This is a genomic window from Rhodospirillum centenum SW (assembly GCF_000016185.1).
GTDB classification, from domain to species: domain Bacteria; phylum Pseudomonadota; class Alphaproteobacteria; order Azospirillales; family Azospirillaceae; genus Rhodocista; species Rhodocista centena.
The window spans coordinates 2,637,744-2,692,395 of sequence record NC_011420.2; the positions used below are offsets into that span (position 1 = coordinate 2,637,744).

The following is a 54,652-nucleotide window of genomic DNA, read 5'->3' on the forward strand; positions in this document are numbered from 1 at the left end:
GTACGACACGGTGCGCCTGCTGCTGCACGGCATCCCGGTGGGCTATTCCCACCGCGGCGACGGCCGCGCGCCGGTGGAGATCGCGGTGCAGCTCCCGAAATCCTCCCTCGCCTGGACGGAGGCGCTGGCCGCCACGCCGGTCGCCGCCGACACCCAGCCCGGCAGCCGCGCCGTCGTCGAACTGGGCGACGTCGTGCGGATCGTGGAGGAGCCGGGCTCGCACCAGATCTTCCGCCGCAACGGCCGCCCGGCCGAGATGGTGACGGCCGAGCTGGCCGGCGCCTTCGAGGCGCCGATCTACGGCATGCTGGCGGTGGACCGGCTGATCGCGGAGACGGACTGGGGCGGGCTGCCCCGGCCGGAGATCCTGCTGCACGGCCAGCCCGACAGCGACGCCGGGGCGGCCGTCCTCTGGGACGGGGAGTGGGAGGTCACCTACGTCACCTTCCGCGACATGGGGGCGGCCTTCGCCGTCGCCATCCTGGGCATCTACGTGCTGGTGGTGGCGCAGTTCGGGTCGTTCCGGCTGCCGCTGGTGGTGCTGACCCCGGTGCCGCTGACCCTGGTCGGCATCATGATCGGGCACTGGATCTTCGGTGCGCCGTTCAGCGCCACCTCGATGATCGGCTTCATCGCCCTGGCCGGCATCATCGTGCGCAACTCCATCCTGCTGGTGGACTTCATCCGCCACGGGGCGCAGGCCGGCGGTACGCTGCGCGAGGTGCTGTTGCAGGCGGGGGCGGTGCGCTTCAAGCCGATCCTGCTGACGGCGCTGGCCGCCATGATCGGGGCGGCGACGATCCTGTTCGACCCGATCTTCCAGGGGCTCGCCATCTCCCTGCTGTTCGGGCTGGCCTCCTCCACGCTCCTGACGGTGCTGGTGGTGCCGGCGATCTACATCGTCGTCCGCGGCCCCGACCGACCCGCCACCCCGGCCTGAGCCGGGGGCGGGCCGCCGCCCGCCACGACGCTTCCGGCACGAAACCCCCGCCGCGGCACCGCGGCGGGGGCTTCGTGGCCGGCGTCGTCCAGGAGGGGCCTCGGACCGGACAGATCATGTGCCAGCGACGGGTTGGAACCCGGGCGCCCGGCTGCTATTCTTGGGACCATGACGACGCGCCCGCTCCCCCGGCCGGATGGCCCCGCCCTGCTCCCCGCCCACCTGCGGGCAGAGCTGGAGGTGGCGCGCGCCCAGGCGGCCGCGGGACTGACCGTGCCGGCGGCGGAGGTCGACGCCTGGATCGACTCCTGGGGAACGCCGGACGAGCTGCCGATGCCCCGGCCGCGGTCGGATGGGGGCGGGTCCTTACAGGACCTGCCGACCGGACCTGCCCGACGGAACCGGCAGCAGGTCAGTCCGCATGGCCGGCCGCGTCCGGGCATTTCGGCGCGACCGGGCAGAAGATGCCGTACAGCGTCTCGATGATCTGCCGGGCGTTGGGGTCGGCCAGCCTGTACCACAGGGTCTGGCCGTCGCGCCGGTAGGCGACCAGCTTGTCGCGGCGCAGCAGGGACAGATGCTGCGAGACCAGCGTCTCGCGCACGCCCAGGCGGGAGGCGATCTCCCCCACCGAGCGTTCCTGTTCCACCAGGAAGCAGAGCAGCTTCAGGCGCACCGGGTTCGCCAGCGCCTTCAACAGCTCCACGGCCGCGTCTGCGGCCTGATCCATGTCAATTACCTGCATGTCTTCGAAGGTAATGATTGCGGGTCGAGCGGTCAAGACCGCCGGGCGTCGGGCCGGGCGGGGCCGCACGCGGGAGAGTATGGCATGAAACCGAATGTCGGAGGCATTGATCGCATCCTGCGGTTCGTCGTGGGTGTCTGCCTTTTGTCACTGCTCGTCCTGCTGGAGGGCAATGTGCGCTGGGTCGGGCTGCTCGGTCTCGTGCCGATCGCCACTGCGACGCTGCGCTGGTGCCCGCTCTATCCCCTGCTGGGGATCAACACCTGTCCGTCCCGCTCCAGCCTCGCCTGAACGGCGGGGGCGGCGGTCGCCGTCGGGGTGCCCCGGCCGGACCGTTCTGCCCCGGCCGGGGCCGGGCTCGTCCGGCCGGACCTATCCTTATGGCGCCATGCCATGCGCGGATGGAACGGCCGGCGGGGTCGGATCGGCGGATTCGCCGCTGGCCCCGTCCCGCGGAGCCGGTGCAGGATGGGGGTGTGGCAACAGGAGTGGACCATGACAGCAGAACCGAGGATCATGAGTCTTCGCGAACGTCACGCCCGGCTGGACCGGCAGATCGATGACGCGCAGTCCCGCACCTACAAGGACACCGTCACCATCCAGCGCCTGAAGTTCGAGAAACTGCGCGTGAAGGAGGAGCTGGACCGGCTCGTCCGCCAGTAACCGGCCTCCTTCGATCCCTCCACTACCGCCGGCTGGCCGGGGGCGATGCGGAGCCCCCCGCGCCGGCCGGCCTTCATCCCGGTTCCCCGTCTCCGTCCATCCTCTCCCGCCGGACCCGCGGTGCCTTCTGTCAGGCGCTAGCCGCCGGGCGCACGCCCGACCGGACCGGCACGGCCCCCGCCGCCTGCGAGGGACGCCGGCCACGAGAGACGCCCCCCGCGAGGATCATGCCGGCCGATCCCCTGTCCCAGAGCGCCCTTTCCGCGCCTGCGTTTTCCGCGGCGGGCCTGACCGAGATGATCGGCTATGGCGCCGCGACCCTGACCACGGTCGCCTTCCTGCCGCAGGCGGTGAAGATCTGGCGCACCCGCAGCGCGCGCGACGTGTCGCTGCCCACCTTCGCGCTGTTCACCCTGGGCGTCCTGCTCTGGCTCGCCTACGGGCTGCTGCTGGGGGCGTGGCCGGTGATCCTGGCGAACACGGTGACGCTCGGGCTCTCCGTCCTCATCCTGCTGATGAAGCTGCGCTTCGACCGCGAGGCCTGAGCCTCGCTGCCGGCCGCGTCAGGCGACGGCGCGGCACCCGGCCGCGGCGAAGACGGGGGCGGGGTCGAGGATCAGCACCTGGCGCACGCCGCACCCGTCGCTGTCCACGCAGACCAGGGTCGAATCCCGATTCCAGCGCGGGTGCAGGTCGCAGCGGTGGTCGTGGTCCGCGTGGTCGGGCGCCGGCAGCCGGGCGATGTCGTAGATCGGTCCGTCGCGCAGGTCGAACAGCATCAGGGTCTGCTGCCGGTCCGCATCGGGATAGGTGTCGGTCAGCATCCAGCGCCGGTCGGCGGAGAACATCTGGTGGCCGTCCTCGATCCGTTCCCCGATCAGCTCCATCGGCCGCCGGCCCAGCACGTCGATCTTCCAGTAGCCGGCATTGTTCAGCCGCCGCTTCAGGTCGGGGCGCAGGCTCTTGGCGACCTTCACCAGCGGTCGGACCAGCGGATTCTGCAACAGGCCGCGGTTGCGCAGGGTGCCGAGCTGCTTCATGCCGGTGCGGGCCCAGACGCAGAGCGTGTCGTCGTCCAGCCAGTCGAAATGCGACACCCGATCGTCGGAGACCAGGCGCAGCCCGCCGCCGTCGGGATCGGCCACCATCAGCCGTGACAGCATCTCCCCGGCCGCGGTCCAGTAGCGGTGGATGAAGCAGAAGCGGACGCCCGACGGGCTCCAGCACGGGTGCGTCACGATGTGCGGCACCGGCGGGTCCACCGCCAGCCCGCCCAGGGTCGCGGCCTGCGCCACGGAGACGACGAGCTGCGCCGTCCCCGTCTCCAGGTCCAGGCGCCAGATCCCGTCCGTCTCCGGCATGTCCTGGTCCAGGCCGGGGCCGCTGCCGCCGGCATAGCCGTAGGATTCATAGTGCCGGTTCAGCCGGGCGAAGCCCGGCGCCAGCGACCAGCGCCCGGCCGGGTGCAGGGCATGGACCGGGTGCGGCAGCTCCCGCTCCGTGCCGGCCGCGAGGTCGCGCAGCACCGCTCCGAAGCGGTCGCCGCGGCGGACATTCCAGACCAGCGTCCGGGCCGCTCCCGGCCGCCATTGCAGCCGGGAGCCCTGTTGCAGGTTCCAGGCCTGGGTCTCGCCCACCGGCTCCACCCGCCCGTCGCCGGGCGACCAGAGGCAGATCTCCGCCACGTCGTCGGGCCGGGGCGTGCGCTCGTATCCGGCCGGGATGCGGTGGACGGCCAGCAGGTCACCGGCAGGCGACCAGGGGCAGATGTCGTGAAAGCCGACGAAGTGGGCGGCAGACTCCGGCGTGGCGGCGACAACGGGGCAAGGCAGGTCGATATGGGGCATGGCGACGGCGACAGCCTCGATCGGGAACGGAAAGGGCAGAAACGGGCGGGGGCCGCACGGGCGGGGGCGCCGGCGTGTCCGACGGGATAACGCCGCAGGACGGCGGTGGGCGCCGGACCCGGAAGCGTCAGCCCGGCGGGGACGCGGGGTAGCTCCGTCGGACGGTGTCGCAACCCGGCCCGCCATGGGACGTTTGTGGCCCAGAGCATCCCCCTCGGAGGCAGTTCATGACCCGTCCGTCGCCGGCCCGCAACCTGCCCGATCCCGATCCGCACGACACCGGCCCGCCCGGGTCCCGCCCCCCCGAGCCGCGCACAGCGGTTGTCAGGTCCGCGGCCGCCTCCGGCCCGGTGGCGGTGTCTCCCCCGGACGCGGCGGGCCGTCCGGTCTGCGTTCTGGCTGCCCCCAAGGACCGCTTCCGGGCGACGCAGCCTTTCCATGCCCTGCTGGCCGGAAGCGTCGAGGCGCAGGGCATGGTGGTGGACGAGTTCACCCCGCGGCGCTGCCTGATGGGGCGCTACGACATCGTGCACCTGCACCATCCGGAAAAGTTCGTCACCCGCAGCCCGGGCGCCCGCGATCTGGCCCGTTTCGGCGCCTTCTTCTCCGTCCTGGGGGCGCAGCGCCGGAAGGGGGCGCGGATCGTCTGGACCGCCCACAACGAAGGCCCGCACGAACCCGGCCACCCGCTGCTGGAGCGGCTGTACTGGCGCCTGCTGCTGCCGATGCTGGACGGGGTGATCTACCTCTCCGACTCCTCCCGGGCGCAGCTTGTCCGCTCGAAGCCCCGGCTCTCCCGCATTCCCGGCTTCGTCATCCCGCACGGGGACTTCCGCGCCGCCTACGCCAACGGGATCGACCGGGCCACGGCCCGGCAGCGGCTGGGCTATACCGGCACGGAGCGGGTGCTGGCCTTCGTCGGCAACATCCGCGCCTACAAGAACGTGGCCGCCCTGGCCCGCGCCTTCGCCGATCTGCCCGACCCGGACCTGCGGCTGCTGATCGCCGGTCATGTCCACACCGCCGAGCTGGCGGCGGAGATCGGCATGGTGACGGCGCACGATCCGCGCATCCGGCTGATCGACGCCTTCGTGGACGGCGACGACATGCAGCTCTACCTCAACGCCGCCGATCTGGTGGTGCTGCCCTTCCGGCGCATCCTGAATTCCGGCTCCGCGATTCTCGCCCTGTCCTTCGACCGGCCGGTGCTGGTGCCCGATCTGGGCAGCCTGCGGGAGCTTCAGGGGCTGGTCGGGGCGGAGTGGGTGCAGCTTTTCCGGGGCGAGATCTCACCCGACATCCTCCGTCACGCCCTGGGCCGGTTTCTGTCCCAGCCCCGTCCACCGCGGGCGCCGTTGGAATCCCTGGCCTGGGACCGGATAGGGGAACAGACGGCTGCCGCCTACAGAGCCGTGCTCTGACAGCAGATGTCTCAGCTCGTGACCGGGATGACATGTAAAAAGTCACAGCATTGACCGCTTTCTGCTCCGGCCTTTATTACGGGAACAGGGGCGGAAACTGCTTAAATCCGGAACCTTGGCTGCCCCTCTCCTGGCGTAATTTACATTTCATTAACCACGACCCCGGAGTTTGCCCCGGCGGTCGGCGCCTTTCCTGCGACGCATGGCGTCAGGACAGGGCCCGACCGCGGCACTCCCGGGGTTCCCCGGCCTCTCCGGCCGGGGCGCGCCGGCTCCCCCGCGATAACGGATCAGGACCGACGCAATGGCAACGCAGGTTTCCATCACCGATTTCGGCGCCCGCGGCGACGGGCGCACCGACAACAAGGTCGCCATCCAGAAGGCGCTCGACCACGCCAAGACCACCGGCAAGACGGTCTACGTTCCCGAAGGAACCTTCCTGCACAAGGGCATGCTGCACGCCGACGGCGTGGATCTGGTGGGGGCCGGGGCGAAGTCCGTCCTCAAGGCGGTCGGCGCGTCCTCCAGCTTCGACGACCAGACGGTGCGCCTGTCCGGCAGCGGCGGCTCGATCCGCAACCTGACGCTGGACAGCGACGCCACCAGCCGCGGCTATACCGGCGACAGCACGAAGATCTGGGTGACCGGCGCCCGCGACTGGGTGATCGACCATGTCACCATCAACAACTCCTTCGGGGCCGGCATCCTGGTCGGCTACGGCGCCTCGGACGGGCGCATCAGCAACAACACGGTGCGCAGCACCAACGCCGACTCCATCCACATCTCCCAGGCATCGCACGACATCGTGGTCAGCGGGAACCGGGTGTCGGGCGGCGGCGACGACGGCATCGCCGTCGTCAGCTACATGAGGAACGGCGCGCCTGTGCGCGACATCACCATCACCGGCAACACCGTCACGGACAATCTCTGGGGCCGCAACATCTCGGTGGTGGGCGGCGAGGACGTGACCATCCGGGACAACCATGTCGAGGGCAACAAGGCCGGGCGGGCCGGGATCTATCTCGCCTCCGAACCCGCCTACGACACCTTCGGCGTCCGCAACGTCACGGTCGAGAAGAACCACGTCGAGAATGTCGGCGGCTGGAACACCGGCCAGGGGGCGATCACCCTGTTCAGCGGCACCGGGCGGATGCTGGAGGACATCGTCATCCGCGGCAACGGGATCGTGGACGCGGTGAAGGACGGCATCCTGCTGCGCGGCCGCGCCATCGACGATGTGCGGCTGGAGAACAATCTGATCGAAAGCCCCGGCAACAAGCCCGTCGTCATCCTGGACCGCGTCGGCGACGTGGTGCAGAGCGGCACGGTCGGCAGCCGCGGCGCCTGGAAGGGCGAGGCCGGCCCGTCGGCCGGCAGTCCCCAGAACAGCAGTCCCCAGAACAGCAGACCCCTGGACAGCAGCCCTGCGGACGGGAAGCCCGCGCCCGACACCGATCCGGCGGTTCCGGCGCGGGACAAGGCCCCCGGCCCGGCCGACGGCGGTGGCACCACGGTCAAGGTCTACGCTGCCGGCAACAGCTACAGGGGCGATGCCGAGTTCCGCCTGCTGGCGGACGGGCAGCAGGTCGGCGCGGTGCAGGACGTCACCACCCAGCGCGGCACGGGCTGGCAGGTCTTCACCTTCGATCTGGGGGATGGCGATCTGGGGGACGGCGATCTGGGAGATGGCGGCCTGCCGGACCGGCTCTCCATCCAGTACGCCAACGATCTCTACGGCGGGCCGGGAAAGGACCGCAACCTGGAGATCGACCGGATCGAGATCGACGGCACCGTGATCGATCCGGGCAAGGCCGGCCGGATGTTCTGCAACGGCATCCTGCATGTCGATCTGGACTCCATCGGCCTGGTCGGGGTGGACGCCGCCGCGGCCTGACCGCACACCCGCCGACGCGCCCCGCCCGGCCGGCTCCCTGGCCGGCCGGTGCCGGGCGGCGCGGTCTGGGTAGTCCCTCCGGTCCCGGGGCGGCCCTGGTGGCCGACCCCGGGAACCCGCCTTGCTGCACCCGCGTTCCGCCCCCCGGTGACCGTCCCCGCGGGCGGTGCCCGTTGCCAGCGAGCGCGAGAGATGCAGGCGCCCACATTCCCCGCAGCGGCCCCCAGGGCAGCCCGCAACAGCCCGGCCGGCATCCTGCTGCCCGGTGCCGACGGCCGGCCCGTGGCGAACGTCGGCAACCCGGCCTACGCCGTGGCCGCGTTCCTGATGCTGACCCTGCTGCCCTACCTGGTCCCCATGGAGTACATGGAGATCGTGAAGATGGTGGGGCCGCTGGAGCATCTGCTGACCTGCCTCGTCCTGGCCGGCCTGCTGCTGGGGGCCTATGCGCTCTACACCGCGGTGCTGGACCCGCGCTTCGATCCGCGGCCGGAACGGCTGGAGGCGCCGTTCCGCGACACGCTCTACCTGTTCATGCGCATCCTGATCTGGGTCGCGGTCGTCGCCAACGTCGGCATCCTGGCCTGGTGCATCCCGCATTACAGCGGCTCGATCTTCTCCATGAAGGCGGCCATGGCCGACCTGGGCGGGGTGAACATCCTCAGCCAGTCCTACCTGTTCGCCATCGGGCCGTTCCTCTACCTCTCGCTGGCGCGGCAGCGGCCGTACCGGCGCGAGCTGCTCTGGCTGGCGGTGGTGCTGGCCGTGCGCGCCTTCCTGCTGGCCGAACGGCTGGCGCTGATGGAGTTCGCGGTGGTGGCGCTGGTCAGCCTCGCGCTGCTGCGGCAGATGCTGATTCCGCTGACCCGTCTGGTGCTGATCGGGGTCGCGGTGCCGGTCCTGTTCGTCACGGCGGAGATCTTCCGCAGCTTCTACGCCAAGTTCGTCCGCGATACCGGCTGGGGGCACCTGGATCTGGGCTTCATCCTGCAATGGAACCTGGAGCGTCTGGCGCTCTACTACACGGACGTGACGAACAAATTCTATTTCATGCTGAAGGAGCAGTACTTCTACACCACGGAGTTCTATCTGCGCGGCCTGCGCAGCATCGGCGCGCGCTTCGGCCTCGCGGAGGAGGAGGCCCAGAGCCAGATCAACATCCTGATCGAGCAGTACGATGTCGGCAACGAGGAGATGACCAACCCCGGCGGGCTGGCCGTGCTGCTGTCGGATTTCGGCTGGTGGGGGGCGGGTGTGCTGGCGCTGCTGGTGACGCTGCTGTTCCTGACCCATCTGCGGGCCAGCCGCGGGCATCTGGTCTCGCTGGCGGTCTATCCGGTGCTGTTCCTGACCATGGTGGAGCTGCCGCGCTTCGTCTACCTCTACTCCTCGCGCTGCATCACCCCGTTCGTGCTGTTCCTGCTCGCCTGGATCGCTGCGCGCCTGATCTCCCAGGACGCCCGGTTCCAGCCTTCCGCGCCGCGCGCGCCAGCACCGGGCGCCCCAGTACCGGGCGCGTCTGCGGCGCCCGGCAGCCTGGGCGCCTAGCGCGCCGCCGCCCCCCGACGGGGGCACCCCCGGGGCCGCCCGCGGCGCTGTCGCGGCCCGGCAGTCCGACGCCCAACTCCGATGTCCACAAGGATGGCCGCATGCCGCGCTATGTCCTGATCGACGGTTTCCGGGGCTTCTTCCTGGTCTTCATGCTGATCAACCACCTGAACGGCACGATCCCGCTGCCGTTCGCGGCGGTGAACCACGCCAAGCTGGGTTTCGTGGAGGACGCGCAGGGCTTCGTGCTGCTGTCCGGCGTCGTCTCCGGGCTGTTCTACGGCGGGCTGGCCCTGAAGAAGGGCGACGCCCTGATGCGGACGCGCATCCGTGACCGGGTGCTGACGATCCTGCGCTACCATGCCTGGGTGCTGCTGGCCGTCGCCGTGCTGATCCTGGCGACGGGCAGCGCCGCCTGGGAGACGATGGCGCCCCTGTTCTACCGCGACTTCGACGTGGCGGTGGCGTCGGCCGGGACGCTGCTCTACCAGCCGACCTTCATGGACATCCTGCCGATGTACATGATCTATCTGGCCCTGACCCCGGCCATGATCGCCCTGATGCGGTCGGGGCGGACGCTGGAACTGCTGGCCGGCAGCGTGCTGCTCTGGATGCTGGCACAGACCGGCCTGCCGGGCGCGCTCGCCTCCCTGGCCGAAGGGGCCGTCCGGCTGGCGGTGCCGGCCTTCGAGATCCGCTGGGGCTTCGACCCGCTGGGCTGGCAGGTGCTGTTCGTCTTCGGCGTCTGGGTCGGCTTCGGCATGACCTCGGGCCGGATCGACCCGGCCGCCTGGGTGCGGACCCACTGCCGCGGCCTGTTCCTGCTGCTGGCCGGGGGGGCGGTGTTCTTCCTGGCCGCCAAGCTGGTGTTCAAGCTGGAACTGCTGGGACCGGACTTCAGCGAGACCTTCGGCGGCAGCTTCGTCCGCTTCCACTTCAGCGTCCTGCATGTGGTGAACTTCCTGGTCTATCTCGGGCTCGTGCTCTGGCTGCTGATCCTGGGACCGGAGTCGCACTGGGCGCCGGTCCGCGCCCTTGCCCGGCTGATGGACCGCTTCTTCCGCCTGCCCTGGCTGGTGTTCCTGGGGCAGCACTCGCTTCAGGTCTACGCCTGGCATGTGCTGGTCGTGTATCTGGCGGCCTGGCTGGTCACCTGGACGGGGGACCCCGGTCCCGTGGCGGCCAGCGGGATCGGCCTCCTGGCGCTGGCGTCGCTGACGCTGCCGGCCTGGCTGCATGCCCGCTCGCGCGGGCCGAAACGCCCGGCGCCGGCCGCCACGACAGCCCCCAAGGTGGCTCCGGCGGGGCAGGCGGCGGCCCCGCTCCCCGCCGGCATGGTGCCGGACGGCAGGCTGGCAGACGGGGGCTGAGGGGCGGGGGCTGAGGGGCCGGGGGCTGAAGAACAGGCCGCGGGGCTGCTCCCACTCCCCTGCGGGCATCCAGCTCCGGCGGCTTTCATCTGCCTGCCGGTTTCTTCAGCCTTTCAGGGGATGATCTCGACCGTCGCTGTCATCCCTGCCGCCAGTTCCACGTCGGAAGGCATCTGGTCGATATGGATGCGGACCGGAATGCGCTGGGCAAGACGGACCCAGGAGAATGTCGCCGCCACATCGGGCAGGCCGAGATGACCCGGCGCGTCGTTGCTGTTCTCGATACCCCGGCCGATACTTTCGACATGGCCGGTCACCGGCCGGTCAAAGCCCATCAGCATGATCCGCGCCGGGCTTCCGACGCGGATCATGTGGATCTTTGTCTCCTCGAAATAGCCGGTGATCCAGAAGCTGGATGCGGCGAGGATGGCGACCCTGGTCGTGCCCGCCGTCGCGTAGTCGCCGGGCCGAAGCCTCAGATTGGTGACATAACCGTCGACCGGCGAACGGATCGTTGAACGGGCAAGGTCGAGCCGGGCCAGATCGAGGGCGGCAACCGCTGCCTGATAAGCCGCACCGGCCACCGCTGCCGCCCCGCTGGATTGCTGCAAGGCTTCCTGTGAAACGACGTTCCTGAGCTGGCTGCGCCGACGCGCCGTCGCCTGACTGACGATCATCTCCTGACGTCTGGCTTCGAGGTCGGCCTCCGCCAACGCCACGGCCAGCCGCAGCCGCTCGGGGTCGATCTCGTAGAGAATATCGCCCCGTCTGACATACTGATTGTCGGCCACAGGCACGGAGCGGATCGTACCGGAGACTTCCGGCGCGATCTGTATGACATCCGCGCCGACCCGTCCGTCGCGGGTCCACGGCGTTCGCTCGTACTGGCGCCAGGCCCCGACGGCGACGAAGGCGGCGATGGCGACCACGCCCAGAGTCAGGGCATAGCGGCCGAGCAGAAGCAGGAAAGGTTTCACGACATCAGTCCGGTCAGTGGCAGGTACCGCGTGAGCAGGCCGTAGAGGATGAGGAAGGTGGCGACCTCGACGAGCGGCCGAAACGCGAACAGGCGGGAGATGCCGGTGGCGGTGCAGACGCGCATCAATGCCATGGTGGTGATCAGCGCGATGAACCCGAGCACCACCAGACCGGGGACGAAGACGCCGCCGACAGTCAGATCAACGATCATGAGCCGTATTCTCCTTGCTTGCCGTGCCACCGGCACCGAGGGCGAAGCGGAGGTCGATGAGCAGATCGACCGTCCGCGACCGGCTGCTGTGTGCCCCGTCGCCCATCATCGCCATGAGTGTTTCAATGCGCTGATCGAGGTCGACGAGATCGGCCGGATCTGTCGGCTTTCCGGCGCGAAAGCACGCGGCGATCGCGGACAGAAGCGCGCCGACCGCCGCGCCGGCCTCGCCCGTGGTCCGGGGGATCGTCTTGCGGAGCCGGCCGGCGGCATGCCCGATGCGGAGATGGCGCAGCGTATCGTCAAGGACGTCCGCATCGGCTTGCCCGGACGCCCGCAGCCGTGGCAGCAGCAAGGCCGTCCGGTCGATCATCAGGCTTGTCCAGTGCGCCTCGTTCGGCGCAGCGCCCCGGGCGCGGCGACCGACATCCCGTCGGCTGACGCGAAGCAGCCGATGGATCGCCACGGGCGCCGGTACGGTCTGGAACAGGGACATGCTGACCGCCGCGAACCCGACCGCCGCAAAGAGCGCGATCACGGTGTTGAGCGAGGCGGCGAAGTCGCCTGTGTAACTGGTGCCCAGTTCCGAGAGGATCGGAATGGTGAGGGTGATGCCCATTGCCATGAATGTCGTCGGCGGTCGCGCCTGCAGCGAGCCGGCGAACAGGAAGGCCGGGGCAAGGACCGCCACAAGAACGCCGAAGTCCGTGACCTGGGGAAGGACGACGAAACTGTAGACGAGGCTGATCAGCACCCCGTAGATCGAGCCGACGATGTATTTGACGACAAAGGGCACCGGCGCGTCGAAGGTGCCGAACAGGGTGCAGCAGACGCCGAGAATGGAGACGGCCGTTCCGCCCTCCGGCCAGGCCGATCCTATCCAGAAGGCGCAGCCGCCGAGGATGCCGACGATGCAGCCCAGCGCGGCACGGGCCGCCATCCACGGATCGCGGTGATAGACGTATCCCCTTGCCCGCGCCGGCCCGTGCAGCGATGCCGCCCTCCGGGCGTGCCACCGGGCGGTCATGCCCTGCCCGAGCCTGTCGCAGTCATGCAGCAGCCCGATCATTTCGGCCAGGTGGCCGGCGAGATTGGCGCCGATGATCCCGCCGGGCGGTGCTGCCCCCGCGGCCAACTGTTTCTGGACCGCCCGTGCCCGCCCCATCAGCCGGGCGGCCGTCTCGCCGTCATCCGCATCCGTGGTGTCAATCCAGGCCCGGACAGCACCGACCAATGCGCTCAGGTCATCCTCGCCCGTGCCGATGCCGAGACGATGCACCCTGTCTTCGATGTCCGCCGTCAGGGGAAGCAGCCGGGCCAGCCGGTCATGGATAAGCTGCAGCGTCCTGCGCCGCGGCGTCACCGGAGCGGGATCATAGGGCAGATGCGTCGCCAGCCCCTGAAGCGTCAGAAGGTCGAGGGAAAGCTGCCGGCGGTCTGTGCGGTTGTCTTCCGGCGTTCCCGTCAGCGCGTCGCCGGCCAGCCGGCGGGCATCCCGCAGCGTCGCCGCGAGCTTGCCGGTGAACTGGCCCGTCATCGGCTTCGGCAGGACGTACCGGTGGATCAGGGCCGCGCAGAGAATCCCGATGGAAATCTCCTGGACGCGCAGGGAGGCCGTATCGAAAACCGCAGCGGGATCAAGCACGCCGGGAAAGCCGATCAGGCTTGCCGTGTAACCTGAAAGAACGAAGGCATAGGCGCGTGGGGTGCGGTCCAGCAGCGAGAAGAACAGGCACAGGCCGATCCAGCCAGCGAGGACAAGGCTGCACAGAACGGGGTCATTCACGAAATTCGGCACGATCGCCACCGTCGCGATCGCACCGATGAGCGTCCCGGCGAAGCGATACACACCCCGGCTGAGCGACGCCCCGGCCGATGTCTGGGACACGATATAGACGGTGACGATGGCCCAGAACGGCTTGGGCAGCCCGATGCGCAGCGACAGGTAATAGGCCAGCATCGCGGCGGCGAAGCTCTTGGCCGAAAAGAGGATCGCATCGGCATCGGCCCTCATGGCGGGCGTGCGCAGACGGTCCGGTCCCGCCCGCAGCACGGCTGCACAGGCCCTGGTCAGGCGGGGACAGAGGGGCGACGGCGTGTTCATGCCGCCGATTGTGAGTAATTTGCATGATCAATTAAATTCGGTATTCTGACAGGAAATCCCTGAAAACGGCCAATCACATGCCCGTCCTGTCGTCTGCCGTCGCCGTCTTCGATCCCGACCTCACGCTTCTGCCGGCCGTCGCCCACAAGCTCGATTTCGCGGACCATGGGGCGGAAGTGCCGGTGCATGTGCATCGCAAGGGACAGTTGATCCTGGCCCTGCACGGCGCCGTCACCTGTACGGCGGGCAATGAGGTCTGGGTCGTGCCGCCCCGGTGCGGGGTGTGGATTCCGGGCGGCGTGCCCCACAGCGCCCGCGCGACCGCCAATGCGCGGCTCACCTATCTGTTCGTGGAACCGGGGGCGGCAAGACTGCCGGAGAGCAGTTGCACGCTGTCGATTTCATCAATGATCCAGGAAATGGTCGAGCGCCTGGCGCGCGAGCGCGCGGATTACACGGCCGACAGCCATGCCGCCCGGCTGGCCCGCGTGCTGCTGGATGAACTCGCGGAAATGCCTCAGGAGCGGCTCAATCTGCCGATTTCCGGCAATCCGAAGATCCGGGCGATTGCCGATGCCCTGACGGCCGATCCTGCGGACCGCAGCACCTTGAGAGATTGGGCGAAGCGGGTGGCGATGAGTGAACGGTCATTGGCGCGTCTGTTCATCCGCGAGACGGGACTGACGTTCGGGCGCTGGCGGCAGCAACTTCACCTGGTTGTCGCCCTGCGGGAACTGGCGCGGGGTGAGACGGTGCAGAATGTCGCTGCCGGACTGGGGTACGAATCGGTCAACGCCTTCATCACGATGTTCAAGAAGGCCCTGGGGAGCACGCCCGCCCAGTATTTCGCGCACCGGAATTCCCCCCACCCTGCGGGCATGACCGCTGACTGACGGCAGAGAATCCCAGGGCGCGTGATCCGTGATCCGCTTCCCCCGTCCGCGACGGGGGCGGAGGGGGAAAATCGAATGCCGGCGGCGTTCGATCCGGGATGCCCCGGCCCCCTGACGCCGGTCTTCACACGCACCTTCCCTGCCCGCTTGTCGCAGGGCGGTTGACGCCGGGCCGGCAGCCCCCATCTCTACGCCGTAGAAATTCTACGGTGTAGAGTTCCGCGGGCGGCAGGTCGATGCGTCTCCCCCCGGACGATCCCGGACAGGAGACGGACAGATGTCGGAGAAGCGGGGCGCCGAAACGCGGGCCCTGTCGCGCGAGGCCATCGTCGCGGCGGCGATCACCCTGATGGAACGGACCGGCGAGGCCGGCTTCAGCCTGCGCAAGCTGGGGCTGCACATCGGCTGCGACGCCATGGCCGTGCTCTATCATTTCAAGTCCAAGGAGGGCCTGCTGCGGGCCATGGCGGACGCGCTGACGGCCCGGCTGCGCCCGGCCGAGCGGACGGCACCCTGGCAGGACCGGCTGCGCTGGCTGGCCCTGGAGTACCGCCGGGTCGCCCTGGAGCATCCGCGGACCTTCGCCCTGATGGGGCGGTTCTGGACGACCGGCCCGTCCGATGTGGTGCATGTGGAGATGGTCTACGGCGCGCTGGCGGAGGCGGGATTCCGCGGCCGGCAGCTTGTCGAGGCCGGGCACGGCTGGTACGCGGCCGTGATCGGGCTGGCGATCGCCGAAGCCGGGGGCTTCCTGCGCGCGCCCGGGGCGGAGGACATCGCCGAGATGGAGCGGCATCTGGATGACCGCTTCAGGCTCACCCGGCAGCTCCTGCCGGAGTTCCGCGGGCTGCGCTCGGACAGCAGCTACCGGATGACCGTGGATGCCCTCCTGGCCGGGTTGCGCCAGGCCGCGGAACCGCAGGGGAGGACCGGGGAATGAGGACCGAACAGGGCGTCCTGCGCCTTTCCATCGCCGTCACGATCCTGCTGGCGGGCATCGGCATCCTGTTCGGGCTGATGTCGGGCTCGTTCGCCATCGTCTTCGACGGCATCCATTCGCTGACGGACGCCAGCATGACCATCGTCGCGCTGCTGGTGGCGCGGCTGATCGCGTCCTCGACCGGGACCGGCCCGGTCAACGGGCGGCTGGTCGAACGCTTCACCATGGGCTTCTGGCATCTGGAGCCCATGGTCCTGGGGCTGAACGGCATCCTGCTGATGGGGGCCGCCACCTATGCCCTGATCACCGCCGTGAGCAGCCTGATGGAGGGCGGCCACGCGCTCGCCTTCGACCATGCGATCGCCTATGCCGCGATCACGCTGGCCATCGCCCTGGGGATGGCTGCCTATGCCACGCGGGCCAACCGGACCATCCGGTCCGCCTTCCTGGCGCTCGACGCCAAGGCCTGGCTGATGGCGGCCGGCCTCACGGCCGCGCTGCTGATCGCCTTCGTGATCGGCTATCTGGTCCAGGGCACGGACCTGGCCTGGATCTCGCCCTACATCGACCCGGTCGTGCTGGCGCTCATCTGTCTGGTGCTGATCCCGCTGCCGGCCGGCACGGTGAAGCAGGCCCTGGCCGACATCCTGCTGGTGACGCCGCCCGACCTGCGCCGGCAGGTCAATACGGTCGCCGAGGACATCGTGCAGCGCCACGGCTTCGTCTCCTTCCGGTCCTATGTCGCCCGCGTCGGGCGGGGCCGGCAGATCGAGCTGTACTTCATCGTGCCGCGGGACTGGCCGGCCCGCCGGCTGGAGGACTGGGACCGCCTGCGCGACGAGATCGGACAGGCGATCGGGGGCGAGGGACCCGACCGCTGGCTGACCATCGTCTTCACCACCGATCCGGAATGGACGGTGTGACGGGCCGCAGTCCGGGGGGCCGCAGTCCGCGGCCCGCGGTCCGGGGGGCGGGCGGAAGGGCTCAGCCCTCGCCCGGCCAGCCGCAGGCGGCCAGCGCCTCGCGCAGGTGGGGCGGAACCGGGGCGGTGACGGCGACGGCGGGCTTCGTCGCGTAGACGGGGACGGAGATGGCCCGGCTGTGCAGGTGCAGCGGCTCCGCCTCGTAGCGGCCGCCATAGACGGGATCGCCCAGCACCGGGCAGCCCATGGCGGCGCAGTGGGCGCGGATCTGGTGGGTGCGGCCGGTGCGCGGGTGCAGCTCCAGCCAGGCCAGATCGCCGATCTTCGGCAGGCTGCCGCGGCCCATCACCCGCCAGTCGGTGACCGCCTCCTGCGCCTCGGGCGTGCCGGGGGGCAGGGCGATCATCTTCCAGCCACGGCGGGCGTCGGTGCGCTTGAGCAGGGCCTTGTCGATGGTGCCGGCATCGCCCTCGGGGCCGCCGCGCACGACGGCCCAGTAGGTCTTGCCGATGCGCCCGTCCTGGAACAGCAGGCCCAGCTTGCGCAGCGCCTTGGGATGCCGGCCCAGCACGAGGCAGCCGGAGGTGTCGCGGTCCAGCCGGTGCGCCAGCGCCGGCGGCCGCGGCAGGCCGAAGCGCAGATGCTCGAAGTAGCGTTCCAGGTTGTCCGCCCCGTGGCGGGAGCCGGGCCCGCCATGCACGGCGATGCCGGCGGGCTTGTCCAGGATCAGCATCAGCCCGTCGCGGTAGAGCAGCCGGGCCTGGATTTCCTCGGGCGTCATGGTTCCTCGGGCGTCTGGCGGTCCCGGCAGGGCGGGCGCTTCCGCTGTACCCCGCCGGCCCGCCCCGCCGCAACCGGAACCGTGCCGGCCCTGCCCGTCCCGCGGCTGCTCCCCCGCGGACCCGGCGGAAACGGGGGCGGACCTATGGCCGCCCATGCCTGCCGCGTGCAGCGGCCTCGACGGTTTCGCCCGCCGCGGCTATCGTGCCGCTGGAGGTGGCCCATGACAGACCCCGTCCCGACCCCCGAAGGCAGCGCGATCCGGCTGGCCGGGCGGCCCGACCTGGAGGCGCTGACCGCCGCCTTCGCCCGCGACGGGCGCGTGCGCGTGCCCGGCGTGCTGGCGGGTGACGGGGCCGACCGCCTGCACGAGACGCTGCTGACCCGGGTGCCCTGGCACCTGTTCTTCAATGACGGGCCGCAGCTCGCCCTGCTGGACGGGGCGCAGATGCAGGCGCTGGGGCCGCAGGGGCAGCAGCAGCTCCTGGCCGGGGTGCTGGAGCGGGCGCGCGGCCGGATGCAGTTCCTCTACAGCAGCTTTCCCTATGTCGCGGCGATGCGGGCGGGCCAGCCGGTGCCGCCGCTGCTGGCCGCCGCCTTCGCCTTCCTGAACAGCCCGGCGGTGCTGGATCTGGTGCGCCGGATCAGCGGCGATCCCGCCATCCGGCAGGCGGATTCCCAGGCCGCCCTCTATGCGCCGGGGCATTTCCTGACCCGTCACAGCGACGGCAACGGCCCCGGCGAGGACCGCCGCGTCGCCTATGTCCTGAACCTGAGCCGGGACTGGCGGGCCGACTGGGGCGGCCAGCTCCAGTTCCTTTCCGAGGCGGGAGAGGTGGTGGAGTCCTGGGTGCCCGGCTTCAACCTGCTGGGCCTGTTCCGGGTGCCGGTGCCGCATCTGGTCACCCAGGTCAGCGCCTTCGCCGGCGGCCCGCGGCTGTCGCTGACCGGCTGGTTCCGGGCGGACTGAGCGCACCCCCGGACGGTGGGGTGGGCGCCCCGTCCGGGGTAGCTCGGAACCTTTTGCCCCCGGCGGCGGTTGCAGACGGCGACATCGGGCAGCCTCCCGGCGGCGCGCGGCCGCCGTTCGAGACGGCTGCCGACCAGACCGGAGCCGCCGATGACCCGTCCGCCCCTTCCCCTCTCCCCTTCCGTCTCCGCCACCCCCCGCCGGCGCGTTGCCCGTCTGGCAGGACCGCTGACGGCGGTGCTGCTGCTGGCGGCCTGCTCCTCCACCCCGGACACGCCACCGCCCAGCCTGTCGGCGGCGCAGGCGGCGATCCAGGGCGTGGACCCGCAGACGGTGAACCGCCACGCGCCGGTGGAGATGCAGCAGGCCCGCGAACGGCTGGACCAGGCGCAGGCCGCCTGGCGCGACGAGCGCACCGAAGCCGCCTCCCGACTGGCCGAGGAGTCCCTCGCCATGGTCCGGCTGGCCCAGGCGCGCAGCAATGCGGCCGAGGCGCAGGCGGCGCGGGAAGACGTGGCCCGCACCATCCGGACGCTGGAGAGCGAGGTCGGGCTCGCCGCCGGCCGCCGCGCCCCGGCCGGGACCGGCACCATGGGGACCGGCGGCATGGGCGCCGGGGATACGGGAACCGGAAGCCCGGCCGGAAGCACGGGCGCCACCCCGGTGACGCCGCCCGGCCGCTGATCCGCGCCGAGCCATCCCCGCCCCACCCAGCCCAGCCCGACGACCGGAGATCCCCGCCATGACCACCCGCCCCGATCCGCGCCGCCTCTGCCGCCCGCTGCCGGCCGCCGCGGCCCTGCTGCTGCTGGCCGCCTGCGCGTCCGCGCCCGAGAACTACCCGCCGCTGGCGCGGGTGCAGCAGGAACTGGCCGATGCCCGCACCGAGAACGTCGCGGCACAGGCCCCCGTCGCCTTCCAGGAGGCCGAGCGCAGCGTGCAGCGGGCGCAGTCCCGTCTGGGCAGCGCCGGAGAGGCGGAGATGGAGCACCTGACCTATCTGGCCGAGGTGCGCCTGCAGACGGCGCGGGCCGAGGCCCAGGCCGCCCGCTTCCGGGAGGAGCGGCAGTCCCTGGTGGCACAGCGCGAATCGATCCTGCGCTCCGCCCGCGAGGACCAGCTCGCCCTCGCCCGCACGGTGGCGGAGGAGGACCGCCAGCGCATCCAGCAGCTCGAATCCCAGCTCCAGCAGTACCAGGCGCGGGAGACCGAGGCCGGCACCGTGCTGACGCTCAGCAACATCAACTTCGACCTGGACTCGGCCACCCTCTCGCCGGGCGACCGGCAGCGGCTGCGGCCGCTCGTGGAGTATCTGCGCAGCCAGCCGGACCGCGCCGTCCTGATCGAGGGGCATACCGATTCACAGGGCCCGGCCGCGTACAATGAGGAACTGTCGCAGCGCCGGGCCGAGGCCGTGCGCGACTTCCTGGTGGATCAGGGCATCCAGGCCGCGCGCATCACCACCCGCGGGCTGGGCGAAGGGGTGCCTGTCGCCAGCAACGAGACCCAGGCCGGCCGGTTGCAGAACCGCCGCATCGAGGTGACGGTGGAGAATCCGCCGCGGGCCGCTTCGGCAACAGGCGGCTGAGGCAGGCCGCCATCGCAGGCGGCTGAACCCCGCCCCGGCGCGGGAAAGCGCAACGGCACTTTCCCGCGATGATCTCCGCCGAGCGGAGAATTTCTACCATTATTCTATCCCATTCGGCTAAGCCCTGTGGTATGAAGGAAGCGTGACCACAACCTGTCCAGCCCCTTCGGAACCATGCGGCTGCTGATCGCGGACGACCACGACCTGCTCCGGGATGCGCTTCGATCGCATATCGAGCGGGCATCACCCGGAACCGAAGTGCTGGGGGTCGGCTCCGTCGATGCGGCGGTGACCGCCCTGGCCCGCCACCGCGGCATCGAGCTGGTCCTGCTGGACCTGCGGATGCCCGGCATGAACGGGCTGGAGGGTCTGGTGCGGCTGCGCACCAGCCACCCCGGCGTCAAGGTGGCGCTGATGTCCGGCGAGGCCTCGCCGGAGGATGTGCGCGCCGCCCTGGCCTTCGGCGCCGTCGGCTTCCTGCCCAAGACACTGCCCGGCACGGCGCTGGTGGAGGCGATCTCCCGCCTTGTCGCCGGCCAGACCTTCGTGCCGGAGGGGGCCGCCGCCCCCGAACCCGACTCCCAGCTCGCCGGTGGCGCCAGTTTCACCCGGCGCGAGCGCGAGGTTCTGGATTTCCTCCTCAAGGGCTGCTCCAACAAGGAGATCGCCCGGGCGCTGAGCCTGGAGGAAGTGACGGTGAAGCTGCATGTGCGCGGCCTCTGCCGCAAGCTGGGTGCCAAGAACCGCACCCAGGCCGCCATGCGAGCGGTGGAGATGGGCCTTGCCCGCTGATCGTCCCCCTTCGGTGCGGCACGACCTGCTGAACCACCTGAACGCCATCATGGGCTATGCCCTGCTGCTGGTCGAGGATCTGCCCGAAGGGCCGGAGCGCGACTTCGCGCGCCGCATCCGGCAGGCCGCGGGGGAGGCCCTGACGCTGGCCGACGGCCTGCCGCGGGAGCGGGGCCGGACCTGCCCGCGCCTGCTGCTGGTCGATCCCGCCGGCGATGCACTGGCCACGGCGCTGGAGCAGCGCGGCTGGGAGGTCACGCCGGCCGCCACCGCGGCGGAAGCCGCGACCGCCCTGAAGGCCGCCCCCGGCGCCTGGCAGGTGGTGCTGGCCGCCCCGCGTCAGGCCCGCAGCGCCGCCCTGGCGAAGGTGCTGGGCGGCACGCCCCTGGCCGAACGCTGCGACGGCGAGGCAGAGGATGCGCTGGCTGCCCGCCTGACGGAGCTGCTCTCCCGCAAGGGCTGATCCCGCCGGACTGCCCCCGCCGGACTGCCCCCGGGCCCGGCGCCCTGAGTCGGCCTCCTCCGACCGGGCCGGCCGCTCCCGGGCCCGCCTTACCCCCTCCGTTTGCGACTCGCCCGGCGGCCGGTCCATGGCTTATCGTTCCCCTTTCCGCCCCTTGGTGTCCCGTGACGGGACAGGGTTGCCGCCATGCCGAAGTCCCGTCGCCTGACCGACTGCCCGCCCGACTGCGCCCCGGCCGGTGCGGGCGGAGGCGGGACCGCCGCCCCCCCGGCCACGCCCGCCAAGTCGGGAGACCCGGCCCTGCTGGCCGCCCTGGCCGAGATGTCCACGGAGCCGCTGACGGCCCTGGTGCCCTGCCCCTGCGGCCTGACGGTGGCCGCCGGGAACAAGGCGGCGCGGCAGCAGCTCGGCGCCCGGATCGGGCTGCCGCTGCACCGGATGCCCGTGCTGGCGCCGCAGGCCGACCGCATCACCGCCTTCTTCAGCGGGCCGCGGCTGCACAAGGAGATCGTGCTGCCCGGCGCCGCCGGCACGCTGCGTCTGCGCAAGGAGGGCGAGGTTCTGCTGGTGTCGCTGCTGCCGCCGCCCGCCTCCATGGCGCAGGAAGCCGCGACCCATCTGATCGACGGGCTGGAGCGGCTGAAGGACGGCCTGATCCTGTACGACGCCGAGGACCGGGTGATGCTGTTCAACCAGCGTTTCCTGGACTTCTTCCCCGAGCTGGCGCCCTACGTGCGGCCGGGCATCACCTTCGAGGCGGTGATGCGCAACCTGATGGCCAGCGGCACCCTGCCGATCCCGCCGGAGAAGGCGGAGGCGTGGCTGACCGACCGGCTGCACCGGCACCGCAACCCCGGCCCGCCGTTCGAGACGGCCCTGGGCAAGGACCGCATCATCCGCGTGGCCGAACACCGCACCGGTGCCGGCGGCCATGTCTCGCTGGTGGTGGACGTCACCGCCCTGCGCACCAGCGAGCGGCGGCTGCGCGACCTGATCGACGGGTCCTTGCAGGGCATCGTCATCCACCGCGGCTTCGACGTCCTGTACGCCAACCAGTCCTTCGCCGGCATCTTCGGCTTCGACACGGCCGAGGCGCTGCTGGAGGGAGGCTCGCTGGACTTCATCATCCCGCCGGAGAACAAGGGACTGGCCCGGCGCAGCCTGGACCGGCTGCTGCGCGAGGGCGGATCGTTCCAGCGCAGCCGCGTCGCCGCCCTGCGCCGCGACGGCACGCGCATCTGGATCGAGGTGGCGGTGCGGTCGGTGGACTGGCTGGACGGTCCGGCCCTGCAGTCCATCGTCATGGACGTGACGGAGCGCGCCCGCGCCGAGGACGCCCTGGCCGCCAGCGAGGCGCGCTTCCGCGATCTGGTCAGCACCGTGCCGGGGCTGGTCTACCAGTGGTACGAGCGCACCGGAGGGGTTCACGGCTACAGCTATGTCAGCCCCCGCTCGCGCGAGATGTACGGGATCGCGCCGGAGGATCTGGTGCGCGACTGGTCGCTGCTGCCGATCCATCCGGAGGACCAGGACCGCTGGCGCCGGACCATCGCCGATGCGGTCCTGCGCGAAACCGACTGGTCGTTCGAGGGCCGCTTCATCCTGCCCGACGGATCGGTGCGCTGGTGGCGGGCCGTGTCGCGGCCGGTCCGGGTGGGGCCGGACGAGGTCCGCTTCAACGGCATCGTCATCGACATCGAGGAACAGAAGCGGGCCGAGGCGGAACTCCAGTCGCGCGAGGCGATGCTGCGCTATTCCGCCAGTCTGGCCGGGCTGGGCTACTGGGTCTGGGACCGGCGGCTGGCCTGGACCACCTACTGCTCGCCCGAGCTGGCCGCCATCCGCGGCGTCACCGTCGAGGAGTATCTGGAGACCCTGGGCAGCTTCGAACAGCAGCTCCGCTGGATCCAGCCGGAGGACCGCGACTACTACCGCACCCATGCGCTGGACGTGGCGCGGTCCCGCCGCACCTATGTCGTCGAGTACCGCATCCTGCGCCCCGACGGGCAGACCCGCTATGTCCGCGAGGTCGGCGGCCCCGTCTACGACGACCGCGGCGAGCTGGTGAAGTATGTCGGCGCGCTGCAGGACATCACCGACCGCAAGCAGCGCGAACTGGAACTGGAGGAGGCGCGCGACCGGCTGGAACGGCAGGCGTCGGAGATGACGGCGCTGGCGCTGGAACTCCAGACCGCGCGCGACGCGGCGGAAGCGGCCAGCCGCGCCAAGTCGCGCTTCCTGGCGGTGATGAGCCACGAGCTGCGCACGCCGATGACGGGCGTCATCGGCATGATCGACCTGCTGCTGGGCACCACCGTGACCAGCGACCAGCGCCGCTATCTGGAGACGCTGCACTCCTCCGCCGACGCGCTGCTGGTGGTGCTGAACGACATCCTGGACTTCTCCAAGATCGAGGCCGGGCAACTGGTGATCGAGGCGATCCCGGTCCGGCTCCAGGCGCTGCTGGACGACGTGATCGACCTGTTCGCCCCCGCCGCGTCGCAGAAGGGGGTGGAGCTGCGGGTGCGTCAGCCCGAGCGGCGGCAGAAGAACCGGCTGCCGAAGGAGCTGACCGGCGACCCGACCCGGCTGCGGCAGGTGCTGATGAACCTGGTCGGCAACGCCGTGAAGTTCACCCCCGCCGGCAGCATCGAGCTGCGGGCCGAGGCGCAGCGGGAGGATGGCGGCACCTGGCTGCTGCGCTTCGAGGTCGAGGACACCGGCATCGGCATCCCGCCGGACGTGGTGCCGATGCTGTTCGAATCCTTCACCCAGGCCGACGCCTCCACCACCCGGCGCTTCGGCGGCACCGGGCTGGGGCTGGCGATCTGCAAGCGGCTGGTCACCATGATGGGCGGCGAGATCGGCGTGCGCAGCGAGCCCCGCCGCGGCTCCGTCTTCTGGTTCACCGTCCGCATGGCCGGCCCCGCCGGGGAGACGGCGGAGGAGACGGTCGAGGCCGCCGTGGAGGAGGGTCGCGCCAACGGTGCGCGGGTGCTGCTGGCGGAGGACAACCCCGTCAACCGCCTGCTCATCACCACCATGCTGGAACGGATGGGCTTCCGCCCCGACGCCGTCGCCAACGGCCGCGAGGCGGTGGAGGCGGTGCAGCGCGAGCCCTATGATGTCGTCCTGATGGACATGCAGATGCCGGAGATGGACGGCGACACGGCCGCCGGCGTCATCCGCGACCTGCCCGAACCGCTCTGCCGGCTGCCGATCGTGGCGCTGACGGCGGACGCGCTGCCGGAGAACCGGGCCCGCCACCTGCGCGCCCGGCTGTTCGACGAGTACCTGACCAAGCCGATCGACTGGCCCCGGCTGGGCGAGGTGATCGCCGCCCTGGCCGCCCGCGGCTGAACCGCCGCGGAAAGGCCGGGCCTTCCCCCGGGCCGCCCTCAGGCGGCCCGGTTCACTCCTCGGGGCGCCCTCAGGCGTGCCCGACTTCGCCCCCGCGGGCCGCCCTCAGGCGTGCCCGACTTCGCCCCCGCGGGCCGCCCTCAGGCGTGCCCGACTTCGCCGTTGCTGCCGCGGTTCAGCACCTGACGGCGGTACAGGTCCACGAAGTCCAGCGGCTGGAGCATCAGCGGCGGGTAGCCGCCGTTCTGCGTCGCCTCGGCGACGATCTGGCGGGCGAACGGGAACAGCAGCCGCGGCGCCTCGATCAGCAGGATGGCGCGGGCCTGCTCCGGCTGGATCTGCGCCGGCAGGGTAAAGATGCCGGCATAGGACAGCTCGACGATGAAGGCCGTGCGGTCGTTGCGGGTCGCCTCGGCGCGCATGGACAGCACCACCTCGGACACGGTGTCGTTCAGGCCGCGGGCCTGCACGTCCACCTGGAGGTCGATCTTGGGCTGTCCCTGATCGGCCATCAGGCTCTGCGGCGCGTTCGGGTTCTCGAAGGAGAAGTCCTTGACGTACTGGGCATTGACGACCAGCGGCAGGGAGCTGGACTGGGACTGCCGGCCGGCTTCGTTCTCACCGTTGGCGGCGGTTTCGTCGGTCATGGGCCAAAGACTCCCCGGGAAGTGTCGTGTCGCGGTCAGGATCAGGCGCCCGGAAGCGGCGCGCCGGCCGGGGGACTAGCACGGAAACCGGGTCCGGGCAACGGCGGACCCGGCCCGTTGCCGCCGCCGGCACCGGCCCTGCCGCCTGCCGCTTGACAGGGCAGGCCGGGCCGGCTCACCCTTCCTGCCGTGGCGAGTTGCGGACCGGCTTGCAGGCCACGGTAAAGAAGCTGCTAAAAGGTCGATGCCGTTCCTCCGCCGGGGGTGTCTCCCCCGCGGTCAGGGCCTCGATCCGCCGGTCGGGGCCTTTTTCGTTTCCGGAGGACCGACATGGACGACACTTTCCCGAATCTCCCCGCTTCCGGGGCTCACGCCCCCCGCCCCGCGGACACGGCCGGGCCGGACGGCTGGCAGCCGCGCACGACGCTGATCCATGCGGGCACGCGGCGCAGCGGCTTCGAGGAGACGAGCGAAGCCCTGTTCATGACCTCCGGCTACGTCTACGGCTCGGCCGAGGCGGCCGAGCACGCCTTCGCCAACGACGGCAGCCGCTTCGTCTATTCCCGCTTCCGCAACCCCACCGTCGCCATGTTCGAGGACCGCCTCGCGGCCTATGAGGGGTACGGACGCTGTTTCGCCACCGCCTCGGGCATGGCGGCCGTGTTCGCCGCGGTGATGGCGCTGATCGGGGCGGGCGGGCGCATCGTCGCCTCGCGCGCGCTGTTCGGCTCCTGCCTCTACATCGTCAAGGACCTAGCCCCCCGCTACGGCATCACGACCGAGCTGGTGGACGCCACCGACCGCGCCGGCTGGGAGCGGGCGCTGGCGCGGCCGGCGGACCTGGTGTTCCTGGAGACGCCCAGCAATCCCTGCCTGGAGGTGGTGGATCTGGCCCATGTCACGGCGCTGGCGCATGCGGCCGGGGCGAAGGTGATCGTGGACAACGTCTTCGCCACGCCGGTGCTGCAGAAGCCGCGGGCCTTCGGGGTGGACGTCGTCGTCTATTCCGCGACCAAGCACATCGACGGCCAGGGTCGCTGCCTGGGCGGCGCCATCCTGTGCGACGGCGAGGTGGCGGCGACGCTGGCCGTTTTCCTGCGCCACACCGGCCCGGCGATGAGCCCGTTCAACGCCTGGGTGCTGCTGAAGGGGCTGGAGACGCTGGAGCTGCGGGTGCGCGCCCAGTGCGAAGGCGCGCTGGCCGTCGCCCGCTTCCTGGAGGGGCACCCGGCCGTGGCGCGGGTGGCCTATCCCGGCCTGCCCAGCCATCCGCAGCACGCCCTGGCGGCGCAACAGATGGCGGGCGGCGGACCGCTGGTCGCCTTCGACCTGCGCGGCGACGGCGAGGAGACGAAGGCCCGCGCCTTCCGCACCATGAACGCGCTGGGGCTGATCCTGATCTCCAACAATCTGGGCGACGCCAAGAGCCTGATCACCCACCCCGCCACCACCACCCACCAGCGCCTGAGCGCGGAGGAGAAGGCGGAACTGGGCATCTCCCCCGGCACGCTGCGCCTGTCCGTGGGGCTGGAGGACCCGGCCGACCTGATCGCCGACCTGCGCCGGGCCCTGGACGCCGCCCACTGACGGGCGCACCATCCCCTGAAGCGCCGCCGCACCGGAATCCCGGGGCCGGGAACCTGAAGTCCGGACGGGGGTTACCGTGTCCAGGGCATTGTGCAGTGCAGCATGGTACGGCATGATGCCCGGCGGAAAGCGGCCCCGCAACGATGCGGGACCGCGGCGATCCGAAGGACGCGGCGACGCGGGAGAGGATGAGGCCATGGGGACGACCCTGCCGATGCGGACGGCCCAGATCGCGGCCGAGCTGACGACCACGGCGATGGTGCTGGGGGAGACGGCGCTGGCGGCGCAGCAGACCGTGGCGCTGCGGCTGACCCGGCTGGCCCAGGCCGCGGCCGAGCCGTCCCGGCTGATGGACCCGGAATTCCGCCTGATGGGCTGGGAGAAGCTGGAGGCGGCCCGTGCCGCCGGCTTCGCCATGGTCGAGGGCTGGGGCGCCGTGCACGAGGCGTTCTGGCACTGGTCGGGCCGGCAGTGCGCCGCCGCCCAGGAGGCCACGGTCGCCGCCGCCACGGCGCGCGGGGCGCCCGAGCTGATGCAGGCGCAGCAGCGCTTCGCCGAAGCGTCGCTGGACGCGGCCGAAGCCGCCGTGGCGCGGCTGGCGCTGGCCACCGACCGCATCGCCCGGCTGGGGCTGGCCCCCTACCACAAGGCGACCCGATCCAATGCCCGGCGGCTCTCGCGGGAGGCGAAGCTGCCCGTGCTGCTGGGCTGACCCGCGGCCGGCGCCCGCCTTCCTTGCCGGCCCCCGCCCCGGTTCCGCCGATGCTGCGGCGCTCCGGGCGGGGGAGCGGCGCGCCGGTTGCATGACTGCGGACTGGAACAGGACCGTGCGGCTCCCATTTCCGTGGCATAATCCCCACAGACCGTCCGGCCAGCCCGGCGCCGCAGATCCCGTATCCATGCCCGACACGCTTCCCGCCGCCCTGGCCGACAGGCCGTCCCCGTCCGACCATGGCCCGCGTGAGCGGTCCGGCGTGCCCGGCCGGGCCGCGATCGCCCGACGCCTGTCGGCGCTGGTCGTCACCACCGGCCGCCCGGGCGAGGACAACCGCGGCGCCGATTCCCTGCGCGGCGCCGTGCTGGACGTGCTGAAGGGAGCGCTGGAGGAGGGCCGCCGCGCCATCCGCAGCCGCTTCGAGGCCGGCGGCCGCGGCGACGACTGCGTGCGCGCCACCGCGCGGCTGGCCGACGCCATCATCCAGGCCCTGGCCGATTTCGCCATCCACCACGCCTATCCGGTCGCGGTGGCGACGCCGGGCGAGCGCTTCGCCCTGGCCGCCACCGGCGGCTACGGCCGCAGCGAGCTGGCGCCCGCCTCCGACATCGACCTGCTGTTCCTGCTGCCCTACAAGCGCACGCCGCGGGTGGAGCAGCTTGTCGAATACATGCTCTACATGCTGTGGGACCTGGGCTGGAAGGTCGGGCACGCCGTGCGCAGCGCGGACGACTGCATCCGCCTGTCCCGCGACGACGTCACGATCCGCACGGCACTGCTGGAATCCCGCTTCCTGTGGGGCGAGGCCGCCCTGTTCGGGGAGATGAAGAAGCGCTTCGCCCGCGAGGTGGCGGCCAACACCGCCTCCGCCTTCATCGAGGCGAAGCTGGCCGAGCGCGACGCCCGCCACCTGAAGGTCAATGACAGCCGCTACGTGCTGGAGCCGAACCTGAAGGAGGGCAAGGGCGGCCTGCGCGACCTGCACACGCTGTTCTGGATCGCCAAGTACGCCTATCAGGTGGACGATGTGGAGGATCTGGTGGCGCAGGGCGTGCTGCTGCCGGAGGAGTCGCAGCGCTTCGCCAAGGCGCAGAACTTCCTGTGGACCGCGCGCTGCCACCTGCACTACCTGACCGGCCGGCAGGAGGACCGCCTGACCTTCGACGTGCAGGCGGAGATCGCCCGCCGGCTGGGCTATACCGACCATGCCGGCACCTCGGGCGCCGAGCGGTTCATGAAGCACTACTTCCTGACCGCCAAGGACGTCGGCGACCTGACCCGCATCTTCTGCGCCAACCTGGAGCAGGAGAGCCGCCGGCCGCCGCGCTTCGCCTTCCTGCGCAAGGCGTTCAGCCGCAGCGGCGGGGTGGAGGGCTTCCAGGTCGATGCCGGGCGCCTGAACATCCGGAACGAGCGGCAGTTCCGCGACCGCCCGCTGGACATGATCCGGCTGTTCCATCTGGCCCAGGCGACCGACCTGGACATCCATCCCAACGCGCTGCGCGCCATCACCCGCGCGCTCTCCGCCATCGGGCCGAAGCTGCGCGAGGACCCCGAGGCGAACCGCCTGTTCCTGGAGATCCTGACCGGGGAGAAGGACCCGGAGATCATCCTGCGGCGCATGAGCGAGGCCGGCGTGCTGGCCCGCTTCGTGCCCGATTTCGGGCGCATCGTGGCGCTGATGCAGTTCGACATGTACCACACCTTCACGGTGGACGAGCACACGCTGTTCGCGCTGGGCATCCTGCACCGGATCGAGTCGGGGGCGCTGAAGGACGAGGTGCCGCTGGCCTCGGAGGTGATCCAGACCGTCAGCTCGCGCCGCGCCCTCTATGTCGCCATGATGCTGCACGACATCGCCAAAGGCCGCGGCGGCGACCACTCCGTGCTGGGCGCCAAGGTGGCGGAGAAGCTCTGCCCCCGCCTGGGCATGACGGAGGAGGAGACGGAGACGGTGGCCTGGCTGGTGCGCTGGCACCTGATCATGTCCTCCACCGCCTTCAAGCGCGACCTGGATGACGAGAAGACCGTGCGCGACTTCGTCGCCCTGGTGCAGAGCCCGGAGAGGCTGAAGCTGCTGCTCTGCCTGACCGTGGCCGACATCCGCGCCGTCGGCCCCGGCCGCTGGAACGGCTGGAAGGCGACGCTGCTGCGCCAGCTCTACTGGCGGGCGAAGGAGATGATGTCCGGCAGCGTCTTCGACGACGGCCGCGAGCGCCGCGTCTCGGGCGTGCAGACCGCGCTGAGGGCCGCGCTGTCCGACTGGCCGGCGGAGGCGGTGGAGACCCATCTGGGCCATGGCTACCCGCACTACTGGCTGGCCTTCGACACGGAAACGCTGGCGCGGCACGCCCGCCTGATGCGGCAGGCCGACGCCGCACGGGCGCCGCTGACGCTGGACACCCGCGTGGACCGCGAGCGCGGCGTCACCGACCTGACGGTCTACACCGCCGACCATCCGGGCCTGTTCTCCCGTCTGGCCGGAGCGCTGGCCCTGGCCGGGGCGACCATCGTGGACGCCCGCATCTTCACCATGAGCAACGGCATGGCGCTGGACGTCTTCTCCGTCCACGCGGCGCACGGCGGCAGCTTCGAGAGCCCGGACAAGCTGGCACGGCTGGCGGTGCTGGTGGAGAAGGCGCTGGCCGGGGAGCTGCGCATGGCGGACGAGCTGGCGAAGCGCCGCTCCGCCACGCTGCCCAGCCGGGCCCGCGTCTTCAAGGTGCCGCCGCGCGTGCTGGTGGACAACACCGCCTCCACCGCCCACACGGTGGTCGAGGTGAACGGCCCCGACCGGCCCGGCCTGCTCTATGCCGTCACCCGTGCCCTGACCAGGCTGAACCTCCAGATCGCCTCGGCCAAGGTGGCGACCTACGGCAACATGGCGGTGGACGTCTTCTACGTGAAGGACGTGTTCGGCCTGAAGGTGACGCACGAGGCGAAGCTGACCCAGATCCGGCAGGCCCTGCTGGACGCCCTGGCCGATCCCGACACCGACGCCCGGACCGCGAAGCCACCCCGCCGCAAGGCGGGCTGAGGACCGGGGCCGCGCCCGGTCCTACTGGAGCCGCAGATCCGCGCCCAGGTGCCGGAGGTCGCCCGCGGAGACGAGGCCCAGGCTGGCGATGCGGACGCTGTGCAGCTTTCCCTCGATCTCCCGGCTCCAGAAGTCCAGGAAGCCCTTCAGGACCGGGAATCGCGGGGCGATGTCCAGGTTCTGCCAGATGAAGCTCTGCAACAGGCCGGGATGGTCGGGCATGTGGTAGAGGATCTCCGCCGTCGTCAGCCGGTAGCCGCGGAGCTGGCGGTGCAGGTCGCCGTCCCCGGGCCCGGCGGAACTGGCCCCGGCGGGGGCGGCAAGCGGCTTCGTGGTCGGTGTGCGCGGTCCCGTCATTCAGGTTTCTCCCAGGCGTGTCCTTCTCAGGCGGTTGACCCGGTGGCGGCCCGGCCCTGCGCCATGGTCCCGGCATCGGTGCTCCCGGCATCCGTCGCTGGTCCGCAGGACGGCTCCCTGTTGGCGGCCCGGCATCTGCCGGCCGGGTCCGCATGGGCCGTGCCGATTCCCAGCATGGGCAGGGGAAAACCGTTTGGGAAGAGAAAAGTTCCTGAATTAACAAAGGGTTGGCAGCAGGGATGCGGCTCTGCTGCCAGCCCCGGCGGCGACCCGGACGGGGACCTTCCTTCGCCCCCCTTGACAGGGAAGGGGGGACTGATTACCTCGCTGGCACTCACCGCGGGTGAGTGCTAACAGCAGGCTCATCCCGAGTCCTTTGCCTTCTGAAAGGGAGAGACACATGAGGTTCCGTCCGCTGCACGACCGCGTCGTGGTGAAGCGCGTCGAGTCCGAGCAGAAGACTGCCGGCGGCATCATCATCCCGGACACCGCGAAGGAGAAGCCGCAGGAAGGCGAGATCATCGCCGTCGGCTCCGGCGCCCGCGACGAGTCCGGCAAGCTGATCGCGCTGGACGTCAAGGTCGGCGACCGCGTCCTGTTCGGCAAGTGGTCCGGCACCGAGGTGAAGATCGACGGTGTCGAGTACCTGATCATGAAGGAAAGCGACATCATGGGCGTGCTGGAGGCTTCCTCCGCCGCCAAGGCCGCCTGAGCGGCCGCGCTTCCCCCGGGCAACGCTCACCAGACCTAGATTCAAGGGACGAAAACCATGGCTGCCAAGGAAGTGAAGTTCGGCTCCGACGCGCGCGCCAAGATGCTGCGCGGCGTGGACATCCTGGCCGATGCGGTGAAGGTCACGCTCGGCCCCAAGGGCCGCAACGTCGTGATCGAGAAGAGCTTCGGCGCGCCGCGCATCACCAAGGACGGCGTCACCGTCGCCAAGGAGATCGAGCTTTCCGACAAGTTCGAGAACATGGGCGCGCAGATGGTGAAGGAGGTCGCCCAGAAGACGGCGGACCTCGCCGGTGACGGCACCACCACCGCGACCGTGCTCGCCCAGGCCATCGTCCGCGAGGGTGCCAAGGCCATCGCCGCCGGCATGAACCCGATGGACGTGAAGCGCGGCGTGGACGTCGCCGTGCAGACCGTCGTGGACGACATCAAGTCCCGCTCGCGCAAGGTCACGACCAACGACGAGATCGCCCAGGTCGGCACCATCTCCGCCAACGGCGAGGCCGAGATCGGCAAGATGATCGCCGAGGCCATGCAGAAGGTCGGCAACGAGGGCGTCATCACGGTCGAGGAAGCCAAGGCGCTGGAGACCGAGCTGGACGTCGTCGAGGGCATGCAGTTCGACCGCGGCTATCTCTCCCCGTACTTCGTCACCAACGCCGACAAGATGGTGGCGGAGCTGGAGAGCCCGTACATCCTCCTGTTCGAGAAGAAGCTCTCCGGCCTGCAGGCCATGCTCCCGGTCCTCGAGGCCGTGGTGCAGTCCTCCCGTCCGCTGCTGATCGTGGCCGAGGACGTCGAGGGCGAGGCGCTGGCCACGCTGGTGGTCAACAAGCTGCGCGGCGGCCTCAAGGTCGCGGCCGTGAAGGCGCCGGGCTTCGGTGACCGCCGCAAGGCGATGCTGGAGGACATGGCCATCCTGACCGGCGGCCAGGTCGTCTCCGAAGACCTCGGCATCAAGCTGGAGAACGTCTCGCTGGAGATGCTCGGCCAGGCCAAGAAGGTCGTCATCACCAAGGACAACACCACGATCGTCGACGGCGCCGGCTCCAAGGAGGACATCCAGGCCCGCATCGTCCAGATCAAGGCGCAGATCGAGGAGACCACCTCCGACTACGACCGCGAGAAGCTGCAGGAGCGGCTGGCCAAGCTCGCCGGCGGCGTCGCGGTGATCCGCGTCGGCGGTGCGACCGAGGTCGAGGTGAAGGAGCGCAAGGACCGCGTTGACGACGCGATGCACGCCACCCGCGCGGCGGTGGAAGAGGGCATCGTGGCCGGCGGCGGCGTCGCCCTGCTCTACGCCACCAAGGCGCTGGACAAGCTGACCGCGGTCAACGAGGACCAGAAGTTCGGCATCGACATCGTCCGCAAGGCCCTGCAGGCCCCGGTCCGTCAGATCGCCCAGAACGCCGGCTTCGACGGCTCGGTGATCGTCGGCAAGCTGCTGGAGAAGGGCGAGACCAACTTCGGCTTCAACGCCCAGGCGGGCGAGTACGGCGACATGTTCAAGTTCGGCGTCATCGACCCGACGAAGGTCGTGCGCGCCGCGCTCCAGGACGCCGCGTCGGTCGCCGGCCTGCTGATCACGACCGAGGCCATGATCGGTGAGAAGCCGGAGAAGAAGGCTCCCGCCGGCGCCCCCGGCGGCATGGGCGGCATGGGCGACATGGACTTCTAAGGTCCGGTCCCCGGCCGACCGGCCAGAGACGGAAAACCCCCGGCGGAGCGATCCGCCGGGGGTTTTCTTTTGTCGGCCACGGCGGCAGACAGAGGAATCGCGTCAGATCTTCCGGGTCAGCGCCCCCAGGGCGGCGGACACGGCCTTGCCGACCGCCTGGAGGGCGCCGTCCACCCGGGCCGATGCCGCCGCACCGGCCCGTGCCGCCGCGCCCACGGCGCCGACCGCCGGCGCGGCCGGAGGGGAAGCGGCCGGAGGGGAAGCGGCCCTGGGGCTGGCGGCACTGGGGCTGGCGGCCCTGGCCGCCCGGCGGGGTGTCGTCGCCGCTGCGGACGCGGCGGGGGGCGGTGATCCGGCGGCAAGGGCCAGAAGCTGCGCCTCGTTGCGCTGCGCCAACTGCTGCACGGCCGCATCGTTGCGCGCCGAGAGCGCCGCAATACCCGTCGGGTCAGCAGCCCCCGGCGTTGCAGCCCCCGGCGGCGTGGACCCCGGTGTCGTGGACCCCGGTGTCGTGGCCCCCGGTAGCGGGGGCCGGGCGTCCGGCCGGTCCTGCGGGGCCTCTGCTGCGGCGTTGTCCGTCATCGGGTCATACTACCGGAACGGGAACGGATGCCAAGGCCCGCCGGCATGAAGACCGCGGCAAAGAGAGCGACAAAGCGAGGGAGAGCGATGCGGCCGGGCGGCCCTCACTCCGGCTGCATGGCGCGGAGGGACTGGCGGGCAAGGTCCTTGAGGGCGGTGCGGAGGCGGGCGATCTCGTCGGCGGCGGCCTCGTAGTCCTGCACCAGATTGCCGACCAGCGAGGCCGGGTCCGACGCCTGGTCGGGGAAGCGGTCGCGCGCCTTCGCGGCCCGGCGGCGGAGGCGCTCGACGATGTCTTCATCCTGCATGGCGGCTGACCTGCGGGGAACCCGGCGACGGGGGACAGGACCGCGGCATCCGGGACACCTGCCCGGGCTCCGCGGCGGCGGAACCGCCGCAATACACGACCGGCCGGCCCAGGGAAAGGGCGCGCACGGTCAGGGCGGGGCTCCGCCGGGAGCGGGCGTCCGGCCCGTGTGCCAGAAGAACACGGATTGCACGGATGCCGGCTGCGCCGGCCACGGATGGCCGCGGATAAGAGGCGGCCCCTCATCCGTGTTCATCCGTGGATATCCGTGTTCATCCGTGTCCTGTGCTTTCCCGCCTCCCGGCAGCCCTGCCGACCGGCCCGAGTGGCAGGGGAACACGGAGGACACGGATGCCGGCTCCGCCGGCCACGGATGGCCGCGGATAAGAGGCGGCCCCTCATCCGTGTTCATCCGTGTCCTGTGCTCTCCCGCCTCCCGGCAGCCCTGCCGACCGGGCGTCCGGCCCGAGTGGCAGGGGAACACGGAGGACACGGATGCCGGCTGCGCCGGCCACGGACAAGAGCTGGTTCATATCCGTGTTCATCCGTGTCTTAAGTCGCCCGGCCGCCGGGACACGGGCGTCGGGAGGCGGGATCAGGACGCGGCGTCAGGGTAGGCGATGGCGACGACCTCGATCTCCTCCGGCCCCTGCGGGGTGCGCAGGGTGACGAGATCGCCCTCGCGCGCCTTCAGCAGGGCGCGGGCGATCGGGGAAATCCAGCTCACCTTGCCCTGGTCCATGTCCGCCTCGTCGATGCCGACGATGGTGACGGTGCGCTCCGTCCCGTCCTCCCGCGCATAGGTGACGGTGGCGCCGAAGAACACCTGGTCGCGCCGCGGCTGCCGGGAGGCGTCCACCACCTCGGCGTTCTCCAGCCGCTTGCTCAGGAAGCGGATGCGGCGGTCGATCTCGCGCAGCCGCTTCTTGCCGTAGATGTAGTCGCCGTTCTCCGAGCGGTCGCCGTTGCCGGCGGCCCAGGCCACCACCTCCACCACCTTCGGCCGCTCCACCCGCAGGAGCGAGCGCAGTTCCTCCTGCATCCGGCGGAAGCCCTCCGGCGTCATGTAGTTGCGGGTGCCGGCGGGTATCCGCGGGGCGTCGTCCTCATCCTCGTCCTGGGTGCCTGCGGGGCGCATGGTCGTCGCGGGTCCGGTGCTGCGGTCTGGGGGCCGAGAGCTAACGCCGCCCGCCCGGCCCTGGCAAGGGGAACGGCTGCGCCCGGCCGGACATGTCGGGCGCGGCTGGCAGCGTGCGGCAGGGGACCACTTCCCGCCCGCCCGGCCGGTCCCCCCCTTTCCGCGGGCCGCGGGATTTGCCATGGTCGCGCCGCCGCCGGCCGTCCGCCGGCGGGACCTTCCCTTTCTGGATGGCGACCGAGATGCCGACCGACCTCCGCCCCTCATCCTCCGTCCGCGGCCCCACCGTCCGCGGTCCCGTGGTTCCGGTGCCGCGCTGGATGCTGCGCCTGACCCTGGGCCTCTGCCTGTTGTTCGCGCTGATGCTGTCCGGCCATGCCCTGGCCGGGCTGGGCGGCGCGCCCGCCTGGCTGACCCCGTTCTTCTGGCTGGGTGCGGCCGGCTTCAGCGTCTGGAGCTTCGTGTTGATCGCGCTGCATCTCGGGCAGGAGCGGACGCTCGCCCGCGGCACCCGGCTGCTGCTGACGGTCCTGGCCGCCCTGGTCATGGGCGTCACCGCCTCGCTGGCGGTCACGGCCCTGCTGACGGGTCTGGGCGCCGGCGCCTGACCGACCGTCACGCCCGGTCGCGCCTGCCGCGGTGCGGGAGCCGAATCCGGCGTCCGGCGTTACCTGTCCGACCGACAGGCGACGACGGAGGAAGGCGCGATGCCCGGACGGCCGCGCAGAGACCCACGCGGACTGTGCTGGCCGGCGCCAGGACGGCCGCGGCGGGCTGTCCTGGCGGCGGCCCTGCTGCTGGCCGCCGCGCCCGGCCCGGTGGCGGCCCAGCAGGCCCCTGGACCTGCCCCGATCCCCGGCCCGGCCCAGGTTCCGGGCCGGTCGCTGGGACAGATCCCTGCGGATTACGAGGTGCATGGCGAGCTGATCCTCGTCTCCGGCCAGCTCGAAGGCTTCTTCGAGGCCTGCGGCTTCGGCCGCAAGCCCGACCGCGACGAGCTGATGCGCTGGTACGAGCATTACCGCCTTGCCCGCAGCATGGGACGCATCCAGGGCATCTATGATCTCGGCGTCGCGCTGGGGCGCGAAGGTCCCTGCACGACCGACCATCACACCGCCCTGGTGCGGCAGTGGCAGACCCTGCTGAGCCGGACGCTCGCCTATGTGGACGCCTACCGGCGCTGACGCTGCCGGGACGCCGGCCGGTCGTAGCGGATTCCCTCCCGTGCCGGAGCGTGTAGGATGAAGCGATGAGCCTTCGCCTGCACACCCTGCCGCCCGAGCTGCCCTTCGTGGACGCGCTCGCGGCCGGCATCCTGGACCGGATCGGCGCCGACCCGCTGGCGCTGTCGCGGGTCACCGTGCTGCTGCCCACGGCGCGCGCCGTGCGTTCCCTGCGCGAGGCGTTCCTGCGCCTGTCGGACGGCCGCCCGGTGCTGCTGCCGCGGCTCTCCCCCCTGGGCGAGGTGGACGCGGACGAGGTGGCCCTGTCGCTGGAGGGGCTGGCCGGGGGGGCGGGCGGCCTCTCCGTCCCGCCCGCCGTCTCGCCGCTCCGGCGGCAGCTCCTGCTGGCGCGGCTGATCCTGAAGGCCGAAGGGCTGGCCGCGACCACGGCGCAGGCCGCCCGGCTGGCGGCCGAGCTGGCCCGGCTGCTGGACCAGGTGCAGGCCGAGCGGCTGTCCTTCGAGGGGCTGCGCGCCCTGGTTCCCGACGACTATGCCGGGCACTGGCAGGTCACCCTCACCTTCCTGGAGATCGTCACCCGCCTCTGGCCCGACGTGCTGGCGGAAGAGGGCTGCGCCGATCCCGCGGTGGAGCGCGACGCCCGTCTGCTGGCCCTGGCGCGCGCCTGGGAGCTGCGGCCGCCGCCGGGGCCGGTGATCGCCGCGGGCGTCACCGGCAGCATCCCCGCCACGGCGGATCTGCTGGCCGTGGTGGCGCGGCTGCCGCAGGGGGCGGTGGTGCTGCCCGGGCTGGACCTGGGGATGGACGACGCCACCTGGGCCGGGCTGGACGAATCGCACCCGCAGGCCGGCCTGAAGAGCCTGCTGGAGCGGCTGGGGGCGGACCGCCGCGACGTCACCCCCTGGCCGCTGCCCGCCACGGGGCCGCTGGCGGTGGCGCCGCGCTCCCCCGTGGCCCGGTCGCGGCTGCTGGCCGAGGCCCTGCGCCCGGCGGAGACGACGGAGGCATGGCGTGCCCTGCCCGCCCTGTCGCCCGACGCGCTGGCCGGCGTCAGCCGCATCGACGCCCCCACCCCGCAGGAGGAGGCGGGGGTGATCGCCCTGATGATGCGGCAGGCGCTGGAGACGCCGGGGCGCACGGCGGCGCTGGTGACGCCGGACCGCGCCCTTGCCCGCCGGGTGGCGATGGCCCTGCGCCGCTGGGGCGTGGAGGTGGACGACAGCGCCGGCCGCCCCCTGGCCCTGACCCCGGTCGGCAGCTATCTGCGCCTGCTGGCGGACTTTGCCGCGACGCCGGCGCCGGTCGGGCTGCTGGCGCTGCTGAAGCACCCGCTGGCGGCCGGCGGGACGGACCCGGCGGAGTTCCGCGCCCTGGCCCGCGCGCTGGAACGGGCCGTGCTGCGCGGCCCGCGCCCGGCGGAGGGATTCGCCGGCCTGCGCCGGGCGCTGGAGGCGGCGGAGCCGCGCCGCTTCGACGGGCCGGAGGAGCGGTCGCGTCTGGCCGGGTTCCTGCTGGATCTCGAACGCCGCATCGGCGGGCTGTGCGCCGCCATGGCGGACGGTCCCCGGCCGTTGGCCGACTGGCTGGAGCTGCACGGGCAGGCGGCGGAGCTGCTGGCGGCCACGGCGCGGGAGCCCGGCGCCCTGCGCGTCTGGGCCGGCGACGACGGCGAGGCCGCCGCCCGCTTCCTGCGCGAGGCCGCCGAAGCCGCGCGCGGCTTCCCCGATCTGGGCGGGGCGGACTATGCCGCGCTGGTGGAGGTGCTGATGGCCGGCCGGGCCGTGCGCCCGCGCTACGGCCTGCATCCGCGGCTGCACATCCTGGGCCTGATGGAAGCCCGGCTGCAGCAGTTCGACCTGACCATCCTGGGCGGGCTGAACGAGGGCACCTGGCCCCCCGCCCCGCCCGCCGACCCGTGGATGAGCCGGCCCATGCGGACCGCCTTCGGCCTGCCGGCGCCGGAGCGGCGGATCGGCCAGACGGCGCACGACTTCGCCCAGGCCGCCGGTGCCGCCGAGCTGGTGCTGACCCGGTCGGAACGGGTGGACGGCACCCCCACCGTGCCGTCGCGCTGGCTGCTGCGGCTGGACACGGTGCTGGAGGCCGCCGGGCTGTCCCTTGCCGGCCCGTTGCGCCTGCCCGGCCGGGACGCGGGCCACTGGCTGGCGCTGCAGGCGGCGCTGGACTGGCCGGAACGGGTGCGCCCGTGTCCGCCGCCGGCCCCCGCCCCGCCGGTCGCGGCGCGGCCGCGGCGGCTGTCCGTCACCCAGGTCGAGACCTGGATGCGCGACCCCTACGCCATCTATGCCCGGCATGTCCTGAAGCTCCAGGCGCTGGAGCCGGTGGACGCCGACCCCGGTGCCGCCGAGCGGGGCCAGTTCATCCACAAGGCGCTGGACGCCTTCGTGCGCACATACCCCCGGACCCTGCCGCCCGACGCGCTGGAGCGGCTCCTGGATGCCGGGCGGGAGGCGTTCGGCCCGCTGCTGGAGCAGCCCGCCATCCGCGCCTTCTGGTGGCCGCGCTTCGAGCGCATCGCCGGATGGTTCCTGGCGCTGGAGGCGGAGCGGCGGGGGCAGGTCGCCGTGCTGGCGACGGAGGTCAAGGGCACGCTGCGGCTGGACGGCCCCGCCGGCCCCTTCGTCCTGAGCTGCGTCGCCGACCGCATCGACCGGCTGCCCGACGGCGCGCTGGCGCTGGTGGACTACAAGACCGGCACGCCGCCCACGGCCCGGGACATCGAACTGGGATTCGCGCCACAGCTTCCGCTGGAGGCGCTGATCGCGCAGGAAGGCGGGTTCGAGGGGCTGGCCCCGGCGCCGGTGGGCGAGCTGGCCTTCTGGAAGCTGACCGGCGGCGAGCCGGCGGGGGAGGTGCGGCCGGTCAAGGGCGACCTTGAGGATCTGGTGGAACAGGCGCGCGCGGGGCTGTCCCGCCTGATCGCGCTGTTCGACGATCCCGCCACCCCCTACCGCAGCCAGCCGCGCCCGGGCCGGGCCCCGCGCTTCAGCGACTACGGCCACCTGGCCCGCATCGCCGAATGGTCCGCCGGCGGCGGGGAGGAGTGACGGTGCGCTTGCCGGAAGCCGGATCGGAGGACATGATCGGACGGTCCCGAGGGCAGGGCATGGAGCCATGAACCAGGAGCGCGTCAACGACCGGGCGAAGCTGATGATGCACCGCGTCTTCGCGCGCCGGCTGCGCGACGATCCGCGGCTGGTCGAGCGCGCCCGCGCCGTGCTGGACCGGCTGATCCTGGACGGGCGCGGCATGGACTGCTACCGCGAGTGGCAGGCGGTGCTGGGTCAGGCACCCGAGCGGGTCGCCGAGCTTCTGGTCCGCCGGTCGGAGCGGATGGACCGGCTGCGGTTGAGTTCCCCCTTCCCGCTGGTCACGGAGATCGCGATCACCGACCCCGATATCCGCCGGCGCATCTGGCGGCTGGCGAAGCGGGGGCTCGCGCTCAGGAGTGAGTCGGGTGACCGGCCGCCCGTTCCGCACGCGCCTTGACCTCGAACGGGCCGTGCGCGCGCTGGCCGTCCATTTCGGCACCGACCGGGTCTTCGTCATCGGCAGCCAGTCCGTCCTCTTGGGCTGGCCGGACGCTCCCTTCGCCCTGCGCAATTCGCCGGAGATCGACGCCTATCCCGCCAATGCGGGGGAATGGCTGAAGACCTCCGGCATCGAAGCCTCTGAAGAGATCAACGCCCTGTTCGGGGAAGGGTCGCAGTTCCATATCGCCCACGGGTTTTACATCGATGGCGTCGACGAGACGACGGCCAAGCTGGCGCCCGACTGGTTGGACCGGGCGGTGGTCCTGGACGTCGATCGGCCAGGGGGCGGCCGGGTCCGGGCCATCGCGCCCTCCACCGTGGACATCATCGTGTCGAAGCTGCACCGGCTGGCGGAAAAGGACCGCACCTATATCCGGGAGTGCAACAGAGTGCGGCCGCTCGACATTCCCTGTACAAAGCGGCTGCTGTTGAGCAGCGGCCCCGATTCCGCAATCCTTGCCCGGGCCCTTGCCTTCCTGGACGGACTTACGCCGGTGGAGACGGACCGATGACACTGCTTGATGACCGGCCGTCCGCCGCCGTGCCCATCGACCCCACCGTGCTGCAACGCCGGGCCGCCGATCCGGAGGCCAGCGTCTGGGTCGGGGCGTCGGCCGGCACGGGCAAGACCAAGGTGCTGACCGACCGGGTGCTGCGGCTGATGCTGGCCGGCACCGATCCCGGCCGCATCCTCTGCCTGACCTTCACCAAGGCGGCGGCGGCGGAGATGGCGAACCGCATCGCCGGGCGGCTGTCCTCCTGGGCGGTGGCGGAGGATGACGTGCTGGTGGACCGGCTGGCCGAGCTTACCGGCGAGCGGCCGTCGCGGGACCAGGTGGTGGTGGCGCGGCGGCTGTTCGCCCGCGTGCTGGACGCGCCGGGCGGCATGAAGATCCAGACCATCCACGCCTTCTGCCAGTCGCTGCTGCGCCGCTTCCCGCTGGAGGCCGGGCTGGCCCCGAACTTCGAGGTGATGGACGACCGCACCGCCGCCGAACTGCTGGAACAGGCGAAGCAGGCGGTGCTGGCCGACGCCCAGGCGGACGCGGACGGTCCGCTGGGCAGCGCTGTCGCCTTCCTGGCCGGGGCGGTGTCGGAGGATGCCTTCGCGGAGCTGCTGGCCGAGCTGACGCGGGAGCGCGGCCGGGTCCGCCGCCTGCTGGACCGGCAGGGCGGGCTGGAGGCGACGATCGACGCGGTCCACCGCTTCCTGCGGGTGGAGCGCGGCGCCAGCATGGACGATGTCGTCGCCCGCGCCTGCCGCGACGGCAGTTTCGACGAGGCCGGCCTGCGCGCCGCCTGCCGCGCCCTGGCCGGCAGCGGCGGCAAGCAGGACGGCGCGCGCGCCATCGCGCTTCAGGCCTGGCTGGACGGGCCTGCGGGCCGGGTCGCCGGGTTCCAGGAATACGGCCTGCTGTTCCTGACCCGCGAGGGGGAGGTGCGCAAGAGCCTGCTGGGGCGCAAGGCGGCGGACGCCGACCCGGCCGCGCTGGAGGCGTTGCAGCGGGAGGCGCAGCGCATCCTGGACGTGACGGCCGAGATGAAGTGCGTCGGCGTGGCCCAGGCGACCGCGGCCCTGCTGACCCTGGCCGAGGCGATGCTGGAGACCTACGCCCGCCTGAAGCGGGCCCGCGCGCTGCTGGACTTCGACGACCTGATCCTCACCGCCTCGCGTCTGCTGGCGGGGGAGGGACGGGCCTGCGCCTGGGTGCTGTACAAGCTGGACGGCGGCCTGGACCACATCCTGGTGGACGAGGCGCAGGACACCAACCCCGAGCAGTGGGACGTGGTGAAGGCCATTGCGGAGGAGTTCTTCGCCGGCCAGGGCGCCGCCGACGACCGCCGGCGCACCCTGTTCGTCGTCGGCGACGACAAACAGTCGATCTTCAGCTTCCAGCGCGCCGACCCGGCCGAGTTCGCCCGCATGCGCCGCCACTTCGCGGACCGGGTGGCGGCGGCACAGGCCCGCTGGGAGCCGGTGAACCTCCAGACCTCCTTCCGCTCGGTCGGGGCCGTGCTGCGCTGCGTGGACGCGGTGTTCCGCCTGCCGCAGGCCCGCGACGGCGTGGCCGAGGACGGGACGGAGGTGTGCCATCGCCCCTTCCGCCGCGGCATGGCCGGCCGGGTGGAGCTGTGGCCCGTGCTGGCGCCGGAGGAGGCGGGCGATCCCGCCCCCTGGACCCCGCCGACGGAGATGGAGCGGGTGGAGGCGCCGCTGGCCCGGCTGGCCACCCTGGTGGCGGACCAGATCGCCCACTGGCTGCGCAGCGGCGAGCGGCTGGAGGCGCGCGACCGCCCCGTGCGCCCCGGCGACATCATGGTGCTGGTGCGCCGGCGCAACCGTTTCGTGCAGCATCTGGTGCGGGCGCTGAAGGACCGCGACGTGCCGGTCGCCGGCGTGGACCGCATGGTGCTGACCGAACAGCTCGCCGTGCAGGACCTGATGGCGCTGGGCCGCTTCCTGCTGCTGCCGGAGGACGACCTGACCCTGGCCTGCGTGCTGAAGGGGCCGCTGATCGGCCTGACGGAAGAGGCGCTGTTCGATCTGGCCTGGGACCGGCCGGGGCATCTCTGGCCGGCGCTGGCGCGGGCGGCGGAGGCCGATCCCGACGGCGGCCCCTTCCTGCGCGCCGTCGGCTGGCTGCGCGGGCTGCTGGCGGAGACGGATTTCCGCGCGCCCTTCGAGCTGTTCGCCGGGGTGCTGTCGCGCCCCTGCCCGGCCGACCCGGTGTCCGGCCGCCGCGCCCTTCTGGCCCGGCTGGGGGCGGAGGCGGTGGACCCGGTGGACGAGTTCGTCGCCGCCGCCCTGTCCTTCGAGCGCGAGCACGTCCCCTCGCTGGAGACGTTCCTCCACTGGCTGGAGGCGGGCCGGGCGGAGATCAAGCGCGAACTGGATGCCGGCGGCGGCCCGGCCGGCGGCCGCGTGCGGATCATGACGGTCCACGGTTCCAAGGGCCTGCAGGCGCCCGTCGTGATCCTGCCGGACACGATGAGCGTGCCCGAGCAGTCGCCCCGCATCCTCTGGCCCGACGGCACCGACGGCCGCGAGGTGCCGCTGTTCGCCCCGCGCCGGGCGCTGGAGGACCCCGCCTGCCAGAGCGCCCGCCGCGCCGCCGACCACCGCCGCGACCAGGAATACCGCCGCCTGCTGTATGTCGCCCTGACCCGGGCGGAGGACCGGCTGATCGTCTGCGGCTGGGAGGCCGGACGCCGCACCGGCGGCGACGGCTGCTGGTACAGGCTGGTGGAACAGGCCCTCAAGGCGGTGGCGGAGGAACAGGACTACGACTTCACCGTCGTCTCCCCCGCCGGCTGGCAGGGGCCGGGGCTGCTGCTGCGCGAGGCGCAGAGCGCGCCCCCGAAGCCGGACTCCCTGGAAGCGGGGGAGGAGCCGGCCGGCGTGACCCTGCCGGAATGGGCGCGCGCCGGGGCGCCGGCCGAGCCCGCCCCGTCGCGCCCGCTGACGCCGTCGCGCCCCGAGGGGGTGGAGCCGCCGGTGCGCTCCCCCCTGGGGGCGGAGGACGGCCTGCGCTTCAAGCGGGGCAGTCTGGTCCACACCCTGCTCCAGGTGCTGCCCGACCTGCCGGCGGAGACGCGCGGCCCCGCTGCCGCGGCGTGGCTGGCCCGGCCGCTGCACGGCCTCACCCCGGAGCAGCAGGCGGAGATCGCGGCGGAGACCCTGCGGGTGCTGGAGGACCCGGACTTCGCCCCCCTGTTCGGTCCCGGCAGCCGGGCCGAGGTGCCCATCGTCGGGCTGGTCGGCGGCCGGGCGCTGTCCGGCCAGATCGACCGGCTGCTGGTGACGGATACGGCGGTCTGGATCGTGGACTTCAAGACGAACCGCCCGCCGCCGACGGTGGAGGCCGACGTGCCGCCCGTCTATCTGGCGCAGATGGCCGCCTACCGCGAGGCACTGCGCCGGATCTATCCCGGCCTGCCGGTACGCTGCCTGCTGCTCTGGACCGACGGGCCCTTCACCATGGAACTGTCGCCCGCCGCGCTGGACCGTTTCGCGCCGGGGTGAGCCGGCGCCCCCCGGACGGCACCGGCGTGCGCGACGCCGTTGCGCTTGACTCCCGCGGCGGAACAGCCGTCTCATCAGGCATGATCGTTCCGCCGTCCCTCACGTCGGCGCCGCAGGTTCTGCCGACACCGGCCACGCCGCAGCACACCCCGACGCTGGCGAGCGCCATCCTGTCGGCGCAGGGCAATGCCCGCCCGGTGGAGACGCAGACGGCGCGGGCCGCCGCGGCACCCGCCCGGATCGACCGCTCGCGGGAGGCGCGCGACGCCACCTCCTCCGGCCATACCGTGGATACCGAGGCGCAGGCCGTACGCGCCCGCACGCCGCCCGGCCGTGATCCCGCCCGCGGCAACCGCCTCGATCTCTCCGTCTGAACAGGTTCCCCGTCTGACCGGACTCTCCGTCTGGACAGGGCTGAAAGGCCCCCCGGCCCGCCCGCCTGCGCGGGCCTTCAGCCCGGCTGCGGCACCGGCAGCTCGACCAGGGGAGCCTGCGGTCCGGGAACGGGGGGCAGCCGGCCGGCCACGGCCCGGTCCACCCCGCCGGCCACGGCCCGCCAGCAATGGTCGGCCAGGGCCTTGCGGCTGGACACCTGTTCCACCGTCAGGGCCGGATGGAACTCCACCACCACGCGCAGACGGCCGGCGCGGGCGAACTGCCAGAGATGCGGCGGCAGATCCATGTCGCCGTACCAGGCATAGAGCGGCCGCAGCACATGGCCCAGCGGGATGTCGTCCAGGTGCGTGGCGGTGACGGAGACGGGCTGCACCGTCAGCGCCGCCTCGCCGCCGCCGGGCTGCGGCACGCGGGTGGCGGCCACGCTGAACAGGGCCGTCTTGAAGGGCAGGGTGCGGTTGCCGTCGCTGCTGGTGCCCTCGGGGAACAGCACCAGATTGTCGCCGGCACGCAGCCGCCCGGCCATGGTGTCGCGCTGCTCGTGCGCCTTGTGGCGGGCCTGCCGCTCGACGAAGACGGTCTCCTGCAGTCTTGCCAGCAGCCCGAAGACCGGCCAAGCCCCGACCTCCCGCTTGGCGACGAAGGACGTCTCCAGCAGCGAACCGAGCACCGGAATGTCGAGATAGGAGGCGTGGTTGGAGATGAACAGCGTGGGCCGCACCGCCGACGGCGTTCCCAGCACCTGGACCTCGATCCCCAGCAGGCGCAGGCAGACGCCGTGGTAGAAGTGCGGGAACCGCCGGCGTCCGGGCAGACCGAAACGCAGGATCGCCGCCTGTACCGGAATGCACAGGGCGGTCCATCCCGCGTAACCGAGAAGGCGGAACAGCCCGCGGAAGGAGGAACCGATCGCCAAGCCGCCGCTCCGCCCGGTGGTCAGATCAGCGCGGTGCCGCGCCGCTCGTAATGGCGCAGATACTTGTCCGTGATCAGGTCCGTCTTCACCACGATGGAGACATCGGTCGTGTGGAACTGGTGGTCCACAACGGCCCCCTCACCGACGAAGCCGCCCAGCCGGAGATAGCCCTTGATCAGGGGCGGCAGGTCGTTCAGGGCCTGTCGCGGGTTGATCGCCTGCTCGTCAAGCATCCGCATGTCGACATAACGGTGCGGCAGCGCCACCGGACGCAGGGCCGGCGGGGCGAGGTGGTGGTAGTACAGATAGGAGAGCGGTGCCGCCAGCGTCCGCGGATCGGTGCCGGGCAGGCTGGCGCAGCCGAACATCAGGCGGATGTCGTACATCACCGCATAGGCGGCGATCCCGCGCCAGAGGAGTTGCATCGTCGGCCGGTTGCGGAAGGCGATGTCCACGCAGGACCGGCCCAGTTCCAGCACCTCACCCGGGTATTCCTCGATCCGGGAGATGTCGTACTCATCCGACGAGTAGAAGGTCCCGACCCGCGCCGCTGCCGTGCGCCGGATCAGCCGGTAGGTTCCGACCACGCCGGCCGCCCCGTTGCCGCGGCTGTTGTCGATCACCAGCAGATGGTCGCAGAGATCGTCGAAATGGTCGAAGTCCCGCTTCAGGGCGGCCATCTCGGCCGTCGGGCAGGCGCCCATCTCCTCGTAGAAGACCCGGTAGCGGAGAGCCTGGGCCGCCTGCACCTCGGCGGTCGTTTCGGCAAGCCGGACCTCCAGGCTGCCCGAGCGCAGGTCACCGGAGGTCAGCGCAGACGTGAGCGCGTCGGTCGTGATGTCAGCCATGCTCTGGTTCGCGATCCTTGGGGCCGGTCCCGGGCCTGTCACCGGGCCCCTTCGGGGGCGGGGTGGCGGGAGCCGGGTGGCCATGGCGCCGTATCGGCCCAATGGCATACCACAATGCGCCAGACGCCGGTCAACCAACTCCTGCGGGGAAGCCCGTCACGTAACGAAAGTTTCACGGGTATCCTTTAGTCCCCGCCGCCGCTCTCGACCCCCGATTTTCCGCCGCCGGTCAGGGCGCAAGGGGGACGATTCAAGGGGGATGATGCAAGGCACGGGGGCACGGGGGCACGGGGGGCCGGAACGCCGACGGGGCCGGCGATGCCGACCCCGTCCGCGGAATACTGTCATGTCCGGTCGCCATGGATGCCCGGCCGGTCTGCCAGGACGACCTGTCGGGCAGGGCTGCCGTGCCCCGCGGCCGCATCAGTCGGCGGCGCTGCGGCGGGCGCGGGTGCCCAGGCCGATCTGCTTGGCCAGACGCGAGCGTTGCTTGGCGTAATTCGGCGCCACCATCGGGTAGTCGGCCGGAAGGCCCCAGCGGTCGCGGTATTCCTCCGGCGACATGTTGTAGGCGGTCTTCAGATGCCGCTTCAGCATCTTCAGCTTCTTCCCGTCCTCAAGGCAGACGATGTAGTCCGGGGTGACCGACTTCTTGATCGCAACGGCCGGCTGCGGCTTCTCCGCCTGCGGAACCGGCTCCTGCCCGACGGTGGACAGGGTGCGGTAGACCTGTTCGATCAACGAGGGCAGGTCCGAAATGGCGACTGTATTGTTCGATACATGGGCCGCCACAATCTCCGTGGTGAGAGACAACAGCTCGTTGGAGGGCGAGGCACTGGTCATCTATCTTTGCTCCGTTCAAGGAACTATGGAGGGTATAAGTCTTATCGGAACGGAGTGCAATATCGATTTATTGCGGAACAAGAGGAAACCGTGAGCGGATCAAGCACAGCAGATTACTTCATCGACATCACCGCCCTGGTATGCCCGATGACCTTCGTGCGGACGAAATTGGCCGTGGAACGCTTGTCTCCGGGACAGACGCTGGAGGTCCGGCTCAGCCCCGGCGAACCGCTGGTGAACGTACCGCGTGCGCTCGTGGAACAGGGACACGCCGTACTGGCGCTGGCGCCGGAACGGCCGGATGCGCCCGAGGGGCCGCACCGGCTGCTGGTCCGGGCGGGCTGATCCGGTAGCCGTTGCCGGAGCCGGGGGTGTCAGGGCAGGGCGCGGCGCAGCACCAGCGCGTCCACGCGGCCGGCGCCCGTGTGATAGTAGCCGCGGCGCCGGCCCACCGTCTCGAAGCCGGCGCGGGCATAGAGCCGCTGTGCCGGCGCGTTGGTGGCGGCGACCTCCAGGAACATCGCCTGCGCGCCTGAGTCGCAGGCCGCGGTGGCCGCGGCGCGCAGCAGGTCCGTTCCGATGCCGCGGCCCCGTGCCGCGGGCGCCGTGCCGATGGTCAGGATCTCCGCCTCGTCGGCGGCGGTGCGCAGCAGCACCAGCCCGGCCGGTTCCTCCCCCGCCAGGGCCAGGAACGCCGCCGTGCCGGGCAGCAGCAGAAGCCGGGCGAAGGCATCCTCGTCCCAGGCCGGGCCGGAGATGTCGGGATCGGCGAAGGCCAGCGCATGCAGCGCCGCCAGCACGGGCGCATGGGCGATACCGACCGCGACGGTCCGCGGGCCGTCCGCCGCGGCGGGGCTCATCCGCGGCCGCCCGGGAGCGTGCCCGGCAGCGCGTCCGGGGGGCCGCCCGGGGGGACAGCCGGAACGACGGCCGGGACATGGACCCCCGACGGCAGGGTCACGTCGGGCGGGCGCAGATAGAAGGGGTCGGCCGGCCGCGCGGCCAGGGCATCCGCATCCAGCCCGGCGGTCAGCCGCGCCACCGCCACCGCCTCCGCCGCCCCGGTGGAGCGATGCACGCTCAGCCCCGCCGGCCACGGCCCGAGCGCGGCGGCCGTGCGCTCCGCCGCGTCGCCGGCCAGCAGCAGCGGCCCCGGCGGCAGCGTCGCCGCGGCCCAGCCCGGCAGGTCGGCCGGCAGCACGTCCGCCGGGTCCGCCAGCGGGGCGAGGTCCGGTCCGAAGGGCTGGAGATAGAGGTCGTCGCGGCGGGACTCGATACAGCAGAGCACCGTCGTTCCGGCCCGCGCGGCCGGGTCGGTGCCGTGCAGCGCCGCCTCGAACGAGCTGAAGCCGGCCAGCGGCCGGCCGGTCGCCAGCGCCAGCCCGCGCGCCGCCGCCAGTCCGATGCGCAGGCCGGTGAAGGTGCCCGGCCCGGTCACGACGCCGATGCGGTCCAGGTCGGCATAGCCGACCCCGGCCTCCTCCAGCACGCCGCCGACCAGCGGCAGCAGCCATTCCGCCTGGCCACGCTGCAGGGCCATGGCGCGCACCGCCAGCACCGCACCGTCGCGCCAGAGGGCGGCGGCACAGGCGCTGGTCGCCGTATCGAGGCCGAGGACAAGCATGCTCTTCCGTTCTCGTCGCGCGGGTCCGGGCCGTCCAAGGCAGGGAGATCACCTCCCCGGACGGTGCGGGGCATGGTAGAGGAAAGCCCCCTCCCCTTCCGGGCCGACGCCGATGCCCTTCGTCACGATCGCCCCGCCCGCCGTCGGGCTGGACCTGGACCTCCGCTATGCCACGCCGGACAACCTGACGGGAAGCCCGATCTATGCGCGGCCGCTCTGCCTGCTGCACCCGGACGCGGCGGCGGCGCTGGGCCGTGCCGTGGCGCTGGCGGCCGCGCAGGGGCTGCGGCTGCGGGTGTTCGACGCCTACCGCCCGCCGGCGGCGCAGTGGCGGCTGTGGCGGGCCTTCCCGGACCCGGACTTCATCGCCGACCCGCGGACCGGCTCGAACCACAGCCGCGGCGTGGCGGTGGACCTGACCCTGGACACGGAAGACGGAACGCCGCTGGCCATGGGCGGCGGTTTCGACGCCATGGGGCCGCTGGCCGCGCACGGCTGCACCGCCGTGCCGGTGCAGGCCCAGCGCAACCGCTGCCTGCTGGCAGGGCTGATGGTCTCCGCCGGCTGGCAGCCCTATGACCGGGAATGGTGGCACTACCAGCTTCCCGGCGCCGCCGCCTACCCGCTGGTAGAGGACGGGGCGATGGGGCCGCGGCTGATGTGAGCCCCCCGGCGGCCCCCCGGCGGAGACAGGCCGCGATGCCTACAGCACCCGGCAGACCTCCTCGAAGGGCAGGCGCGGGCCGCGGGGATAGAGACCGGCCGGATCGCCGTGGCCCAGGGTGCACAGGAAATTCGCCTTGATCCGGCCGTCCGGCCAGAACTCCGCCTCCACCTTCGCGCGGTCGAAGCCGGACATCGGCCCGCAGTCCAGCCCGACGGCGCGCGCCGCCAGGATGAAGTAGCCGCCCTGCAGCGAGCTGTTGCGGAAGGCCGTCTCGAAGATCGCCGTCGCGTTCCCCTCGAACCAGGAGCGGGCGAGCGGATTGTGCGGAAACAGGCGGTCCAGATTCTCGTAGAAGCGGGTGTCGTACCCCAGCACGGCTGCCACCGGGGCGGCCAGCGTCTTCTTCAGATTGCCCTCGGACAGGGCCGGGGCAAGCCGCTGCTTCGCCGTCTCGGTGCACAGGAACAGGATGCGCAGGGGAGAGCAGTTGGCGCTGGTCGGCCCCCACTTCATCAGGTCGTAGAGCTGCCGCAGCGTCTCCTCCGCCACGGGGCGGTCCTGCCAGGCATTGTGCGTGCGGGCGTGGCGGAACAACAGGTCCTGCCCCGGTTCGTCGAGGCGTCTCCCGCCGGGGGCGGCGGGGTGTACGGGCTGGCTCACGGGGGAGGATTCCTTGTGGTCGGGGGCCGGTCGGGGGAACAGGTGCGGCGCACGGCTGCAGGTCCCGACCGCTTATGTAACCGGGACGGATCGCCCGGCAAGGGCCGGAGTCCACCATCGCCGCGCACGCCCGCCCCGGACCGCCCCTCCCGCGGAAGGCTACTCGCCCGCCGCGGGAGCCCCCGCCGCTTCCGTACGGGTTGCTTGCGTGCTGGTTGCCTCCGCACTGGCGGTTTCCGTCCCCACCGGGGTGGCAGACGGTTTGCGCGGCGGCAGGGCGACGGTCTGCACGGCCGGCATCGGTCCGGCGGCGGTCCCGGCCACGGCGTTCCGCACCATGGCCTCGGCAGCCTCTGCCGCATCCGGAGCCGTCCAGGCGCCGTTCAGCACGGCGTTGTCGAAGTCCCGCAGCCGGCTGGACCGCATCACCGCCCGGATGGCGCGGACATAATCGGCGCCGCGCTCGGAATAGCGCTCCAGCGCCGCGGCCAGGGTATAGCCGTCCAGCGGCCGGCCCTGGCGGCGCAGCGAAGCGCGCTGGGTGCGGAAGGGCAGATAGGCCGCGTGGGTGTTCAGATTGTGGATATAGGCGTCCACGCTCGCCTGAACGTCGTCGAAACTGCGGTAGCGGTGGCTTTCCCCGGCGCGGCGGTTGCGCGGCACGATGCCCTCGTGCTCCTCCGACCAGGTGAGCTGGCCGAACAGCGCGTTGCCCTGCTGCGCGAAGCGCGAGGTGCCCCAGCCGCTCTCCTCCGCCGCCTGGGCCAGCGCCAGCGACGGCGGCACGATGTCCACCCGGCGCAGCAGCGCCCGGGTATCCACGCCGCCGTCGGTCTCCAGCCCGTACTGCGCGGCGATCTGCTCCAGCCAGACGCGGTCCTGCGGCGCCGGTTCGTGCCCGGCTTCGCGCTGGGCATGCAGCTTCTGCAGGCGGGCGCGGTCGCGCTCGATGCGTTCGTTGGCGATCAGCACCAGCGGCAGCATCGTCTTCACGAACACCGCCTTGCGCTCGCTGCTGTCGGCGATCTCCGTCAGGGCGGGCGGCAGGTCGTTCAGCACCAGCCGCGGCACCGGCAGTTCGCCGCTGCGCACCGCGTCGATCCGGTAATCGTTCGCGTGGAACAGGTCCAGCAGCATGCGGGCATCCAGCCGCACCCGCTCTTCGCTTCCGTCCGTGCTTCCGTCCGTCCCGGCATCGCTTCCGTCCGTCCCGACAGCAGCCAGGGCGGTCTTTCCGTCGGGGGTGTCCGCGCCGCCGGGACGGGCGGGCAGGGTGATGCGGACACCGGTCGGAACCTCGAGCATCCGGTCATCGCCCGGCTGGGCGCCGGCGCGGTTTCCGAAGGTCCCGAGGGACATGGGGCCCAACGCCATGGCGGCGAGGGCAAGGAGACAGACGATCTCCCGAAGGGGCCCCCTGGGCCCCGGCTTGACGTGTGCTGTCATGGGCAGCCGCTCCGTACCGTTTCCTAGCTGGTGGACCGGGGCGGGGCTTCTGCCCGCGCAGCACCGTGTCCGGCCGGAACAAGTCCGGTATTCCGCCTCCCGGGCCCCCGGGGCTCGGCCGGGTCCGAAGACATGCCGGAGAGAAGCCCAAGGGATACCGGAGGATCAATGAGGCAGATTAGCCTCTGGCTACCAATTTCGTCGATTTTCAGGCAGCGGTACCACCTTAGCGGACCTGACGGACCTCGACAACCTCTGGAATGTAGTGCCGCAGGAGGTTCTCGATCCCGGCCTTCAGCGTGGCCGTGGAGCTGGGGCAGCCGGCGCAGGCGCCCTTCATGTGCAGATAGACCACCCCCTTGTCGAAGCCGTGGAAGGTGATGTCGCCGCCATCCTGGGCGACGGCCGGGCGGACGCGGATGTCCAGCAGCTCCTTGATCTGGGCCACGACCTCCTCGTCCTCCGCGTTGGCGGCCTCGGCGTGGCCGTCGTCCGCGGTCCCCTCCAGCAGCACCGGCCGGCCGGCCGTGAAATGCTCCATGAGGACGCCCAGGACGGACGGCTTCAGCGCGTACCAGTCCTTGTCCTCGGTCTTCGTCACCGTCACGAAGTCGGCGCCCAGGAAGACGCGGGTCACGCCTTCGACCTCGAACAGGCGGGCGGCGAGCGGCGAGGGGCCGGCCGTCTCCGGGCCGGCGAAGTCCGCCGTGCCGCGGCCGAGCACGTCGCGGCCGGGCAGGAACTTCAAGGTGGCGGGGTTCGGCGTCTCTTCGGTCTGGATGAACATGGCGGTAGAAGGCCCTTTCCTGCGCCCGGGCCGGTCGTCGCGGCCGGCGGTGGCGGTCGTCGGGGAAAGTGGGCAGTATCGTCGCGGCGATCAAGCGTCAGAACGCAGGCGGTGCCATGCCGGCCCGGTTCCGGGCCGGCGGGCGCCTCGGAGGCCCAGGGGAGCGGCCAGGGTGGCGGAGGAGACGATCGGGGGCAGCGGACCCGCGGCGGCAGGCGGCGGGACGGCACGGCCGGCAGCGCCGGCACCGGCCTCACCGGAACCGGCGGCGCTGGCACCGGCGGCCGTGCCCACGGTCGCGTGGCTGCTGACGGAAGGCCAGCGCCAGCCCACCATTCCCACCCTGCTGGAGGCGTTCGCGGCCCATCTCTGCGGCCGTGGCGTGCCGCTGGAGCGCGCGACCCTGCATGTCCGCCTGCTGCATCCGCAGATCCGCGGCATGACCTATCTCTGGCGGGCCGACCGGCCGGGAGTGGAGGCGCTGCAACGGGCGCACGGCGTCGAGTCGACGCCCGAATTCATGGGCAGTCCCGTCTTCTCCATCATGGAGGAAGGGGCGGAAGGCGTGCGCTATTCCCTGGCGACCCTGCCGCAGCCCTTCCCCTTTCCGATCCTGGACGAGCTGCGGGCGGACGGCATGACCGACTATGCCGCCATGCCCATGGTCTTCTCCAACGGGCGGCGGCACGCGGCGACCTTCGCCAGCCGGGCCGCCGGCGGCTTCGGCACCGAGGCCCTGACCCTGCTCTATGACAGCCTGCCGGCCCTGACGGCCCTGGTGGAGGCGCGGGTGCTGCGGCTGCTGGCGACGAACCTGCTGAACACCTATGTCGGGCAGGAGGCGGGCAGCCGCATCCTGAACGGGGACATCCGCCGCGGCAGCGGTCTGACCATGCAGGCCGTGCTCTGGTACTGCGACCTGCGCGGTTTCACCTCGCTCTCCGACCGGCTGGCGCTGGACCGGATCATCGCCCTGCTGAACGGCTATTTCGAGATCATGGGCGGCGCCGTGCAGGAACGCGGCGGCGAGATCGTGAAGTTCATCGGCGACGCCATGCTGGCCGTCTTCGCCATTCCGGCCGGCGGCGGACCGGAGCAGGTGGCGGCGGCCTGCGCCATCGCGCTGGACGCCGCCCGCGACGCCCAGGCGGGGATGGAACGGCTGAACGCCCAGCGTGCCGCCTGGGGCCAGCCGCGGCTGGGAGCCGGCATCGCGCTGCACCATGGCGACGTGATGTTCGGCAACATCGGCGCGCCGGACCGGCTGGACTTCACGGTGATCGGGCCGGCGGTGAATCTGGTCACCCGGCTGGAGGGGCTGACCCGGGCGCTGGGGCGCGGCCTCGTCACCTCGGCCGACTTCGCCCGCGCCTGTCCCCAGGCCGGCCTCGCCAGCCTGGGGCTGCACCCCGTCCGCGGGCTCGACCGGCCGGTCGAACTGTTCGGGCTCGCGCCCGCCCCCTGACGCAGGTCCCCCTGATACGACCCCGTGGCGGGGCGGTGCCGGATCAGGCCAGCCAGGCCAAGCCGGATCAGGTCAGCCCGGATCAGGTCAGGATATCGAGCTGCGCCTCGTTCAGCCCGCCCGGCACGACGGTGACGGGGATGCGCAGCGTGCCCGACATCTGCCCGACCATGTAGTTGATCAGCGGCCCCGGTCCGGCCCGGCCGGTGCCGGCGGCCAGCACCAGGATGGAGATGGAGCGGTCGTTCTCCACGATCCGCATCAGCTCCTCGCTGCGCTTGCCCTCCACCAGATGCAGGCAGGGCAGGGTTCCGGAGATGTCCAGCACGGTCTTCGCCAGCCGTTGCAGGAGCTGCTCCGCCTGCTCGCGCTGTTCATGCTTCATCAGCGCCTCGACGGCGCTCCACTGCTGGAACTCGCCGGGCTCCATGACGTAGAGCAGGGCCACCCGGCCACCGGAATTGCGGGCGCGGCGGGCGGCGTAGTTGAGGGCGACCGACATCTCCTCCGTCTCGTCCACGACGACAAGGAAGGTGCGGTGGTGCCCCTCGGGTCTGGTGTCGGTCATGCCGGACTCCCCCGGGACTCTCTCAGGACTTGCGGAAGACCACCCCGGCCAGCCATCCCGCCGCCACGGCCAGGGTGAGCCCCGTCAGGGCGTACAGCACCGACCGGCGCACGGCGAACTCATAGATGCTGGCGGAGAAGCCGATCTTGGAAACGGACAGCGGCGTGGTCTGGGCGCTGACCACGTCGCCGTCGCGGATCAGGAAGACGCCGACGGTGTAGATACCCGTCGGCACGTTGGCCGGGAAGTAGATCGAGGTGCGGAACAGCCGCTGGCCCAGAAACGACACCTCCCCGGCCTCGGTGCCGTAGAGGCCGGCGCGCTGCTTGGACCGGATCAGGGCGGCGCGGAACTCCGCCACCTTGGCGGCGGGCGCCTCCTCCACCGGCAGCAGGCGCACATGGTCCAGCCCGATCTCGTGGCGTTGCAGCACGGCGGGCGGGACCTGCTCCAGGCTGTT

At 71.7% G+C, this 54,652-nt stretch carries 53 protein-coding genes and 1 riboswitch (2 of these 54 only partly in view); of the genes, 32 read left to right on the plus strand and 21 right to left on the minus strand.

The features are described from left to right. On the plus strand, positions 1–940 hold the end of the coding sequence (locus RC1_RS12315; protein WP_012567727.1) for an efflux RND transporter permease subunit. It extends 2,312 nt beyond the left edge of the window; the window shows 940 of its 3,252 coding nt (coding positions 2,313–3,252); its start codon lies beyond the left edge, outside the window; it ends in the stop codon at positions 938–940. A gap of 412 nt (positions 941–1,352) precedes the next feature. Here the strand turns inward: RC1_RS12315 and RC1_RS12320 are convergent, their stop codons facing one another. Then, positions 1,353–1,670, minus strand: coding sequence for an ArsR/SmtB family transcription factor (locus RC1_RS12320; protein ID WP_049766703.1), 318 nt, complete (start codon positions 1,668–1,670; stop codon positions 1,353–1,355). A 99-nt stretch (positions 1,671–1,769) separates the two neighbouring features. On the opposite strand from RC1_RS12320, the gene RC1_RS12325 reads away from it, so the two are divergent. The 3 genes from RC1_RS12325 (at position 1,770) to RC1_RS12330 (ending at position 2,893) form a co-directional block, all read left to right on the plus strand. After that, positions 1,770–1,976, plus strand: a complete 207-nt coding sequence (locus tag RC1_RS12325) for a YgaP family membrane protein (protein WP_012567729.1) — start codon at positions 1,770–1,772, stop codon at positions 1,974–1,976. A 225-nt stretch (positions 1,977–2,201) separates the two neighbouring features. Further along, positions 2,202–2,348 (plus strand): YdcH family protein, encoded by a 147-nt coding sequence (locus RC1_RS20820; RefSeq protein WP_336884696.1) that lies wholly within the window; start codon positions 2,202–2,204, stop codon positions 2,346–2,348. A 227-nt stretch (positions 2,349–2,575) separates the two neighbouring features. Continuing rightward, on the plus strand, positions 2,576–2,893 hold the full coding sequence (locus RC1_RS12330) for a SemiSWEET family sugar transporter (RefSeq protein WP_012567731.1): 318 nt from the start codon (positions 2,576–2,578) through the stop codon (positions 2,891–2,893). An 18-nt stretch (positions 2,894–2,911) separates the two neighbouring features. Here RC1_RS12330 and RC1_RS12335 read toward each other — a convergent pair whose 3' ends face one another. Then, on the minus strand, positions 2,912–4,195 hold the full coding sequence (locus tag RC1_RS12335) for a TolB-like translocation protein (protein WP_012567732.1): 1,284 nt from the start codon (positions 4,193–4,195) through the stop codon (positions 2,912–2,914). A gap of 227 nt (positions 4,196–4,422) precedes the next feature. Here RC1_RS12335 and RC1_RS12340 point away from each other — a divergent pair, with 227 nt between their 5' ends. From RC1_RS12340 to RC1_RS12355, 4 genes are all read left to right on the plus strand, one after another. After that, positions 4,423–5,616, plus strand: a complete 1,194-nt coding sequence (locus RC1_RS12340; RefSeq protein ID WP_012567733.1) for a glycosyltransferase — start codon at positions 4,423–4,425, stop codon at positions 5,614–5,616. A 304-nt stretch (positions 5,617–5,920) separates the two neighbouring features. Continuing rightward, positions 5,921–7,510, plus strand: a complete 1,590-nt coding sequence (locus tag RC1_RS20170) for a glycosyl hydrolase family 28-related protein (RefSeq protein WP_012567734.1) — start codon at positions 5,921–5,923, stop codon at positions 7,508–7,510. A 192-nt stretch (positions 7,511–7,702) separates the two neighbouring features. Continuing rightward, on the plus strand, positions 7,703–9,058 hold the full coding sequence (locus RC1_RS21780) for an oligosaccharide repeat unit polymerase (RefSeq protein WP_012567735.1): 1,356 nt from the start codon (positions 7,703–7,705) through the stop codon (positions 9,056–9,058). Positions 9,059–9,159: 101 nt separating this feature from the next. Further along, on the plus strand, positions 9,160–10,428 hold the full coding sequence (locus tag RC1_RS12355; RefSeq protein ID WP_012567736.1) for an OpgC family protein: 1,269 nt from the start codon (positions 9,160–9,162) through the stop codon (positions 10,426–10,428). Between the two features lie 113 nt (positions 10,429–10,541). Here RC1_RS12355 and RC1_RS12360 read toward each other — a convergent pair whose 3' ends face one another. Genes RC1_RS12360 through RC1_RS12370 form a run of 3 tightly spaced genes read right to left on the minus strand, consistent with a single transcriptional unit; the run spans position 10,542 to position 13,631 of the window. Next, on the minus strand, positions 10,542–11,405 hold the full coding sequence (locus tag RC1_RS12360) for an efflux RND transporter periplasmic adaptor subunit (RefSeq protein WP_012567737.1): 864 nt from the start codon (positions 11,403–11,405) through the stop codon (positions 10,542–10,544). Next, a complete protein-coding gene (locus tag RC1_RS12365; protein WP_012567738.1) occupies positions 11,402–11,617 on the minus strand; it encodes a DUF1656 domain-containing protein in 216 nt (71 codons plus the stop codon). Before RC1_RS12365 ends, RC1_RS12360 begins: the two co-directional genes overlap by 4 nt. Beyond that, positions 11,607–13,631 (minus strand): FUSC family protein, encoded by a 2,025-nt coding sequence (locus RC1_RS12370; protein WP_234703775.1) that lies wholly within the window; start codon positions 13,629–13,631, stop codon positions 11,607–11,609. The genes RC1_RS12365 and RC1_RS12370 overlap by 11 nt, the downstream gene beginning before the upstream one ends. 167 nt (positions 13,632–13,798) lie before the next feature. On the opposite strand from RC1_RS12370, the gene RC1_RS12375 reads away from it, so the two are divergent. From RC1_RS12375 to RC1_RS12385, 3 genes are all read left to right on the plus strand, one after another. Then, positions 13,799–14,614: an AraC family transcriptional regulator gene (locus RC1_RS12375; RefSeq protein WP_012567740.1), complete on the plus strand. Its 816-nt coding sequence runs from the start codon at positions 13,799–13,801 to the stop codon at positions 14,612–14,614. Between the two features lie 277 nt (positions 14,615–14,891). Further along, positions 14,892–15,554 carry a TetR/AcrR family transcriptional regulator gene (locus RC1_RS12380; RefSeq protein WP_012567742.1) on the plus strand — a complete coding sequence of 221 codons (663 nt, stop codon included), beginning with the start codon at positions 14,892–14,894 and terminating at the stop codon, positions 15,552–15,554. Next, on the plus strand, positions 15,551–16,477 hold the full coding sequence (locus tag RC1_RS12385; RefSeq protein ID WP_012567743.1) for a cation diffusion facilitator family transporter: 927 nt from the start codon (positions 15,551–15,553) through the stop codon (positions 16,475–16,477). The genes RC1_RS12380 and RC1_RS12385 overlap by 4 nt, the downstream gene beginning before the upstream one ends. A 61-nt stretch (positions 16,478–16,538) precedes the next feature. Here RC1_RS12385 and RC1_RS12390 read toward each other — a convergent pair whose 3' ends face one another. Beyond that, positions 16,539–17,258 (minus strand): RluA family pseudouridine synthase, encoded by a 720-nt coding sequence (locus RC1_RS12390; protein WP_012567744.1) that lies wholly within the window; start codon positions 17,256–17,258, stop codon positions 16,539–16,541. A 222-nt stretch (positions 17,259–17,480) separates the two neighbouring features. Here RC1_RS12390 and RC1_RS12395 point away from each other — a divergent pair, with 222 nt between their 5' ends. The 6 genes from RC1_RS12395 (at position 17,481) to RC1_RS20180 (ending at position 24,430) form a co-directional block, all read left to right on the plus strand. After that, positions 17,481–18,227 (plus strand): 2OG-Fe(II) oxygenase, encoded by a 747-nt coding sequence (locus tag RC1_RS12395; protein WP_012567745.1) that lies wholly within the window; start codon positions 17,481–17,483, stop codon positions 18,225–18,227. A gap of 150 nt (positions 18,228–18,377) precedes the next feature. After that, positions 18,378–18,911 (plus strand): DUF4398 domain-containing protein, encoded by a 534-nt coding sequence (locus RC1_RS20175; RefSeq protein ID WP_012567746.1) that lies wholly within the window; start codon positions 18,378–18,380, stop codon positions 18,909–18,911. Between the two features lie 58 nt (positions 18,912–18,969). Continuing rightward, positions 18,970–19,815, plus strand: a complete 846-nt coding sequence (locus RC1_RS12405) for an OmpA family protein (RefSeq protein ID WP_012567747.1) — start codon at positions 18,970–18,972, stop codon at positions 19,813–19,815. A gap of 174 nt (positions 19,816–19,989) precedes the next feature. Then, a complete protein-coding gene (locus tag RC1_RS12410; protein ID WP_012567748.1) occupies positions 19,990–20,607 on the plus strand; it encodes a response regulator in 618 nt (205 codons plus the stop codon). Then, positions 20,597–21,070, plus strand: a complete 474-nt coding sequence (locus RC1_RS12415; RefSeq protein WP_148213443.1) for a histidine kinase — start codon at positions 20,597–20,599, stop codon at positions 21,068–21,070. The genes RC1_RS12410 and RC1_RS12415 overlap by 11 nt, the downstream gene beginning before the upstream one ends. Positions 21,071–21,256: 186 nt before the next feature. After that, positions 21,257–24,430 carry a PAS domain S-box protein gene (locus RC1_RS20180; protein ID WP_012567750.1) on the plus strand — a complete coding sequence of 1,058 codons (3,174 nt, stop codon included), beginning with the start codon at positions 21,257–21,259 and terminating at the stop codon, positions 24,428–24,430. A gap of 140 nt (positions 24,431–24,570) precedes the next feature. Here RC1_RS20180 and secB read toward each other — a convergent pair whose 3' ends face one another. Next, the gene (secB, locus tag RC1_RS12425) at positions 24,571–25,077 is read right to left on the minus strand and encodes a protein-export chaperone SecB (RefSeq protein ID WP_012567751.1); all 507 of its coding nucleotides are present in this window, start codon (positions 25,075–25,077) and stop codon (positions 24,571–24,573) included. Between the two features lie 179 nt (positions 25,078–25,256). After that, positions 25,257–25,334, plus strand: a riboswitch (SAM riboswitch). 73 nt (positions 25,335–25,407) lie between these two features. On the opposite strand from secB, the gene metZ reads away from it, so the two are divergent. From metZ to RC1_RS12440, 3 genes are all read left to right on the plus strand, one after another. Beyond that, positions 25,408–26,664 carry an O-succinylhomoserine sulfhydrylase gene (gene metZ, locus RC1_RS12430; protein WP_012567752.1) on the plus strand — a complete coding sequence of 419 codons (1,257 nt, stop codon included), beginning with the start codon at positions 25,408–25,410 and terminating at the stop codon, positions 26,662–26,664. Positions 26,665–26,860: 196 nt separating this feature from the next. Continuing rightward, on the plus strand, positions 26,861–27,376 hold the full coding sequence (locus RC1_RS12435; protein WP_012567753.1) for a hypothetical protein: 516 nt from the start codon (positions 26,861–26,863) through the stop codon (positions 27,374–27,376). Between the two features lie 187 nt (positions 27,377–27,563). Then, positions 27,564–30,416, plus strand: a complete 2,853-nt coding sequence (locus tag RC1_RS12440; protein WP_012567754.1) for a [protein-PII] uridylyltransferase — start codon at positions 27,564–27,566, stop codon at positions 30,414–30,416. Between the two features lie 21 nt (positions 30,417–30,437). Here RC1_RS12440 and RC1_RS22530 read toward each other — a convergent pair whose 3' ends face one another. Next, on the minus strand, positions 30,438–30,773 hold the full coding sequence (locus RC1_RS22530) for an usg protein (protein WP_012567755.1): 336 nt from the start codon (positions 30,771–30,773) through the stop codon (positions 30,438–30,440). Positions 30,774–31,173: 400 nt separating this feature from the next. Between RC1_RS22530 and groES the strand changes: the two genes are divergently transcribed. Both groES and groL read left to right on the plus strand, forming a co-directional pair. After that, entirely contained in the window at positions 31,174–31,485 is a 312-nt protein-coding gene (gene groES, locus RC1_RS12450) for a co-chaperone GroES (protein WP_012567756.1), read from the plus strand. 57 nt (positions 31,486–31,542) lie between these two features. Beyond that, positions 31,543–33,183 carry a chaperonin GroEL gene (groL, locus tag RC1_RS12455; protein ID WP_012567757.1) on the plus strand — a complete coding sequence of 547 codons (1,641 nt, stop codon included), beginning with the start codon at positions 31,543–31,545 and terminating at the stop codon, positions 33,181–33,183. 102 nt (positions 33,184–33,285) lie between these two features. On the opposite strand, the gene RC1_RS21785 is transcribed toward groL, so the two are convergent. From RC1_RS21785 to greB, 3 genes are all read right to left on the minus strand, one after another. Further along, positions 33,286–33,765, minus strand: a complete 480-nt coding sequence (locus RC1_RS21785; protein ID WP_012567758.1) for a hypothetical protein — start codon at positions 33,763–33,765, stop codon at positions 33,286–33,288. Between the two features lie 104 nt (positions 33,766–33,869). Next, positions 33,870–34,073: a hypothetical protein gene (locus RC1_RS12460; protein ID WP_012567759.1), complete on the minus strand. Its 204-nt coding sequence runs from the start codon at positions 34,071–34,073 to the stop codon at positions 33,870–33,872. 594 nt (positions 34,074–34,667) lie between these two features. After that, a complete protein-coding gene (gene greB, locus RC1_RS12465) occupies positions 34,668–35,210 on the minus strand; it encodes a transcription elongation factor GreB (protein WP_012567760.1) in 543 nt (180 codons plus the stop codon). A gap of 242 nt (positions 35,211–35,452) precedes the next feature. Between greB and RC1_RS12470 the strand changes: the two genes are divergently transcribed. The 7 genes from RC1_RS12470 to RC1_RS12500 all read left to right on the plus strand — a co-directional run bounded on the left by RC1_RS12470 (position 35,453) and on the right by RC1_RS12500 (position 44,346). Further along, positions 35,453–35,818 carry a hypothetical protein gene (locus tag RC1_RS12470; RefSeq protein WP_148213445.1) on the plus strand — a complete coding sequence of 122 codons (366 nt, stop codon included), beginning with the start codon at positions 35,453–35,455 and terminating at the stop codon, positions 35,816–35,818. Between the two features lie 99 nt (positions 35,819–35,917). After that, positions 35,918–36,394 (plus strand): hypothetical protein, encoded by a 477-nt coding sequence (locus RC1_RS12475; protein ID WP_012567762.1) that lies wholly within the window; start codon positions 35,918–35,920, stop codon positions 36,392–36,394. Between the two features lie 65 nt (positions 36,395–36,459). Beyond that, positions 36,460–39,462 carry a double-strand break repair protein AddB gene (gene addB, locus RC1_RS12480; RefSeq protein WP_012567763.1) on the plus strand — a complete coding sequence of 1,001 codons (3,003 nt, stop codon included), beginning with the start codon at positions 36,460–36,462 and terminating at the stop codon, positions 39,460–39,462. 67 nt (positions 39,463–39,529) lie between these two features. Next, positions 39,530–39,904: a hypothetical protein gene (locus RC1_RS12485; RefSeq protein ID WP_012567764.1), complete on the plus strand. Its 375-nt coding sequence runs from the start codon at positions 39,530–39,532 to the stop codon at positions 39,902–39,904. Then, positions 39,873–40,460, plus strand: coding sequence for a DUF6036 family nucleotidyltransferase (locus RC1_RS12490; RefSeq protein WP_012567765.1), 588 nt, complete (start codon positions 39,873–39,875; stop codon positions 40,458–40,460). The genes RC1_RS12485 and RC1_RS12490 overlap by 32 nt, the downstream gene beginning before the upstream one ends. Then, entirely contained in the window at positions 40,457–43,972 is a 3,516-nt protein-coding gene (addA, locus tag RC1_RS12495; RefSeq protein WP_012567766.1) for a double-strand break repair helicase AddA, read from the plus strand. Before RC1_RS12490 ends, addA begins: the two co-directional genes overlap by 4 nt. Before the next feature lie 80 nt (positions 43,973–44,052). After that, positions 44,053–44,346 (plus strand): hypothetical protein, encoded by a 294-nt coding sequence (locus RC1_RS12500; RefSeq protein ID WP_012567767.1) that lies wholly within the window; start codon positions 44,053–44,055, stop codon positions 44,344–44,346. Positions 44,347–44,423: 77 nt separating this feature from the next. Here RC1_RS12500 and RC1_RS12505 read toward each other — a convergent pair whose 3' ends face one another. The 3 genes from RC1_RS12505 to RC1_RS12515 form a co-directional block, all read right to left on the minus strand. After that, the gene (locus RC1_RS12505; protein WP_012567768.1) at positions 44,424–45,284 is read right to left on the minus strand and encodes a lysophospholipid acyltransferase family protein; all 861 of its coding nucleotides are present in this window, start codon (positions 45,282–45,284) and stop codon (positions 44,424–44,426) included. Between the two features lie 20 nt (positions 45,285–45,304). After that, on the minus strand, positions 45,305–46,132 hold the full coding sequence (locus RC1_RS12510) for a GNAT family N-acetyltransferase (RefSeq protein ID WP_012567769.1): 828 nt from the start codon (positions 46,130–46,132) through the stop codon (positions 45,305–45,307). Positions 46,133–46,555: 423 nt separating this feature from the next. Continuing rightward, positions 46,556–46,975: a Ros/MucR family transcriptional regulator gene (locus RC1_RS12515; RefSeq protein ID WP_012567770.1), complete on the minus strand. Its 420-nt coding sequence runs from the start codon at positions 46,973–46,975 to the stop codon at positions 46,556–46,558. Between the two features lie 90 nt (positions 46,976–47,065). Here RC1_RS12515 and RC1_RS22200 point away from each other — a divergent pair, with 90 nt between their 5' ends. Continuing rightward, the gene (locus RC1_RS22200; RefSeq protein WP_012567771.1) at positions 47,066–47,320 is read left to right on the plus strand and encodes a sulfurtransferase TusA family protein; all 255 of its coding nucleotides are present in this window, start codon (positions 47,066–47,068) and stop codon (positions 47,318–47,320) included. 29 nt (positions 47,321–47,349) lie between these two features. Here RC1_RS22200 and rimI read toward each other — a convergent pair whose 3' ends face one another. Further along, entirely contained in the window at positions 47,350–47,835 is a 486-nt protein-coding gene (gene rimI / locus RC1_RS12525; protein ID WP_012567772.1) for a ribosomal protein S18-alanine N-acetyltransferase, read from the minus strand. Next, entirely contained in the window at positions 47,832–48,599 is a 768-nt protein-coding gene (gene tsaB / locus RC1_RS12530; RefSeq protein WP_012567773.1) for a tRNA (adenosine(37)-N6)-threonylcarbamoyltransferase complex dimerization subunit type 1 TsaB, read from the minus strand. The genes rimI and tsaB overlap by 4 nt, the downstream gene beginning before the upstream one ends. Positions 48,600–48,711: 112 nt before the next feature. On the opposite strand from tsaB, the gene ddpX reads away from it, so the two are divergent. Next, positions 48,712–49,263, plus strand: coding sequence for a D-alanyl-D-alanine dipeptidase (gene ddpX, locus RC1_RS12535; RefSeq protein WP_012567774.1), 552 nt, complete (start codon positions 48,712–48,714; stop codon positions 49,261–49,263). Between the two features lie 39 nt (positions 49,264–49,302). Here ddpX and RC1_RS12540 read toward each other — a convergent pair whose 3' ends face one another. From RC1_RS12540 to RC1_RS12550, 3 genes are all read right to left on the minus strand, one after another. After that, entirely contained in the window at positions 49,303–49,926 is a 624-nt protein-coding gene (locus tag RC1_RS12540) for a malonic semialdehyde reductase (RefSeq protein ID WP_012567775.1), read from the minus strand. A 159-nt stretch (positions 49,927–50,085) separates the two neighbouring features. Next, positions 50,086–51,231, minus strand: a complete 1,146-nt coding sequence (locus RC1_RS20185; protein ID WP_148213447.1) for a glucosaminidase domain-containing protein — start codon at positions 51,229–51,231, stop codon at positions 50,086–50,088. A gap of 367 nt (positions 51,232–51,598) precedes the next feature. Beyond that, positions 51,599–52,159, minus strand: coding sequence for a NifU family protein (locus RC1_RS12550; protein ID WP_012567777.1), 561 nt, complete (start codon positions 52,157–52,159; stop codon positions 51,599–51,601). 172 nt (positions 52,160–52,331) lie between these two features. Between RC1_RS12550 and RC1_RS12555 the strand changes: the two genes are divergently transcribed. Further along, the gene (locus tag RC1_RS12555) at positions 52,332–53,624 is read left to right on the plus strand and encodes an adenylate/guanylate cyclase domain-containing protein (RefSeq protein ID WP_012567778.1); all 1,293 of its coding nucleotides are present in this window, start codon (positions 52,332–52,334) and stop codon (positions 53,622–53,624) included. Positions 53,625–53,706: 82 nt separating this feature from the next. On the opposite strand, the gene RC1_RS12560 is transcribed toward RC1_RS12555, so the two are convergent. Both RC1_RS12560 and RC1_RS12565 read right to left on the minus strand, forming a co-directional pair. Further along, complete coding sequence (locus tag RC1_RS12560) at positions 53,707–54,192, minus strand: universal stress protein (protein WP_012567779.1); 486 nt, start codon at positions 54,190–54,192, stop codon at positions 53,707–53,709. Positions 54,193–54,214: 22 nt separating this feature from the next. Beyond that, positions 54,215–54,652 carry the final stretch of a TIGR02186 family protein gene (locus RC1_RS12565; RefSeq protein WP_012567780.1) on the minus strand. It continues 441 nt past the right edge of the window, so only the last 438 of its 879 coding nucleotides appear in the window; the start codon falls outside the window, past its right edge — the gene reads right to left on this strand; it ends in the stop codon at positions 54,215–54,217.

Excerpts from the sequence above, each read along its gene's own strand:
- RC1_RS12365 (WP_012567738.1), bottom strand. The coding sequence starts at position 11,617 with ATGATCGTTGATCTGACTGTCGGCGGCGTCTTCGTCCCCGGTCTGGTG.
- RC1_RS12435 (WP_012567753.1), top strand. The coding sequence starts at position 26,861 with ATGGGGACGACCCTGCCGATGCGGACGGCCCAGATCGCGGCCGAGCTG.
- RC1_RS12470 (WP_148213445.1), top strand. The coding sequence starts at position 35,453 with ATGCCGACCGACCTCCGCCCCTCATCCTCCGTCCGCGGCCCCACCGTC.
- tsaB (WP_012567773.1), bottom strand. The coding sequence starts at position 48,599 with ATGCTTGTCCTCGGCCTCGATACGGCGACCAGCGCCTGTGCCGCCGCC.
- RC1_RS12560 (WP_012567779.1), bottom strand. The coding sequence starts at position 54,192 with ATGACCGACACCAGACCCGAGGGGCACCACCGCACCTTCCTTGTCGTC.
- RC1_RS12515 (WP_012567770.1), bottom strand. The coding sequence starts at position 46,975 with ATGACCAGTGCCTCGCCCTCCAACGAGCTGTTGTCTCTCACCACGGAG.
- RC1_RS20180 (WP_012567750.1), top strand. The coding sequence starts at position 21,257 with ATGCCGAAGTCCCGTCGCCTGACCGACTGCCCGCCCGACTGCGCCCCG.
- RC1_RS20175 (WP_012567746.1), top strand. The coding sequence starts at position 18,378 with ATGACCCGTCCGCCCCTTCCCCTCTCCCCTTCCGTCTCCGCCACCCCC.
- RC1_RS12510 (WP_012567769.1), bottom strand. The coding sequence starts at position 46,132 with ATGGCTGACATCACGACCGACGCGCTCACGTCTGCGCTGACCTCCGGT.
- greB (WP_012567760.1), bottom strand. The coding sequence starts at position 35,210 with ATGCGCCCCGCAGGCACCCAGGACGAGGATGAGGACGACGCCCCGCGG.
- RC1_RS21785 (WP_012567758.1), bottom strand. The coding sequence starts at position 33,765 with ATGACGGACAACGCCGCAGCAGAGGCCCCGCAGGACCGGCCGGACGCC.
- metZ (WP_012567752.1), top strand. The coding sequence starts at position 25,408 with ATGGACGACACTTTCCCGAATCTCCCCGCTTCCGGGGCTCACGCCCCC.
- RC1_RS12385 (WP_012567743.1), top strand. The coding sequence starts at position 15,551 with ATGAGGACCGAACAGGGCGTCCTGCGCCTTTCCATCGCCGTCACGATC.
- RC1_RS12370 (WP_234703775.1), bottom strand. The coding sequence starts at position 13,631 with ATGAGGGCCGATGCCGATGCGATCCTCTTTTCGGCCAAGAGCTTCGCC.
- RC1_RS12325 (WP_012567729.1), top strand. The coding sequence starts at position 1,770 with ATGAAACCGAATGTCGGAGGCATTGATCGCATCCTGCGGTTCGTCGTG.
- RC1_RS22530 (WP_012567755.1), bottom strand. The coding sequence starts at position 30,773 with ATGACGGGACCGCGCACACCGACCACGAAGCCGCTTGCCGCCCCCGCC.
- RC1_RS12485 (WP_012567764.1), top strand. The coding sequence starts at position 39,530 with ATGAACCAGGAGCGCGTCAACGACCGGGCGAAGCTGATGATGCACCGC.
- RC1_RS21780 (WP_012567735.1), top strand. The coding sequence starts at position 7,703 with ATGCAGGCGCCCACATTCCCCGCAGCGGCCCCCAGGGCAGCCCGCAAC.
- RC1_RS12460 (WP_012567759.1), bottom strand. The coding sequence starts at position 34,073 with ATGCAGGATGAAGACATCGTCGAGCGCCTCCGCCGCCGGGCCGCGAAG.
- RC1_RS12500 (WP_012567767.1), top strand. The coding sequence starts at position 44,053 with ATGATCGTTCCGCCGTCCCTCACGTCGGCGCCGCAGGTTCTGCCGACA.
- RC1_RS20170 (WP_012567734.1), top strand. The coding sequence starts at position 5,921 with ATGGCAACGCAGGTTTCCATCACCGATTTCGGCGCCCGCGGCGACGGG.
- addB (WP_012567763.1), top strand. The coding sequence starts at position 36,460 with ATGAGCCTTCGCCTGCACACCCTGCCGCCCGAGCTGCCCTTCGTGGAC.
- RC1_RS12340 (WP_012567733.1), top strand. The coding sequence starts at position 4,423 with ATGACCCGTCCGTCGCCGGCCCGCAACCTGCCCGATCCCGATCCGCAC.
- RC1_RS12475 (WP_012567762.1), top strand. The coding sequence starts at position 35,918 with ATGCCCGGACGGCCGCGCAGAGACCCACGCGGACTGTGCTGGCCGGCG.
- RC1_RS12405 (WP_012567747.1), top strand. The coding sequence starts at position 18,970 with ATGACCACCCGCCCCGATCCGCGCCGCCTCTGCCGCCCGCTGCCGGCC.
- RC1_RS20820 (WP_336884696.1), top strand. The coding sequence starts at position 2,202 with ATGAGTCTTCGCGAACGTCACGCCCGGCTGGACCGGCAGATCGATGAC.
- addA (WP_012567766.1), top strand. The coding sequence starts at position 40,457 with ATGACACTGCTTGATGACCGGCCGTCCGCCGCCGTGCCCATCGACCCC.
- RC1_RS12410 (WP_012567748.1), top strand. The coding sequence starts at position 19,990 with ATGCGGCTGCTGATCGCGGACGACCACGACCTGCTCCGGGATGCGCTT.
- RC1_RS12320 (WP_049766703.1), bottom strand. The coding sequence starts at position 1,670 with ATGGATCAGGCCGCAGACGCGGCCGTGGAGCTGTTGAAGGCGCTGGCG.
- RC1_RS12355 (WP_012567736.1), top strand. The coding sequence starts at position 9,160 with ATGCCGCGCTATGTCCTGATCGACGGTTTCCGGGGCTTCTTCCTGGTC.
- rimI (WP_012567772.1), bottom strand. The coding sequence starts at position 47,835 with ATGAGCCCCGCCGCGGCGGACGGCCCGCGGACCGTCGCGGTCGGTATC.
- RC1_RS12390 (WP_012567744.1), bottom strand. The coding sequence starts at position 17,258 with ATGACGCCCGAGGAAATCCAGGCCCGGCTGCTCTACCGCGACGGGCTG.
- RC1_RS12380 (WP_012567742.1), top strand. The coding sequence starts at position 14,892 with ATGTCGGAGAAGCGGGGCGCCGAAACGCGGGCCCTGTCGCGCGAGGCC.
- secB (WP_012567751.1), bottom strand. The coding sequence starts at position 25,077 with ATGACCGACGAAACCGCCGCCAACGGTGAGAACGAAGCCGGCCGGCAG.
- RC1_RS12440 (WP_012567754.1), top strand. The coding sequence starts at position 27,564 with ATGCCCGACACGCTTCCCGCCGCCCTGGCCGACAGGCCGTCCCCGTCC.
- groL (WP_012567757.1), top strand. The coding sequence starts at position 31,543 with ATGGCTGCCAAGGAAGTGAAGTTCGGCTCCGACGCGCGCGCCAAGATG.
- RC1_RS20185 (WP_148213447.1), bottom strand. The coding sequence starts at position 51,231 with ATGCTCGAGGTTCCGACCGGTGTCCGCATCACCCTGCCCGCCCGTCCC.
- RC1_RS12330 (WP_012567731.1), top strand. The coding sequence starts at position 2,576 with ATGCCGGCCGATCCCCTGTCCCAGAGCGCCCTTTCCGCGCCTGCGTTT.
- RC1_RS12550 (WP_012567777.1), bottom strand. The coding sequence starts at position 52,159 with ATGTTCATCCAGACCGAAGAGACGCCGAACCCCGCCACCTTGAAGTTC.
- groES (WP_012567756.1), top strand. The coding sequence starts at position 31,174 with ATGAGGTTCCGTCCGCTGCACGACCGCGTCGTGGTGAAGCGCGTCGAG.
- ddpX (WP_012567774.1), top strand. The coding sequence starts at position 48,712 with ATGCCCTTCGTCACGATCGCCCCGCCCGCCGTCGGGCTGGACCTGGAC.
- RC1_RS12375 (WP_012567740.1), top strand. The coding sequence starts at position 13,799 with ATGCCCGTCCTGTCGTCTGCCGTCGCCGTCTTCGATCCCGACCTCACG.
- RC1_RS12395 (WP_012567745.1), top strand. The coding sequence starts at position 17,481 with ATGACAGACCCCGTCCCGACCCCCGAAGGCAGCGCGATCCGGCTGGCC.
- RC1_RS12335 (WP_012567732.1), bottom strand. The coding sequence starts at position 4,195 with ATGCCCCATATCGACCTGCCTTGCCCCGTTGTCGCCGCCACGCCGGAG.